Annotated in this window: 53 protein-coding genes (2 of these 53 running past the window's edge); 9 read left to right on the top strand and 44 right to left on the bottom strand. The window is 52.5% G+C overall.

The genetic code is table 11. From position 1 onward, the window contains the following. Positions 1–1,640, top strand: the 3' portion of a protein-coding gene (locus LG200_RS03285; protein ID WP_226756168.1) for a sigma-54-dependent Fis family transcriptional regulator. Its footprint begins 256 nt before the window's first position; the window shows 1,640 of its 1,896 coding nt (coding positions 257–1,896); the start codon falls outside the window, past its left edge; its stop codon occupies positions 1,638–1,640. A 131-nt stretch (positions 1,641–1,771) separates the two neighbouring features. On the opposite strand, the gene LG200_RS03280 is transcribed toward LG200_RS03285, so the two are convergent. After that, positions 1,772–2,605: a ferritin-like domain-containing protein gene (locus tag LG200_RS03280; RefSeq protein WP_226756167.1), complete on the bottom strand. Its 834-nt coding sequence runs from the start codon at positions 2,603–2,605 to the stop codon at positions 1,772–1,774. A gap of 132 nt (positions 2,606–2,737) precedes the next feature. Here LG200_RS03280 and LG200_RS03275 point away from each other — a divergent pair, with 132 nt between their 5' ends. From LG200_RS03275 to LG200_RS03265, 3 genes are read left to right on the top strand one after another with little or no spacing between them, the layout of a single operon-like run. Next, positions 2,738–4,246 carry a phage tail sheath family protein gene (locus LG200_RS03275; protein WP_226756166.1) on the top strand — a complete coding sequence of 503 codons (1,509 nt, stop codon included), beginning with the start codon at positions 2,738–2,740 and terminating at the stop codon, positions 4,244–4,246. Further along, positions 4,246–5,835, top strand: a complete 1,590-nt coding sequence (locus tag LG200_RS03270; protein WP_226756165.1) for a phage baseplate assembly protein V — start codon at positions 4,246–4,248, stop codon at positions 5,833–5,835. The genes LG200_RS03275 and LG200_RS03270 overlap by 1 nt, the downstream gene beginning before the upstream one ends. A gap of 12 nt (positions 5,836–5,847) precedes the next feature. Continuing rightward, positions 5,848–6,114, top strand: coding sequence for a PAAR domain-containing protein (locus LG200_RS03265; RefSeq protein WP_226756164.1), 267 nt, complete (start codon positions 5,848–5,850; stop codon positions 6,112–6,114). Positions 6,115–6,123: 9 nt separating this feature from the next. On the opposite strand, the gene LG200_RS03260 is transcribed toward LG200_RS03265, so the two are convergent. After that, a complete protein-coding gene (locus tag LG200_RS03260) occupies positions 6,124–6,306 on the bottom strand; it encodes a DUF2218 domain-containing protein (protein ID WP_226757339.1) in 183 nt (60 codons plus the stop codon). Between LG200_RS03260 and LG200_RS03255 the strand changes: the two genes are divergently transcribed. Further along, positions 6,244–6,465: a helix-turn-helix domain-containing protein gene (locus LG200_RS03255; protein WP_226756163.1), complete on the top strand. Its 222-nt coding sequence runs from the start codon at positions 6,244–6,246 to the stop codon at positions 6,463–6,465. The two genes, LG200_RS03260 and LG200_RS03255, sit on opposite strands and share 63 nt — an antisense overlap. 214 nt (positions 6,466–6,679) lie before the next feature. Here LG200_RS03255 and LG200_RS03250 read toward each other — a convergent pair whose 3' ends face one another. From LG200_RS03250 to LG200_RS03185, 14 genes are all read right to left on the bottom strand, one after another. Further along, the gene (locus LG200_RS03250; protein WP_226756162.1) at positions 6,680–7,540 is read right to left on the bottom strand and encodes an SMP-30/gluconolactonase/LRE family protein; all 861 of its coding nucleotides are present in this window, start codon (positions 7,538–7,540) and stop codon (positions 6,680–6,682) included. 146 nt (positions 7,541–7,686) lie between these two features. Further along, a complete protein-coding gene (locus tag LG200_RS03245) occupies positions 7,687–8,985 on the bottom strand; it encodes an MFS transporter (RefSeq protein ID WP_226756161.1) in 1,299 nt (432 codons plus the stop codon). 140 nt (positions 8,986–9,125) lie between these two features. After that, positions 9,126–9,710 (bottom strand): hypothetical protein, encoded by a 585-nt coding sequence (locus tag LG200_RS03240; RefSeq protein WP_226756160.1) that lies wholly within the window; start codon positions 9,708–9,710, stop codon positions 9,126–9,128. Positions 9,711–9,728: 18 nt separating this feature from the next. Continuing rightward, positions 9,729–10,943 (bottom strand): PQQ-dependent sugar dehydrogenase, encoded by a 1,215-nt coding sequence (locus LG200_RS03235; RefSeq protein WP_226756159.1) that lies wholly within the window; start codon positions 10,941–10,943, stop codon positions 9,729–9,731. Positions 10,944–10,977: 34 nt separating this feature from the next. Further along, a complete protein-coding gene (locus LG200_RS03230; protein WP_226756158.1) occupies positions 10,978–12,243 on the bottom strand; it encodes an NAD(P)/FAD-dependent oxidoreductase in 1,266 nt (421 codons plus the stop codon). 5 nt (positions 12,244–12,248) lie between these two features. Continuing rightward, a complete protein-coding gene (locus LG200_RS03225; protein WP_226756157.1) occupies positions 12,249–12,602 on the bottom strand; it encodes a c-type cytochrome in 354 nt (117 codons plus the stop codon). Between the two features lie 84 nt (positions 12,603–12,686). Beyond that, positions 12,687–13,166 (bottom strand): ankyrin repeat domain-containing protein, encoded by a 480-nt coding sequence (locus tag LG200_RS03220; protein ID WP_226756156.1) that lies wholly within the window; start codon positions 13,164–13,166, stop codon positions 12,687–12,689. Between the two features lie 74 nt (positions 13,167–13,240). Next, positions 13,241–17,134 (bottom strand): phosphoribosylformylglycinamidine synthase, encoded by a 3,894-nt coding sequence (gene purL, locus LG200_RS03215; RefSeq protein WP_226756155.1) that lies wholly within the window; start codon positions 17,132–17,134, stop codon positions 13,241–13,243. A gap of 234 nt (positions 17,135–17,368) precedes the next feature. After that, a complete protein-coding gene (locus tag LG200_RS03210) occupies positions 17,369–20,731 on the bottom strand; it encodes a TonB-dependent receptor domain-containing protein (protein ID WP_226756154.1) in 3,363 nt (1,120 codons plus the stop codon). Positions 20,732–20,842: 111 nt separating this feature from the next. Beyond that, the gene (locus LG200_RS03205) at positions 20,843–21,784 is read right to left on the bottom strand and encodes a FecR domain-containing protein (RefSeq protein WP_226756153.1); all 942 of its coding nucleotides are present in this window, start codon (positions 21,782–21,784) and stop codon (positions 20,843–20,845) included. 21 nt (positions 21,785–21,805) lie between these two features. Further along, complete coding sequence (locus tag LG200_RS03200) at positions 21,806–22,366, bottom strand: sigma-70 family RNA polymerase sigma factor (RefSeq protein WP_226757288.1); 561 nt, start codon at positions 22,364–22,366, stop codon at positions 21,806–21,808. A gap of 372 nt (positions 22,367–22,738) precedes the next feature. Beyond that, positions 22,739–26,359: a TonB-dependent receptor domain-containing protein gene (locus tag LG200_RS03195; RefSeq protein WP_226756152.1), complete on the bottom strand. Its 3,621-nt coding sequence runs from the start codon at positions 26,357–26,359 to the stop codon at positions 22,739–22,741. A 129-nt stretch (positions 26,360–26,488) separates the two neighbouring features. Then, entirely contained in the window at positions 26,489–27,448 is a 960-nt protein-coding gene (locus LG200_RS03190) for a FecR domain-containing protein (RefSeq protein ID WP_226756151.1), read from the bottom strand. Between the two features lie 6 nt (positions 27,449–27,454). Next, positions 27,455–27,964 (bottom strand): sigma-70 family RNA polymerase sigma factor, encoded by a 510-nt coding sequence (locus tag LG200_RS03185; protein WP_226756150.1) that lies wholly within the window; start codon positions 27,962–27,964, stop codon positions 27,455–27,457. Between the two features lie 276 nt (positions 27,965–28,240). Between LG200_RS03185 and LG200_RS03180 the strand changes: the two genes are divergently transcribed. Continuing rightward, positions 28,241–29,407, top strand: coding sequence for a GGDEF domain-containing protein (locus tag LG200_RS03180; RefSeq protein WP_226756149.1), 1,167 nt, complete (start codon positions 28,241–28,243; stop codon positions 29,405–29,407). A gap of 224 nt (positions 29,408–29,631) precedes the next feature. Here the strand turns inward: LG200_RS03180 and LG200_RS03175 are convergent, their stop codons facing one another. The 11 genes from LG200_RS03175 to htpG form a co-directional block, all read right to left on the bottom strand. Next, positions 29,632–30,027, bottom strand: coding sequence for a hypothetical protein (locus tag LG200_RS03175; protein ID WP_226756148.1), 396 nt, complete (start codon positions 30,025–30,027; stop codon positions 29,632–29,634). 40 nt (positions 30,028–30,067) lie between these two features. After that, positions 30,068–30,433: a glyoxalase superfamily protein gene (locus LG200_RS03170; protein ID WP_226756147.1), complete on the bottom strand. Its 366-nt coding sequence runs from the start codon at positions 30,431–30,433 to the stop codon at positions 30,068–30,070. Between the two features lie 22 nt (positions 30,434–30,455). Further along, the gene (locus tag LG200_RS03165; protein ID WP_226756146.1) at positions 30,456–31,022 is read right to left on the bottom strand and encodes an RBBP9/YdeN family alpha/beta hydrolase; all 567 of its coding nucleotides are present in this window, start codon (positions 31,020–31,022) and stop codon (positions 30,456–30,458) included. A gap of 108 nt (positions 31,023–31,130) precedes the next feature. Beyond that, positions 31,131–31,811, bottom strand: coding sequence for a DUF4197 domain-containing protein (locus tag LG200_RS03160; RefSeq protein WP_226756145.1), 681 nt, complete (start codon positions 31,809–31,811; stop codon positions 31,131–31,133). 70 nt (positions 31,812–31,881) lie between these two features. Next, on the bottom strand, positions 31,882–34,365 hold the full coding sequence (locus LG200_RS03155) for a glycogen/starch/alpha-glucan phosphorylase (RefSeq protein WP_226756144.1): 2,484 nt from the start codon (positions 34,363–34,365) through the stop codon (positions 31,882–31,884). A gap of 261 nt (positions 34,366–34,626) precedes the next feature. Continuing rightward, positions 34,627–35,052, bottom strand: a complete 426-nt coding sequence (locus LG200_RS03150; RefSeq protein WP_226756143.1) for an ExbD/TolR family protein — start codon at positions 35,050–35,052, stop codon at positions 34,627–34,629. Beyond that, a complete protein-coding gene (locus LG200_RS03145) occupies positions 35,049–35,795 on the bottom strand; it encodes a MotA/TolQ/ExbB proton channel family protein (RefSeq protein WP_226756142.1) in 747 nt (248 codons plus the stop codon). Before LG200_RS03145 ends, LG200_RS03150 begins: the two co-directional genes overlap by 4 nt. A gap of 46 nt (positions 35,796–35,841) precedes the next feature. Then, the gene (locus tag LG200_RS03140; protein WP_226756141.1) at positions 35,842–36,666 is read right to left on the bottom strand and encodes an energy transducer TonB; all 825 of its coding nucleotides are present in this window, start codon (positions 36,664–36,666) and stop codon (positions 35,842–35,844) included. Beyond that, positions 36,656–36,814 (bottom strand): hypothetical protein, encoded by a 159-nt coding sequence (locus LG200_RS03135; protein ID WP_226756140.1) that lies wholly within the window; start codon positions 36,812–36,814, stop codon positions 36,656–36,658. The genes LG200_RS03140 and LG200_RS03135 overlap by 11 nt, the downstream gene beginning before the upstream one ends. A gap of 314 nt (positions 36,815–37,128) precedes the next feature. Beyond that, complete coding sequence (gene rpsD / locus LG200_RS03130; RefSeq protein WP_226756139.1) at positions 37,129–37,746, bottom strand: 30S ribosomal protein S4; 618 nt, start codon at positions 37,744–37,746, stop codon at positions 37,129–37,131. A gap of 268 nt (positions 37,747–38,014) precedes the next feature. Beyond that, positions 38,015–39,904, bottom strand: coding sequence for a molecular chaperone HtpG (htpG, locus tag LG200_RS03125; RefSeq protein ID WP_226756138.1), 1,890 nt, complete (start codon positions 39,902–39,904; stop codon positions 38,015–38,017). A 211-nt stretch (positions 39,905–40,115) separates the two neighbouring features. On the opposite strand from htpG, the gene LG200_RS03120 reads away from it, so the two are divergent. Further along, complete coding sequence (locus tag LG200_RS03120; protein ID WP_226756137.1) at positions 40,116–42,506, top strand: TonB-dependent receptor; 2,391 nt, start codon at positions 40,116–40,118, stop codon at positions 42,504–42,506. A 153-nt stretch (positions 42,507–42,659) separates the two neighbouring features. Next, positions 42,660–42,926 (top strand): hypothetical protein, encoded by a 267-nt coding sequence (locus LG200_RS03115; RefSeq protein ID WP_226756136.1) that lies wholly within the window; start codon positions 42,660–42,662, stop codon positions 42,924–42,926. Between the two features lie 11 nt (positions 42,927–42,937). Here LG200_RS03115 and LG200_RS03110 read toward each other — a convergent pair whose 3' ends face one another. The 15 genes from LG200_RS03110 to rpoE form a co-directional block, all read right to left on the bottom strand. After that, positions 42,938–43,735, bottom strand: a complete 798-nt coding sequence (locus LG200_RS03110; protein WP_226757287.1) for a tRNA threonylcarbamoyladenosine dehydratase — start codon at positions 43,733–43,735, stop codon at positions 42,938–42,940. Next, positions 43,728–44,684: a surface-adhesin E family protein gene (locus LG200_RS03105; RefSeq protein WP_226756135.1), complete on the bottom strand. Its 957-nt coding sequence runs from the start codon at positions 44,682–44,684 to the stop codon at positions 43,728–43,730. The genes LG200_RS03110 and LG200_RS03105 overlap by 8 nt, the downstream gene beginning before the upstream one ends. A 2-nt stretch (positions 44,685–44,686) precedes the next feature. Further along, complete coding sequence (acpS, locus tag LG200_RS03100) at positions 44,687–45,067, bottom strand: holo-ACP synthase (protein ID WP_226756134.1); 381 nt, start codon at positions 45,065–45,067, stop codon at positions 44,687–44,689. A 12-nt stretch (positions 45,068–45,079) separates the two neighbouring features. Beyond that, on the bottom strand, positions 45,080–45,805 hold the full coding sequence (gene pdxJ / locus LG200_RS03095) for a pyridoxine 5'-phosphate synthase (RefSeq protein WP_226756133.1): 726 nt from the start codon (positions 45,803–45,805) through the stop codon (positions 45,080–45,082). Next, complete coding sequence (gene recO / locus LG200_RS03090) at positions 45,802–46,533, bottom strand: DNA repair protein RecO (protein WP_226756132.1); 732 nt, start codon at positions 46,531–46,533, stop codon at positions 45,802–45,804. The genes pdxJ and recO overlap by 4 nt, the downstream gene beginning before the upstream one ends. A gap of 34 nt (positions 46,534–46,567) precedes the next feature. Beyond that, positions 46,568–46,792 (bottom strand): hypothetical protein, encoded by a 225-nt coding sequence (locus tag LG200_RS03085; protein WP_226756131.1) that lies wholly within the window; start codon positions 46,790–46,792, stop codon positions 46,568–46,570. A 12-nt stretch (positions 46,793–46,804) separates the two neighbouring features. After that, positions 46,805–47,695: a GTPase Era gene (gene era, locus LG200_RS03080; RefSeq protein WP_226756130.1), complete on the bottom strand. Its 891-nt coding sequence runs from the start codon at positions 47,693–47,695 to the stop codon at positions 46,805–46,807. After that, a complete protein-coding gene (gene rnc / locus LG200_RS03075; protein ID WP_226756129.1) occupies positions 47,692–48,372 on the bottom strand; it encodes a ribonuclease III in 681 nt (226 codons plus the stop codon). The genes era and rnc overlap by 4 nt, the downstream gene beginning before the upstream one ends. A 6-nt stretch (positions 48,373–48,378) precedes the next feature. Then, entirely contained in the window at positions 48,379–48,744 is a 366-nt protein-coding gene (locus tag LG200_RS03070) for a DUF4845 domain-containing protein (RefSeq protein WP_226756128.1), read from the bottom strand. A gap of 8 nt (positions 48,745–48,752) precedes the next feature. Further along, on the bottom strand, positions 48,753–49,499 hold the full coding sequence (gene lepB, locus LG200_RS03065) for a signal peptidase I (RefSeq protein WP_226756127.1): 747 nt from the start codon (positions 49,497–49,499) through the stop codon (positions 48,753–48,755). Continuing rightward, complete coding sequence (gene lepA, locus LG200_RS03060; RefSeq protein WP_226756126.1) at positions 49,496–51,289, bottom strand: translation elongation factor 4; 1,794 nt, start codon at positions 51,287–51,289, stop codon at positions 49,496–49,498. The genes lepB and lepA overlap by 4 nt, the downstream gene beginning before the upstream one ends. Before the next feature lie 104 nt (positions 51,290–51,393). Continuing rightward, entirely contained in the window at positions 51,394–52,827 is a 1,434-nt protein-coding gene (locus LG200_RS03055) for a DegQ family serine endoprotease (protein ID WP_226756125.1), read from the bottom strand. A gap of 127 nt (positions 52,828–52,954) precedes the next feature. Beyond that, a complete protein-coding gene (locus LG200_RS03050; RefSeq protein WP_226756124.1) occupies positions 52,955–53,908 on the bottom strand; it encodes a MucB/RseB C-terminal domain-containing protein in 954 nt (317 codons plus the stop codon). Between the two features lie 7 nt (positions 53,909–53,915). After that, positions 53,916–54,374 (bottom strand): sigma-E factor negative regulatory protein, encoded by a 459-nt coding sequence (locus tag LG200_RS03045; protein ID WP_226756123.1) that lies wholly within the window; start codon positions 54,372–54,374, stop codon positions 53,916–53,918. Continuing rightward, positions 54,374–54,991, bottom strand: a complete 618-nt coding sequence (gene rpoE, locus LG200_RS03040; RefSeq protein ID WP_226757286.1) for an RNA polymerase sigma factor RpoE — start codon at positions 54,989–54,991, stop codon at positions 54,374–54,376. Before rpoE ends, LG200_RS03045 begins: the two co-directional genes overlap by 1 nt. A gap of 195 nt (positions 54,992–55,186) precedes the next feature. Between rpoE and nadB the strand changes: the two genes are divergently transcribed. Further along, positions 55,187–56,821, top strand: a complete 1,635-nt coding sequence (nadB, locus tag LG200_RS03035; RefSeq protein WP_226756122.1) for an L-aspartate oxidase — start codon at positions 55,187–55,189, stop codon at positions 56,819–56,821. Between the two features lie 226 nt (positions 56,822–57,047). Here the strand turns inward: nadB and LG200_RS03030 are convergent, their stop codons facing one another. Then, positions 57,048–57,485 carry a DUF1841 family protein gene (locus LG200_RS03030; protein WP_226756121.1) on the bottom strand — a complete coding sequence of 146 codons (438 nt, stop codon included), beginning with the start codon at positions 57,483–57,485 and terminating at the stop codon, positions 57,048–57,050. Between the two features lies 1 nt (position 57,486). Beyond that, positions 57,487–57,671, bottom strand: partial view of a bifunctional hydroxymethylpyrimidine kinase/phosphomethylpyrimidine kinase gene (gene thiD / locus LG200_RS03025; RefSeq protein ID WP_226756120.1) — the 3' portion only. Its footprint extends 682 nt past the window's final position; 185 of the gene's 867 nt are visible here — the last part of the coding sequence; the start codon falls outside the window, past its right edge; its stop codon occupies positions 57,487–57,489.

Genomic DNA, 57,671 nt, shown 5'->3' with positions numbered 1-57,671 from the left:
TCAGCCACACCCGCAGCGTGATCGTCCTCACCGACCAGGAAGGCATCATCCTGCACAGCCTGGGCAACAGCGAATTCCTTGACGATGCCCAGCGCATCGCCCTGATGCCCGGATGCTCATGGCAGGAGAGCCTGCGCGGCACCAATGCAATCGGCACCGCCTTGGTCGAACGCTCGGCCATGACCGTACAGGGCGCGGAACATTTCCTCGACCGCAACCATATCCTCGGCTGCTCCGCCGTGCCAATCTTCAATGCGCAGAACGAGGTCATGGGCACATTGGACGTTTCCACTGATGTGAAAATGCCGCAGCAGCACACGCTTGCTCTGGTGCGCATGTCCGCTCAGATGATAGAAAACCGGCTGTTCACAGCCAGCCACGCGGGCGAATACTCGCTGCACTTCCATTCGCGCCCTGAATTCATCGGCACCTTGTGGGAAGGCATTGCCATCTTTGACCAAGGCAACCATCTCATCGCCATCAACCGCAGCGGCCAGTTCCAGCTAGGACTTGCCCCCGAACGCTTGCAGGGACTGAATTTCAGCCACTTGTTCGAGGCATTGCCCGCCAAGTATTTCCAGGCAGGGAATACTGGTAGCCAACTGGTTTTCCCCATGTATACCAGCCGCCAGGCCCGCATCTATGCCCGCCTTGAGCAGCGCCAGCTGCAACCAGAAAGCAACCTGTCGGCGCCACAGCCGCTACCGCGCCACTGCCCTGCCAGCCTCAGGATGCTGAACACGGGCGACGCGCGCATCGCGCAGGTCATTAGCCAGGTAGAGCGTGTAATTGACCAGGACATCCCCATCCTCATCGAGGGCGAAACCGGCGCAGGCAAGGAGTTGTTCGCGCGCGCCATTCATGAAGCCAGCAAGCGCAGCCAGGGACCATGGGTGGCAGTGAATTGCGCCGCGCTGCCCGAGGGCCTGATCGAGTCCGAGCTGTTCGGTTATGAAGAAGGCGCGTTTACCGGCGCGCGGCGCAAGGGCAGCCCGGGCAAGCTGGAACAGGCCGACGGCGGCACCCTCTTCCTCGACGAAATCGGCGATATGCCGCTGACACTGCAGGCGCGATTGCTACGCGTATTGCAGGAGCGCAGCGTTACGCCGCTAGGCAGCAGCAAGTCCAAGCCGGTGGACTTTGTATTGTTGAGCGCCACCAATCAGAAACTGCGCGAAAAGGTCGAAAGCGGCGAGTTCCGCCGCGACCTCTATTACCGCCTCAACGGCTTGACCGTTACCCTGCCTGCCCTGCGCCAGCGCCAGGACCTACAGGCGCTCGTGGACACCATCCTGCAAACCGAGAATGCCACAGGCAAGGCGATTGATGCCGATGTCATGGCCTTGTTCGAGTCGCATCCATGGCCGGGCAACATCCGCCAGCTGCATAATGTGCTGCGCACCGCTCTCGCATTAGCGGGGCCGGAACCAGTTTCGCTGATGCACCTTACCCAAGATTTTCTGGACGATATCGACAACCCGCCTGAGGAAAAATCCTCCCCTTCGCTCACCAGCCTCACGGCAGAAGCGATCAAGGCCGCGATGCAAACTCATGTCGGCAATGTTTCCGCAGTGGCAAGACAGCTCGGCATCAGCCGCAATACGCTTTACAGGCGTATGAAGGAAATGAACCTGGTTTAGCTGTTGAAAATGCTTTGCGGGTCTAACAAAACTCAGTGCAGGAATTCTGGCTAGTGAGTCTCCCTACCGCAGGCAATATAAGCAGTACGACAAGGTAGGGCAACAACACCAAGAGAGTTTTGTTGGCCGCTCTAACTGCGTTCCACCAACAGGGCAAGTTCTGCCTCGCTGAACCCCGCCGCCTTCCTGGCAGGGAAATTGAATGGTCCGCGCAGCTTGGGCGCGCCATATTGCTGGGTGAGCAGCGCATAAGTCGCCACAGGTTCCAAGCCACGCTGTTCGCATAGCCAGCCATACCAGCGGTTACCGATCGCTACATGCCCGATCTCGTCGCGCAGCAATATGTCCAGAATCGCCGCGGCCTGGAGATCGCCCGCCTGCGCCAGCTTGGCACGCAAGGGCGGCGAGGCATCCAGTCCACGGGCTTCCATGGTGCGTGGCACCAGTGCCATGCGCGCCAGCACGTCGTCGCTGGTTTTTGCCACCATTTCCCACAAGCTGTCATGCCCGGTGAAATCGCCGTAGCGATAGCCCAGGCTTTGCAAGTGTTCATGCAGCAGGCCAAAATGCAACGCCTCCTCGGCGGCGATCTTGAGCCAGTCTTCATAGTATTCTGCCGGCATCCCGGCAAAGCGCCAGACAGCATCCAAGGCAAGATTGATAGCATTGAATTCTATATGTGCCAAGGCATGGATCAGGGCCGCCCTGCCTTCCGCGGTTCTCATGGACCGCTTCTTCAACAACAGGGGCGAGACGAGTTCCGGCTTTGCCGGCCGGCCCGGTATTGCCTGCCCCGAATCAAGATGAAGCCGTGGTGCTACGTCGGCTTCGCCTGCAAGCCAAGCCTCACGTAACACCGCCACGCCATGCGCCTTTTCGTCGGGATCACTGAGGCAAAGCAAGGCCAGTGCAGCCCGCCGCAATTCCTTTGTGCCTTCCGGTATTGATGATGCTTCTGGTTTCATGTGCGCATTTTAACTTTGCGCACAGCATTTACCAATGACACGGCTGAATTGACAACAATTTACATAAAACTTAATCCCGGCCTTAATTTGCAGTAATATGGATATATTTAAAAGCATCAAAAGGGGCAAGGCATGGGGAATCACCAATATCCTGGGATTTACGTGGAAGAAATATCACAGACTCCGGCTAGCGTCGAAGCTACCGCCACCTGCCTGCCGCTCTTTATCGGCTATACCGAGAAATCCGTCGACAAGAACGGGGCCTCTTTGCCGCCGGGCCAACCTTATTCGATCACGTCATTGGCAGAATACGAACAATGCTTCGGCAAAGGAGCACCTGAGACCTTGCGCGTTGTATTGGACGGCACAGGCCGTATTGTCAGTGCGGCAAGTTATAGCCCGTTTTATCTGCATGCGTGCATCCAGCAGTATTTCGCCAACGGGGGCAGTTTGTGTGAAATCCTGTCAGTTGGGCTTTATCCCAAGGCCCCGGATACAGTGGCATTGGAATCGGCCATCAGCCGGCTACCCGCCAGCGCTGCTTTTACCATGGTGGCAATTCCGGATGCCATATGCCTGCCGGAACTGGCTCAGCTACAGCACAAGCTGCTGCAATACTGCCAGCAGCAGGACCATTGCCTGGCTATCCTGGATGTTCCCTACTGCAACGACCAGACCCTGCCAACTACCGTAGCAACCTTTCGCGACAGCGTAGGCAAGCAGTGGCTCCGCCATGGCGCTGCCTTCCTGCCCTGGCTGGAGATAGCCCAGCCTCGCGCCGAACATTACGAAGACCTGGAGATCAAGTACACACCAGGTGTCGCTGCTGCCTGGAATCAATACCACAAGGCCACCAGGCTGCAGTCGCGTCTGCTGCACAAGCGCCTGGAAGAGTCTCCCGATATCGCCATCGGCAGGATGATTCCCCCCAACGGCACCATCATCGGCCTTTTCCACGCACATGACCGCAACCGTGGCATATGGAAAACACCGTCACAGGTACCAATCAATGAGGTTCTCGGCCTCAGCGCCAGCATCACTGACAACATGCAGGAACCCTTGAATATTGATAAACATGAAGGTAAATCCATCAATGCCATCCGCAAGTTCACTGGTCATGGAATATTGATGTGGGGCACCCGCACACTGGCAGGCAACGATAATGAATGGCGCTATATTGCCCAGGTACGCACCCGCGGTTTTATTCTGGCGTCGCTGCGCCGCCATCTGGCCCAGAAAGGCTTTGAAACCAACGATGAAAGAACCTGGGCACAAATCCGCCAGAGTTATCATGCTTTTCTGCATCAACTGTGGCAGGCCGGTGGCCTGGCTGGCGACAAACCAGAGCATGCGTTTTATATAAGAGCGGGCCTGAACCAGACCATGACCAGCCAGGACATCTCGGCTGGACGGCTAATTGTTGAAGTGGGTATTGCGCTGTCGAGGCCTGCTGAATTTGTCATCCTGAGAATTCAACAAACCATATCCTCTGCGCAGGTTGTTGAGCTCAATGCCCCAGTCAAAAGCATTACACCATCCAAGAAACCAAAAATTCGCGCCAAGACCAGCCCCATCAACGTCACTGTCAAACCTGCCCAGTATGTAAAGACAACCAAGCCTCGACCGCTGGAATCCTCCTGATGACAACACCCATATTGGTCATCAATGGCGCACGGTCCAGCCTGGCTGGCAACCTCAAGATGCTTCGTATCGAGCAACGCCTGAATGCGTTGCCGAACGCATATTTGCAGCTCGAATTCGACACATTGAACGCATTCGACCAAGCCAGTGGCAACCTGCTCCCCAACCAATTACTTGAAATTCATGCTGACAGCCAAATCTTGTTCCAGGGAAAGGTACAGCAGCAGAAAATAAAGTTTGGAGCGGGCAAATATCTGCTCACACTCATCTGCTGGCACCAAGCAGCTGCTTTACAAACCCATGTGCGCAGCCGCTGTTTTGCAGAAAACTCCGACAGCCAGACTATCCATGAGCTGCTTGCCCCATATGGCATTAAAGCCGATATCGAATCCTCGACGCTCCATCACCATGGCCTGATCCAGCACAATATCAGCGACTGGGATTTTCTGCTGCAACGTCTCAATGCAAACGGATTGGTAGCCTATTTCTCGGGAAGAAAACTGATCGTGACCTCTCCCGTCTTGCAACCCGCTCAGGGGGTTGCGCTGTCTTATCAAGAAATCATCAGCCTGGATATTGCGGTGGATGGCAACCAGCAAACCGGCGGATTGAAACTGTCTGCCTGGAACTCCGGCGAGCAATCATTATTCGAGGCCAATGCCGAAGCTCCTGATTTTTCCGTCAATGATCGTCTGGCTACGGCAACTCTAGTTGAAGATGCCGCACAAGACATCCAAACACAACACCTTGCTGGCGAATTTACAGAGCAAGGGCTACAAACCGCAGCCAATGCCCGGCTCACACAGTTACGGCTTGCCGCAGTGCAGGGCAAGATCAGCGCACTTGACTTACATCATGCCGCGCCTGGCCAGACCCTGAACCTTGATGCCATGGGCACCCTTCTTTCGGGAAACTACTATATTTCCGGAGTGACGCACGAATGGCCTGCTGGCGCGCCACCGCAAACCAATTTCGAGCTTGGCCTTTCCCAGCAGACCGCAAGCCGACCAACATCAAACACCGTTTCAAACCTGCTCATAGGCAAAGTGATTGAGACTGGCGAAGACCCGGCAGGCGAAGCCAGGATCAAAATCACCTGTCCCTTGATCGATCCTTATGGCCACGGCACATGGGCACGCCTTATCGTCCCCGAAGCCGGTCATTATTCAGGCACAGCGTTCATGCCGGAAGCAGGCAGCGAGGTCATGGTTGGGTTCACTGGTCATGACCTGCAGACTGCGGTAGTTTTCGGCGCATTTCATAGCAGCGCTATCCCATCCCCATTTGCCTCAGCAGATCAGAAAGGATATGTCAGCCACGCGGGGATGAACATCATTTTTGATGAAAACCAGCGCTCAGTCAGTATTGAAACACCGTCTGGCAACGGGTTGGCCATTGCAGACGAAGAAATTATCCTGCGCGACAGGCACGCTAACCGCATCAGTATGGGGGAGCAGGGTATCCGCATCGAAAGTCAGGCCGGCGTCAGTATCCACTCAACCGAACTGGATCTCGCTGGCCAATCGCGAGTCAAGGTTGAAAGCGGAGGAATCACCGCAATTAAAGGCAGCCTTGTTCACATCAATTGAACAGGACTCACCATGTCAGCTCCCGCTGCCCGGCAAGGGGACGTGATTATTTTCCGACAACCAGGGCCTGCAATGTCTCATATATCCTCAGGCTCAGCCACTGTGATGATAGGCGGCCTGCCAGCTGCATGCGTGGGTGATGCCGGTGTCCACGGCGACACCATTGCCAGCGGCTCCTCCACTGTGTTGATTGGCGGACGGCCCGCTGCGCGTATCGGAGATATCACAAGCACAGGCAACTTCATCGGTTCGGGATGTCCGAATGTGCTGATTGGGTGACAAGCACTGTCACCCTCTTTGCGCCCTATCGCGCGTTGACGCTGCAGGCCAGGCTAAAACCCAGTCCTGCCGTACCAGCGGCTGTCGCTCCAGCACGGCCATCGGAGAGCGGCGTGAGAACAAGGCAATATGTTCATCAAGCATATACTGGATGCGGTCCAGTTGTTCAGGGGCGGCGGCCTTACACTCCATATCGCAACCCGCAGGAAAAGCCTGGGGTTAACGCAGGAGTTTGTAGCTCAAAGACTGGGAGTGGAAATAGGAACAGTATCGCGGATAGAACGAGGCTTCATGCCTTTCGCTAAAAATCCTCAACAAGATTGCATATCAATTGTCCGCGCAAAAATATAGGAGTTGTTGGCCCGACCAGCCCGGTATCCAGCGCTTCAGGCACGAAGAATTAGTGGCTCTCTTGCAGAATCTGGAAGTAAGCGACCGAAAATACATGATAGAAACTACAAATCACTGAGCAAATATCTGCTCAAAAAATTTGGCTAGGAAATGAGTGATGCTCGGAACGGCCGTCTTTCCGTTCCGAAGCCCGCATGACTGGGTTTATTACAAATCAATGCAAATGTACCCAGGTCACTGTCCCTGCCTTCATATCTGGCACCAGCAAGGTCTTGCCATCGGGGGTAATGCCGATATCCGCCACGCTTTGAAAACCTTCCTTGACCAGTTTTACCTCATCTTCAATACTGAGGCTATAGATTTTCCCATTAAGAAAATCGCTGATGTAAATGCTATTGTTGGCTGAGAGCACCAGCCCATCACCACCGCCAAAGCCGTCTGCAAGCTGGATGAGATGTTGATTGGGAATATCAAGGCGATAAAGGATGCCGGTGGCAAAATCAACAAAGATCAAGACATCGCCAGTGTCGTCCATCAACAAGCCATTCGGGGCCATGATGCGTGGGTTCTGCTGATGGTTGATGATGGTGCTGACCTTGCCTGCCGGGTTGATTTTATAGATGGCACCGGCAGTCCCGCCCTTTTTCTCAATATCTCCACTTTCACTCACATAGAGATTCCCCTGTAGGTCTGGCTCTAGGTCATTGAGAAACAAAGGCGGAGCCGGAAAGGCACTCTTGTCAACAAATACTGTCCAGCTACCATTAGGCGCCACTTTGAGTATACGATCCTTATCCGCGACATACAGATGCTCGCCAATGAATGCCAGCCCCTTGGGGTCATTCATGCCCTTGGCAAATACCTTGACCCTGCCATTGGTGCCCACAACGCTGATCTGGCCATCGCCGTCTTTATTGAACTCACCGATTTCCGACACAAACACCCTGCCCTGCTTGTCCGCCACGACGGATTCTGGGGCCTTGAAACCTGACAGCTTCTTTACATCATGGGCATGTGCAATCCCACTCGCCAGCATCAGCAAGGCCAACATGCCTGTTGTGAAACGGTTCTGCATGGTCAATCTCCTCTATTGTCATTATTGGCCGGCGCCTTGGTCTACTTGGTCAGATGCGCAGCGCATTCGATTATGCGATTGAACGGGCACAAACTCAACCCAGCAGCAGGATCAACAAAAACATGGGATGACAGTGCATGAAGTACTTATTGCTGTGAATGCTTGTGATGATGTGGCTGCAGGAAAGGGGTCAGTACCAGCATCACGCCCGCCACGCATACCAACAACCAGATCGCAGCATGGAAATCCTGTGTCAGGTCGCGGATATAGCCTACTGACAGCGGCCCTACTGCTGCAATCAGATACCCAACTGTCAGAACAAACGCATTCCATGCATTGGTCTCGTCAACATTGTTGGTATTATCCAATGGCAAGGTCATACCCAGCGTAAACGCCCCGCCCAGCCCAAAAGCACAAAGGGATATGCTGAGAAACGGTGCAAACATGGGAGCCATTGCCAGGAATACCAGGCCGCATATGGCAAGTAAAGAACATGCAGCAAGCCAGCCACGCCTATCCACAGATTTACTAAGCGCACCCAAAACAGGATTGGAAATCATGAAGACAGCAGTGAACGAAGCCAGCACAAAACCGGCAATTGTCGGTGTCAGCCCGTACTCAATATACATGGGTGCCGTCCATGACAACACTGCATAAAAAAGGAAATTATCCGCGGCAAAGAACAATGCCACCATCCATGCGGTTGGGTTCCTGAGCGGCAATCGTGCAGGCTCGGCAACTGGGTTTTTTACTGCGCCCTGCTGTCGTTCACGCACTGCTATCAAGGCCCAGGCCAATACCGCAATCAAGGCAAGTACGCCCCACACCCCGGCTCCCATACGCCATCCACTTGCATACTGCATGGCAACCGGACCGCTCGCTGCCGCTGAAATCGTGCTGCCAAATGACAGGGCTGTTGCATAAATTCCCATGACCATGGCAGCCTTGGTGGGGAAATTACCCTTGATATAACCTGCCATCAGGGCACCAGCCACCGCAATTCCAGCCCCCACCCCAACTGTGCTTAACATCAGCATGTCGGTCGTGCTGGAAAATGCCCGGGCAACCATGGCAACACATAACAACAGCAAGGCCGTTAACAGCACAGGGTTACGCCCATATCGACGGGCAAGCCAGGGGGTAGGCAACGCCAGCAATCCCATCAGCAAGTCAGGGATAGTAGTCAGCAGGGAAGCTACCGTATGGGAAAGCTGGAATTCATCAATAATGAAAGGCAGCAAAGGCCCCATGGAAACAATGCCAGGACGCAGTGCAATTGCCACCAGAATGATAGCGGCCATCGCCAGCCAGGTTTTAACTGCCAGAGTGCTGGTATCGGCTAAAGATGTTTCTGGCGTGTTGGCATCAGTAATAACCGGGATGATAGGCGCAGATGCCGTTGAAAATAACTCGTATTGATCATCTTGCTCTATCTTGCCACGCATGACGCCTCCTCCGATGCATATTTGCCAAAGCGCCAATATACGGAGACGTATGCCCTGCCACCATACGTTATCTTGCGTAGCAGGACATAGGTAGAAGAAGACACTGCTGCACCGGAAAACCGGTGTAGCGGTTAAAACAACTACTTGGCGGGAGGCGCTATTCCTGGCAGCAGGGACACCATGGCACAGGGTGTATAGCTTTCCTTGCTGGAAATACCCTGGTCAATCAGTTTCTGTATGCCCGGATCTGCCTTCATTTTGTCAGCAACACGCTGGATAGCCAGGTCATACGCTGCCTGCACACTGTTCGCAGGCAAAATATCAAGGTCACCACTGTACCGCGACTCGCCTACATAACTGGCTATCGCACGTCCGCTGCCAGTGTAGACCGTGGCCTTGATAGTGCCGTAGAAGTTGCGCATGTGGGGGTTGTAAAACATCTTTGGCTGCACCCAAAGCAGGACATTGCCTGTCACACCAGCCTCACACATCACTGCTTCACCAAATTTCTCGCCCAATGTCTTGGTCAGCACCGGCTCCACCAAAGGTCCCTGAGCAAACCAGTAATCCTTCATGAAATGCCAGAGCTTGATCTGGTTGGTGTATTCATAGGGGCTGATATAGATCACGAGCTTGCTGGGTGCATCATGGCTAGCCACTTCCTCAGCATGGGCAAATGTACTTGCCAGCAATAGTGTCAGCAGACTGGCACAGAGTTTTTTCATTGTTTCCATCCTCAAAAATTACTTTTTATTGTAGCTAATACGATACACCAAACCAGCCCTGTCATCCGATACATACAGTGCACCATCAGGCCCCACCACCACATCTACCGGACGTCCCCAGGCGCTGTTGCTGGTTTGCCAGCCAGTGACAAAATCCTCAACCGCCGTTGGCTTGTTGTCCTTGAACTTGATGCGTACCAGCTTGTATCCATAAGGTTGCACGCGGTTCCATGAACCATGCATGGCAACAATGGCGTCATTCTTGTACTCGCTGGGGAAAGCCGCTTTATCGAGAAAAGTGATTCCCAGCGGAGTGGAGTGGGCACGCAAGGTAATGGCAGGCGGCTGCATATTGCTGCAGAAACCTGCCTTGCCCGGGAAATTGGGATCAGTCACACGGTTTCCCCAGCAATGGGGCCAGCCGTAGTGCTTGCCCGGCTCAATGTGGTTGATATGCTCAGGAGGCAGCTCGTCATTCATGGCGCCACCCTTGGTTTCAGAACGCATGTCTGCGCCATTGTTCGTGGCATACAAATCATTGGTGCCCGGTTGCCATGCCATTCCCTGCGAGTTACGTAGGCCCTGCGCCCAGATTGCACTCCTGGCGCCACTGACACTGCCATCTGGTGCCCCTGCCGGTTTACCATCTATGGTGTATCTCAGGATAGTCGCGCGCAGCGGATCACTTTCGATACAGATATTGCAACTGGAACCCACATTCAGATAGAGATGCCCATCTGGTCCGTACTTGATGGTTTTCAAGGTATGGCCTCCGGTCGGCAGACCGGAAATGACAGGTGTGAATTTGGTGGCAGGCCAACTGCCATTCTTGCGCTCCGCACGCACTATGCCATCCTGGTTGGATACGAGCATTTCACCGTTGACGAACACCAGGCTGTTCGGGGCGTTGAGGCCTTCCGCTGCCACGACAATCTCATCTGCCTTACCATCATGATTTCGGTCTGGCAGCATATAAACCTTATTATCTCCACTACTGGCGAGGTAAAGGTGGCCATCCGGGCCAAAAGCCATGAATCGCGGCTCTCGAGCATCATTACCGGAGGCGGGATTCAGCTTGGCAAAAGTGCTGATATGGAAACCAGCTGGCAACTTGAGGCTGGCTGCCACATCTTCAGGTACCTTGGTTACAGCAGCTACTGTGGTACAGGCAAGCAGGGAAACGCTAGTGACCACGCATAGTATCAAGCGAGCGGGCATGCAGTTATTCCACATGATTTCTCCGGGGTTGTGGCGAATGTAAGGTCGGCTAGGTTAAAGCGTCCGACCAGATATTACGAGCCCAGGATTGGGCATAGGTTCCCTCAAGGTCGGAAGGGACATCTGAAAGCCCACCACCATCCATAGTGACCATGAGCTTCTTCTCTGCATCATAGCGGTACACATTCGCCACATGGACTGCCATGCGGTCACTGACAAAACTATAGCAAGTATTGGCAAATACCGGCTCCGGGTCAGGCTCTTGCCCGCCCATCATGGCAACAATGGCATTGGCACAGACATGCGCATGAGAAGTGGCGATATGCGCAGACTTGGGTTGGGGTGAAAACACAGCGTCCCCCAGTACGTGCACCTCAGGTGAAATGGTGGAAGCATAACTACGAAAATCCACCGCGCACCAGTTGTTGTCGACATTGAGCAAGCCAGCCATTTGCGCAGGCTTGCCAGCCCGTTGAGGAGGAATGATGTTGAGCACATCCGCCTTGACGCGCTCAAACTCGGTTTCAACCTCGCGTGTCACTGGGTTCACATGCAAGACGGTACTATTGGGCCGGTAGTCGACTATTCCCGGGTACAACTCTTTCCAGGCACTCAGGAACAGGGCTTTCTTGGACACAATGTCTGGATTGGCATCCAGCACAATGACCTTGGATTTGGGTTTGTGAAGCTTGAGGTAAAACGCCACTTGGCAAGTACGCTCATAAGGCCCTGGCGGGCAACGAAATGGTGCTTTTGGAATACTGATCACCACAACACCGCCATCGGGCATGGATTCAAGTTGCTGGCGCAGGTTCAAAGTTTGAGGCCCGGCCTTCCAGGCATGCGGCACCAGTCGCTGTGCTTCGGCATTCTGCATTTCAGGCCATGCCGAATAATTGAAATCAATCCCAGGGGCCACCACCAGCCGGTCGTAAGTCATCTCACCACGGCTCATGGTGACCTTACGCGCAGCAGTATCAATATGAGTCACTTGATCGTGTACCCACTGGATACCATGATGTTTCTGCAACAGCCCATAACCGAAGGTCAGGTCATTGATACTGCGGCTGCCACCCAGCACCAAATTGCTCAAGGGACATGAAACGAACTGCGTGTTCTGCTCAACCACTACCACTTCTATGCCATAGCCGCTCCAGATCCGCAGATACTTGGCCAGCGTGGTGCCTGCATATCCGGCACCAATCACGACCACCCTGCCTTGCACTTTCCTGGCAGGTACAGCATGTGCCTCGAACCATGGAGCACCGATCAGCCCGGTAGCCGCCAGTTGCTTGATAAAATCACGACGCTGCATAGGCACTATTCATGTTGCAACTCCAGGGTTTGGGCTTGCGGCTCAACAATTGCCTGATGCTGCTGCACAGAAAAATACCCAGCCAATGCAGTAATTTCGGCTTCAGTCAGGCCTTTGGCATGGTGGTGCATGACGGTAGAAGCTTGTGAACCATTTCGGTATGCCTGCAACTTGGCAATAAACACCGATTCATCCATGCCTGCAAGGCTCAAAAGCCCGGTGGCACTATTGCCATTGGTGCCATGACAAACTGCACAGGAAGCCGCTAACGTAAGGGTGTGGGCGGGAAAATTCTGGGGTTCCGCACATACGCCAGTTACTGACATCAACAATAAGCCTAGCCAGAAACTGGTGTACATGGGAAATCTCATCACTAGCCTGGAATTATCTGGCAGATGAGAAATGGGCGATGAATCCGCCCAATCAATGCTGAACCTAAGGGATTAGTGGCACTTTTCTTCTTGGCAACCATCATCTTTGGCACCTGCAGCGGTAAGAAGATTAACCATGTCTGTACGGCCTTCATCGCGCAATGCGCGAATAATGGATACATTCCCGCGCAGCTTGGCATTGACATCGGCCCCATGCGCAATTAGGTAATTCACTACCTCCTTGTTGCCTTGATAAGCAGCCAGGTGCAGTGCGGTCATCTTGGTGATGGGATGCTTGTAGTTCACATCAGCCCCCTTTTCGATGAAGAACTTCACTGGCACCAACTGGCCCTTGTTGGCTGCAATTTGCAGGCCAGTCCAGGCAAAGAAGCTTTCATCAACTTCATAAGGATGCTGGAAGTACTTCTTGACCACCTTCATATCGCCTTTTCCAATGGCATCGGTATATTCCACTTGCTGATCCTCGGCATGCGCCACCCAGGTAAACCCGAGCATCAGCACTACCAGCACTGCCTTTAACATCTTGTTCATGCTACTTCTCCAATAGTTATAGTCTCTAAATTATGTGTGCTTTAACGCACATCTATTTACTGCTGTTGACCGTTTTAGCCTATGAATTTCCTGGCGTTACGGAACATGCGCATCCATGGCCCATCTTCACCCCAGCCATCAGGGTGCCATGAATGCTGTACTGCACGGAAAACCCGCTCAGGATGAGGCATCATAATACTGAAACGTCCATCAGCGGTAGTCAGACCAGTAATTCCCTGAATAGATCCATTGGGATTGAATGGATAAACTTCAGTGGAATTGCCACCGTTATCCACAAACCGCAAGCTTACCAGTTTGTTGTCAAGCACGGCCTTGACCGCTGCTGCATCCACAAACTCGGCGTAACCTTCGCCATGGGCAACGGCAATCGGCATGCGGCTTCCTGCCATGCCATTGAAGAACAACGAAGGCGATTCCATCACTTCCACCATGGCAACACGCGCCTCAAACTGTTCAGAACGGTTACGCACGAAATGCGGCCAGTTTTCAGCGCCTGGGATAATGCTGTGCAAATTGCTCATCATCTGGCAACCGTTACAGACACCCAAGGCAAATGAATCATTGCGCTGGAAGAAAGCAGAGAATTCCTCACGGGCACGCTGGTTGAACAGGATGGATTTTGCCCAGCCTTCGCCCGCACCCAACACATCGCCGTAAGAGAAGCCACCACAGGCAACAAAACCAGCGAAATCCTTGAGGCTGACGCGGCCGCTGATGATGTCGCTCATATGCACGTCATGCGCCTGAAAGCCAGCCCGGTCAAATGCCGCCGCCATTTCCACCTGGCCGTTAACGCCCTGCTCGCGCAGGATAGCCATCTTGGGCTTGATGCCGCTGGCAATGTAAGGCGCAGAGATATTCTCAGCTGGGTCGAAACTCAGCCTGGCGTGCAGGCCGGCATCTTTTTCATCCAGGATACGGTCGTATTCCTGTTGAGCGCATTGCGGGTTGTCGCGCAGCTTCTGCATCTGGTAAGTCGTTTCAGACCATGCACGATGCAAGGCTACGCGGCTTTCGGCAAACACAACACGTCCATCCTGATGAATGCGGATGTTGCCATGAGGAGCAGGCGTGCCAATCACGTGGACCAGGCCACCAAGTTGCGGCTTGAGTTCAGCCACAATCGCATCCGCCTCGGCGGCACGCACTTGCAGCACGGCACCCAGTTCTTCGTTATACAGCGCGGCCACCGCATCTTCACCCAGGCTGGTGATATCGATATCCAGGCCGCAGCGTCCGGCAAATGCCATTTCCACTACTGTGGAGAATAGGCCGCCATCGGAACGGTCATGATAGGCCAATAATTTGCCTTCACGGTTGAGTTTCTGCACACCATCAAAAAATGCCTTGAGGCTGGCGTCATCATCCACATCCGGCGCTACATTGCCCACTGTCCCATACACTTGAGCCAGCGCGGAACCACCCAAGCGGTTCTTGCCTGCACCCAGGTCTATCAGCAACAACTTGGTATCGCCCAAGTCTGTGCGCAATTGCGGTGTCAGTGTCTTGCGCGCATCCGGCGTGGGGGCAAAGGCAGTCACTACCAATGAAATCGGTGAAGTCACAGCCTTTTTCTCGCCATTTTCTTCCCAGACGGTTTTCATGGACATGGAGTCCTTGCCCACCGGGATGCTGATACCCAGCGCAGGACAAAGCTCCATCCCCACTGCCTTGACGGTATCAAACAAAGCGGCATCCTCACCTGGATGTCCGGCCGGGGCCATCCAGTTGGCAGAAAGCTTGAGATCGGAAATGTCATCAATCAGGCTGGCGGCAATATTGGTGATGGACTCCCCAATTGCCATGCGGCCAGACGCAGGGCCGTCAATCAGCGCCAGCGGGGCCTTCTCGCCTATGGCAAAAGCCTCGCCGCGATAGGTTTCATAGCCTGCCAGCGTCACGGCCACATCCGCCACAGGCACCTGCCACGGGCCCACCATCTGGTCGCGCGCAACCAGGCCGGTCACACTGCGGTCCCCAATGGTAATCAGGAAAGTCTTGTCAGCCACCCCGGGCAGGCGCAATACTCGTTCAGCAGCTACTTTCAGGTCAATCCCGGCATGGTCAAACTCAGCCAGTTCACGGCTAGCATGCTTCACATCCCGCGTCATCTTGGGCGGCTTGCCCAATAGCACGGAAAGGTCCATATCCACCGGATTGTTGTTAAAGTGGCTATCCGCTACCGTCAGATGTCTTTCTTCGGTAGCCTCACCTACCACGGCAAACGGACAACGCTCGCGCTCGCAGATCTCGGCAAACAGCGGAAGGTCTTCCTTGCGCACGGCCATCACATAACGCTCTTGTGCCTCGTTACTCCAGATTTCACGCGGGGCCATGCCTGGTTCTTCGTTGTGCACGTCGCGCAGCTGGAACCTGGCGCCAACACCCGCATCGTTCACCAGCTCAGGGAAGGCATTCGAGATGCCGCCTGCACCCACATCATGAATACTCAGTATCGGGTTCTTGTCGCCCAACTGCCAGCAGCGGTCGATCACCTCTTGCGCACGGCGCTCCAGCTCGGGGTTACCGCGCTGCACGGAGTCAAAATCCAGGTTCTCGGTATTGGCGCCGGTATCCATACTCGACGCCGCACCGCCGCCCAGGCCAATCAGCATGGCTGGGCCACCCAGTTGAATCAAGGCAGCACCCGGCGGGATCGGGTTCTTCTTGGAGTGCTTGGCAGAGATATTGCCCACGCCACCCGCCAGCATGATGGGCTTGTGATAGCCACGAATTTCATCCGCCGCCTCAATTTCCAGCGTGCGGAAATAACCGGCAATGTTAGGACGGCCAAACTCATTGTTGTAGGCAGCGCCACCAAGAGGGCCATCCACCATAATTTGCAATGGCGAGGCAATGCGTGCAGGCTTGCCGTTATCCTGCTCCCAAGGCTGCTTGAAGCCCGGGATATTGAGGTTGGACACGGAAAAACCTGTGAGGCCAGCCTTGGGCTTGGAACCGGAGCCAGTCGCGCCTTCATCACGGATCTCACCACCCGCACCTGTTGCCGCACCAGCAAAGGGGGAAATCGCTGTGGGATGGTTATGCGTTTCCACCTTCATGAGGAAGTGCATATCTTCCTCGACAAAACCATAGCTGCCATCCGACTGGGGATAGAACCGCTTGGTTTTTTCACCCTGCACAATCGAGGCATTATCGGAATAGGCCACCACTGTCTTGCCTGGGTTAAGCTTGTGCGTATTGCGTATCATGCCAAACAGGGACTGCGCTTGCTCCACACCGTCAATCACCCAGTCCGCATTGAAAATCTTGTGCCTGCAGTGCTCTGAATTGGCTTGGGCAAACATCATCAGCTCAACATCGGTTGGATTGCGACCGATGCGCTGGAAATTCTCCACCAGGTAATCCACTTCGTCAGGTGACAATGCCAGGCCCATGTCTGAATTGGCAGCATCCAGCGCGGCCTTGCCGCCAGCCAGGATATCCACGCTCGACAAGGGAGCTGGTTCAGCCGTGTGATAAAGCTTTTGCGCGTCAGCCAGATCAGCAAATACGGATTCGGTCATGCGGTCATGAATCAGCGAGCGCAGAGCAAGCTTTTCCGCATTCGTGAGCGGACTGCCATCGGCAGTCACTGCATAATAAGCCACGCCCCGCTCCAGGCGCTGCATGGCTTCCAACCCACAGTGACGAGCAATATCAGTAGCCCGCGAGGCCCATGGGGAAATCGTCCCAGGACGTGGAATCACAAGAAACAACTCACCTGCCGGCGTTTCTTCATCCAGCCGCGGCCCATAAGTCAGAATCTGCTTGAGCGTCTGCTCCTGCGCTTCAGTCAATGCCACATCTATCCAGGCAAAATGCCAAAACTCGGCATACAAATGGCTAATGCGCGGCGCGGCAACTTTAAGTGCGCTCAGGATTTTTTCAAGACGGAAAGGAGATGAAGCGGCACTGCCACGAAGACTAATCATTTGGCTGGACATGAGGAAATTCAAAGTGTTGGCAAAAACGGAATTTTACCAGATTATGCCCGACCCTATCGCTTGAAGCTGCAGGAAAATCAGCCATGCATTGCCGTCAGCAGCAACATCACTATATCCAATAGCAATAGCAAGACAAACATCGCTGACAGGACCAATGCCCAACTTTCATGCGCCAACAGGCTTCGCAGTCGGCGCTTGAAAGCTATAAAACGAGCGTGCAATACCATCACATGATCAATTATTTCCGGGATTGAACTCATACGTTAGTGTCAACCATGCAGCCCTGGGAGCGCCAGGTGCCACGAAGTTGGTGTTCTGCCAATCTCTTGAATTGTAGTTGAACCCGCTGGGACCAATCGCACCATTAATTGAAGGTGAAAACGGGTTTGCACCAAGCTGGCTACCAGAATAGTACTCGCGATTAAAAAGATTATTGATCCGCAGCCCCAGGGTTAGCCCCTTGTCCAGCTTGTAAGTGGTGGTCAAGTTGAATATGGCAAACCCTGGCGTCGTACCCTTTTGATAGTAAGGCTGACCAACTATAGTTGAAGGCTGCGCATCACATTGGAAATATCCCGTGAAATCCCCAGTGACCGGATCGAATGCCGGATTGCAACTTGCGGCGATCTGGCCTAATTGTTCTGCAGCAGGGCCTTTGCGGTGTTCGTTGTTTTCGTTGCCGCGGGCAATGGCGCTGGAGCGCATGATCATGCTCAAGCCGATATCCCAGCGGTCGGTCACGTGGAAATTGACGGACGCATTCAGGTTATGCAGCGGAATGCCCGGCATGCGGCTGCCAGGTTCGACCTTATATTGCCGGAAGCTGGATTGCCCATATTTGTTGTAATAAGCCGGATTCTTGGGGAAACCCAGATGATAGCCGCCGTTGTCATCCTCAATATATTCGTACATGCCAGGCCCGACACCATCGTTAGGGTCAAAATTGGTGCTGCTGTTGGAAAGGTTGAACATATGGAACGGGCTTTCGAACGTGGCGCTGGTCAAACTGTAGCTCAGAGAAAATTCGGCGCGGCCGGCGCTTCCTGACAAACCGAATTCAAGCCCCTTGCGACGCGTATCGCCAATCGTGTCGAAATAATTGCGCGATGAAGACAGGCTGGTGAAGTAAATATCGTCCTTCAGATCAGTCTGATAGGCGCTCAGGTTCCACTTCCAGTTGTTGGAAAATACGCCACGAATACCTAGTTCATTGGTAGTGGACTTGATTTGAGGCAAATAAGGATCACCCGAAAGCTGGGACGGCAATGTGCATGCGCCAGCGCTTTGCAATTCGGGATCGCTGCTGTAGGCGCAACCCAGCTCGATAACGGATGGCGCCCGCGTTCCCTGGCTCCAATTGCCGTACACATTCACATTCATAGTAGGTGAATATGTAACGCCGAGTGAAGGATTGAGCGAGTAATAGGAAAATTTTTCCTTATGGCCATCCAGGGTGGAGCGGCTTCCGAAATTACCATTAGGCCGGTAATAGCCGTTCAAGCCACTGGCGCGAGCATCATCGGTCAGCGTTGAAGTGGCATTAGGCTCGGTCGGACAGTTGGCCGGATCCTGGCACAAAATAACGTCAGGATTAGCCGCAAAATCCTTGAGGTTGTGCAGCTCGGCGAAGCCGGCAGCAGTGCGGGACTTCAGATTATTGGTGACATGCGTTTTGTTATACCTGGCTGAAGCGGAAAAATTCCATTGCTGCACTGGAGACCAGGTTTCACTGAAATAAAGGCTGGCTGTTCTTGAACTCCCGTCAAAGGCATTATTGGTAATGTCATGCGAAGCTGCATAGAACTCGGGAGAAATATTGGCCGGATCAAGATAAACGTTATGCGAGGCATCGATCAGAGCCAAACGCGAAACACTGCTGTAGTCCGCATACGCTGAGTCGAAAGATACCCCCGTCATGAACTTGTGTTTCTCCAGGTTCCAGTTGAACTGGACCGCACCGCCGTTGGTCACTTGGTCGATAGATGTGGTATCAATCTGACCAATAGGCGTTCCGTTAACGACACCAGTGCCATTTCCACCATATCCAAGATCACCATTGGCGCCATTCCGCATTTTCAATGACTCCAAAGTTGCTTGCCTAGTCGTAGGATTGCATACACCAGGTGCATCGGTAGGGTTATTGATCGGGGGGAGAGGCGTACCCCATGGGGAACCGTTTGTTGTGTCCCATATCCCGTTTCCATCCAGATCCTGGTACTGGCACAAAGGCAAGTTATTGCTGGGGGTTGAGGTTTCCCTGCCGAAGTCATAGGTGCCTACCATGTCAGGGAAAGCCTGGTAGAAATCGCCATTGACGGAATGGCGCTTACTCCTCCGATGATATAACTGGCTCGTAATATTGAAAGTGTCCGACACATCGAATGCGCCCGATATCTGGAATTGCAGCAACCGGTTCTTGGTTTCGTCGGGCGATGTAAATACACTCTCAGGCCTCTCATCATACAATTCTTTTGGAATCATTCCGTTACCTACGAGATCATTGCCGACATACAGCGAGGAAAGCCCCAGTTTCAGCCTATCATTACGCCACTCCACCTTGCCGAAAAACTGGTTCACGCGCGAAGGAGAATTATCACGCCACCCATTTTCATCAAAGATGTTGACAGCGGCATAGCCGGCCAGAGCGCCGTTGCTTCCACCGGCTTCCGCCTGCAGCTGTTTCCGGTCAAAAGAGCCGCCTGTCAAATTGGCAGACAGCACATTACCGTCAAAACCGCTTTTGGTCCGGACCGATAATGCGCCGCCTAGCGTATTAAGCCCAAAAACTGGATTGGAGCCTGGAAACACATCAACGCTGGTAAGCGCATTGAGCGGGATCATGTCCCAGTTCACCACATCGCCAAACGGTTCATTGACACGTATGCCGTCGAAGAAAACCGATAGCCCTTGCGGCGTGCCAAGCTGCGGCCCGGCAGTAAAGCCACGATAAGTGACATCCATCTGGAACGGATTGCCTTGGTAGTCATTGACATTGACCGATTGAAGCCTGGAATTCATGAGCCCAGGCAGGCTTAACTCATTGGACTCCTTGATTTCCTTTGCGCTGATACTCTGGACATTGCCTGGAATCTGCTCTTTGGCGAGCCCGAGCCCTGGCATAGGCCCAATCTCGTAGAAGCGTTTGCCGCGAACTTCAATAGCAGCTACCTTGAAATCTATCGAAGATCTTTCACCGGGCAGTTTGTCATCATTCAACACAGTTGCCCGCCTGAGTTGATAACGCCCTCCTTGGTCTTCAAACACTTCCAGCCCGCTTCCCCTCAGGAGCTCGCTAAACCCCTGCATCACGCCATAACTGCCTTTAAGGCCCGATGTCTTTTTATGTTGAGTCAAGGCCGAATCAAACGACAACAGCACGCCGGCATTACCGGCATACAGCGTCAGTGCCTGGCTCAGGTCACCGGCAGGAATGCTGTACGATTGCACAGGAATGGCCTTGTTCAATGGTTCTGCTGTCGTTGGCAGTGGATTGAGCACACTGGCAAACAAGACCAGCATCAATAACCTGGAATTGTGTTGCCTTGTGCCCTGCTGTTGGGTCTTTTGCACAACAGCGGATGAAATGTTTCTAGCCATGAATCTCTTTCCCTCAAGTTTCGAATCTTTTGCTGAATACGCCAATTGAGGTGGCTAAAAGGTATAAAAAAATATTGAATATTTTTTTGATATAGCTTAGAAAATCACTGGTTATGCTGGTTTCAAGGTCACCCAATAACGCGTTAAGAATTCAATACGCAAGTGATAGGTATCTTGCAGACTTATCAGGATGCCATCGAGATCATCAAGCGGGAAAGCGCCTGAAACCGGCATTGAGGCAATGGAAGAATCGCATCGCAACACACCTGTGTGATAACGCCCCAACTCTGCAAGGAAAGTTTGCAAAGGCATGTCGTTGGCGCTGAGGATACTCTTCACCCATAGATCAGCCCCTGATAACAAGGGTTTGATCTCGCCGACATGTTCGTTATCAAAATTGGCGGCTTGATCTGCTTTAACAAGGGTCTCATGCGCACTATTTCGTGCAGGATTGATCCTGACGGCATGCTCAAATACATTGACCGAGATATGGGTGCCATGATCGCGGACGCTGAACTTTGTACCCAAGGCGGTCACCATGCCATGACGGGTTTGCACCTGGAACGGCACCAGAGTCCCTGCGGGATGCCCGGTTTCCACCATGATCTCACCCTTGATCAGCACCACCACGCGATGGCCGGCATCATAAACAGTATCAATCGCAGTGCCCGTATTGAGGACAATCACGGTTTCATCCGGCAAAGTCCAAGTGCGGCGTTCACCCTTTGCGGTTGAATAATCGGCCAACATGGCCTGCCATGGGCGTTCACGATAAACCAACGCTCCGCTGCCACCCAGCACAAACACGAACCCAATGGTTTTGAGCATTTGGCGACGCCCTACTTGTCGGGCACGCGGCAGCAGTACAGCATGCCCAATGGACGGATCAAGCCCATTGAACGGCATATTCACTTGTTGTATTGAAGCCCAGGCATCACGATGACGGCTGGAGACAGCCAACCATCGTTCAAACTCCAGCCTATCCTGAGCCGTGACATCCGTATCATGCAAACGGATATACCACTCCGTAGCGGCTTTCAACAAATTAGACATCCAGGCCTATATCCCGAGACATCATTGCACTTGCGCACAATGCAACAAGGCGCGGGCAATATATTTCTTGATAGAAATCACACTCATGCCAAATTCTGCGGCTATTTCAGGATAGGTCATTCCATTCAGCTTATGCATTAAAAATGCCTTGCGCACCTTGATGGGAAGACCATCGAGCATCCGGTCAATCGCCACCAGCTTTTCAAGGTTCAGCAAATATTCCTCAGGAGAAGGGACAGCCATTTCCTGTCCATTACCTAAGGCCACCATGGCATTCAAGTAAGCATGTTCAATATCCCGCCGGCGCAGGAAATTCACCATAATGCCGTGCGCAATCCGGGTCAGGTACGCCCGGGGCTCGACAATCTCCTGGGCATTGCCTTGCAAAAGCACCCGGATGAAAGTGTCATGGGTCAAATCTGCCGCATCAAAACTTGATCCGGTTTTTTTGCATAGCCAAGCATGCAACCATGGCCGGTGCCGTTGGTAAAACTCCTGGACTAACCCTTGCTGCAATAACTGGCTGGAAGACATGGCACTACACCCGGTCACATTTATGTCATAACCAAGTGCAATTACCATACCTAGCAATGAAATATCATTAACATTTTGTTATATATAGAGATAATCAGTCGACCTCTTACTCCAAACAACCACCATCGGCTAAATACAGCCAATTATGGTTATATACAGCCATCAAGTCCAATAAAAACCAAATAGTATCAAGCAACGCTACAAAAGCCAGCAATAAAACAAATCAGCTGAAGTTAATACATACATCAATACAAGCTCACAATCATCATTCCAAATTCAAATGCCAGCAGCAGGAAAAATAATCCAGGGAGGATGATGAGCCAACTTTGATGATCAAACACCATCTTGAACCAATGCCTGGCTATCAGAATAGCTTTTCTCGCAATGTCCATGCTGCTTAGTATCAAAATTCAAAAGTTGCTATTTTCTTGGATCAAACTCATAACTCAAGCTAATCCATGCAGCCCTGGGCGCGCCTGGTGCTAGGAAGTTAGTCATTAGCCAATCATTCGAATTAAAGTTATAACCACTTGCCCCTATAGCCCCATAGATTGAGGGAGAAAATGGGTTCCTACCCAATCGGCCTGCCGTGAAATATTCCTTGTCAAATATATTGTTGAGACGGAGCCCCAGCGTCCATTCGGAATTGATCCGATAGCTGGTTTGCAAGTTGAACACCATATAGCCAGGGGTAGTGCCCGGATTGTTCGTGGTTTGTCGGGCTACGGTAATTGGTTGTCCTGTAATGGCATCTTCAATCGTGTCATAAATAACTTCACCAGCTTGGTGCTTGTTATTTTCATTGCCACGTACAAAAGCAAATGAATGTGCGACGGCAGTCAGGCCGACTTGCCATTTCGGAGTGACCTGATAACTCAAAGTGGCATTGATATTATGCAAAGGAACGCCGGGCATGCGGTTACCCGGCTTGACGTGGATGCGGCGGCTATAGTCGTGATTGCCATAGAACTCTTCCGCTGAGCTACTGTTATCATTGGCTGGCATAAGGAAAGAATCTTGGAAGGTGGCTTCTGTCAGGGCATAGTTGAGCCTTAAACGCCATTTCTCGAATGCAGCAGTAATCCCAGCTTCTAGCCCTTGGCGGCGTGTATTGCCGATAGTGTCGAAAAAGTTGCGATTGCCAGGGTAGCCGATCATATAGATGTCATCCCTGAGATCGGTCCGGTAGACCCCGAGATTCCACTCAACATTATCGTTAAATCTGCCTCGCATACCAAAATCCCAGGAAGTTGCCTTAATTTGAGGTAGATAAGGGTCGCCAGACAGTGTAGTGGGTAGGGAGCAGGCACGGTTTTCTGCCAAGCTTCGTGGCGCGTATACCAGAGACCCATCAGGATTCATGCTAATTGGCGTGGGTGTTTTGTCGAATGCACAACCCAACTCCACGACAGACGGTACACGAGTGCCTTGACTTACATTGCCATATATATTGAGGTCAGGTTTGACTTGCCAAGAAGCACCAAGGGAAGGATTGAGTGAGTAGTATTTGAATTTTTCTGTTTCAGCCGCATTCAAGAGATTGGATGCATCTGGAATGGTATAGCCGGTGGTCGGATTATTGGCACAATTTGGCCAAGTCCCCAAGCATACATTGTAATAGTCAGGGAATGCCTCTAGTTGTGCTAAATCCCACACATAAGTGCCATAAGTACGCGATGCAATCTTATTCTTGCCACGAGTTTCGTTATACCGCAGGGCCCCCGTAATATGCAGAGTTTCGATAGGACTCCAGGTTTCACTGGCATAAATGCTCTTGGTAATCTGGTGGCCCTTGAAATTATTATTGCTGACATCTCCACTGGCTGCATAGTATTGATCACGGATTTCATTAGGGGCGAGATAAGCATCTCGTTCAGCATCTAACATGCCAAACATCTGGCTACTCTTATAGGTGGCGGATGGAATATCCACTGAGGCGCCGACCATGAACTTGTGTTTTTCAAAATTCCAGTTGAACTGGATGGAGGCGCCATCGGTTTCCTGGTCGATTGTGGTATCAGTGAGCACCGCGGTTGGGGTGCCTTCGACATAACCTGTGCCTGTGCCGCCATAAGCGGCACCATCCACTGTCATTGGAGTACCTGCAGGACCGGGAATGGTTAAGTCATCACTATTAGCATCACCTTGACAGGATGCGGCGTTGGCAGGAGGACGAATCAACAGAACATGCTTCACTCCAATGTCGTCACCAGCAATAGGATCATTTCCCTCACCGTCTGGTGTGTAGTAATAGAAATTTAATAAGCTTGACGTAGCAAGAAGTCCAGGCAATGTTGCACTTTTTAGGTTGGAGAGTGTTACGACTGTTGGGTAACTGTACTGCGGGCCTTCTACAGAGTAATCCGCTGTGGGCTGGGGTGGGGGAAGATTGCTTCCTTGTTCGGTACTAGGAGTAAAAAGATTATTTTGGTTCCAGTTTTGGTTGTATTTCATCATTTCCTGAGCATATTCAACAAAATAATCAGGTAAGTCCTGATTAATTGAGCTTGCTGGCAAACTTGCAAAAGCCGCATCAACCGAAGGAGATAAAAAGAACTGAACCAAAGGGTGACTAGGATCTTGTGCAAACAATGCCCCCACATTTTGAATACCGTTGGGTACTTCGACTACGGCATAATCAGGCAATCCGTATGCATTCGTACTATTAAATATGCAGGTATATTGTTCTCCGGGATTCAGGTTGCGCTTAACCAAAGAATTGTCCCATTCCGTATAGACATCTGCCCCTTGCTGCTTACGTTTGCTGTTCCTGCGATACGCTTGTGCCGTAATAGTGAAGTTGTCATTGACGAAGTAACTGCCCGAGAGCTGGAATTGCAATAGACGGTTATCAGTGGTATCCGGTGAAGTAAAGACGCCGTTCCTATCCTGCTTGTACATTTCGCTCGGGAGAAGGCCGTTGCCCACGAGGTCATTCCATACCACCAGGGTGCTCAGGTTAAGGTCCAGCTTGTCTCCCCGGTAGCTGCCCTTGCCAAATACTTGATTGACCCGGCTCGGGGAGTTCTCGCGCCAGCCATCCTCTAGAAAGATATTAGCAGCGCCAAAGGCACCCACAGTGCCATTGTTCCAGCCGCCAGAGGCTTGCAACTGCCGTCGACCGAAGGAGCCGGTGAGTACTTCAGCATCAACACCTGGATTACTGAAACCATCCTTGGTTTTCATGGAGAGGGCACCACCTAGGGTCCCTAAACCAAAGATAGGATTGGAACCGGGGAAGACATCAAAGCTGGCCAGAGCATTCATTGGCAGCATGTCCCAGTTCACGACATCACCGAAGGGCTCATTGACGCGGATGCCATCAAGAAATACGGATAAACCTTGAGGAGTGCCAATCTGGGGACCTGCGGTGAAGCCGCGGTATTGCACATCCATCTGGAAGGGGTTGCCCTGATAGTCGTTGACGTTAACTGACTGGAGTTTAGAGTTCATGAGATCGGTCAAGCTCAAGGCATGGGCTTCCTTGATATCCTTGGCAGTCAGGCTTTGGACATTGCCGGGGATTTGCTCTTTAGTAAGGCCAAGACCAGGCAAAGGGCCGATTTCGTAGAAGCGCTTGGAGCGCACTTCGATGGCATCCACCTTGAAGTCTATTGAGGATTTTTCGCCAGGAAGTTTTTCACCTTCAAGCATGGTGGCGCGCCTAAGCTGATAACGTCCATCTCCATCTTGTACCACTTCAAGGCCGCTGTCTTTGAGAATGATGGCAAAACCATCAGACACGCCAAATTGTCCGCGCAAGGCCGGGCTGCGCTTGTCTTGGGTCATGATGGGGTCAAAGCCAAGCAGGACACCAGATTCAGCAGCATAGGCTGGCAAAGTTTCACTCAGGTCACCCGCAGGAAGATTGTAAGATTTTGGGGGAATGGTTTTCAGCAAGGGCTCTGCTGCTATGCTACTGGTGACAGCCCCCAACAATGTCAGCGCGCATAGATGTGCCCATGCTTTCAGAAAGTGCTGTGAGCCCGCTTCACAATACTTTCTGGAATTCAGCGGTTGATCTTCCCTGATGCTCTTCATTAACTCCCCCTGATTCATTAATCAATCTTGTTCTGCTGCTATGCCGAACGAAAATGAAAATCCGGAAAGTTTCCTTGAAAATTTTTTATGCAGGAGGCATTGAGATCAGAAGAGGATTGCCAAAAATTCTCAGGCAGGCTTGATATTGACCCAGTAGCGGGTAAACCGGTCTATGCGCACAGGCAGGGTCGCTTCAAGGGTTTGCAGTATCGCTTCCATATCCTGCAAAGGGAAAGAGCCCGAGATAAGCAAGCCCCCTACTGCAGGATCGCAGCGCAGGACGCCTGTTTTGTAGCGAGAGGCTTCATTCACAAACTCGTCAAGACGCATTGCGTAGACCACCAAAATACCGTTGACCCAGGACATTTCTGTTGCCTTGACCTTGCTTTTGGCAGAAAGGGACGCGGCGCTGAATTCCATGGACTCCCCTGCCTGCAAGACAATGGAGCGCTTGTCATGGTTTTTGGGCTGCACTTCCACTGCACCCTCAAACACGCTGACTTTGGACAGGCTGGATAAATCCCTGACGCTGAATCTGGTACCCAACGCAGTGGCCGTACCATGGCGACTTTTCACCTGAAACGGGCGGTAAACCGGCAGGGTCTCATGACCAGTTTCGATAAACACTTCTCCCCTGATCAGCTCGACAGTGCGTGCAGTTGCTGAAAAATGGATGTTTACCGCCGAATCAGTATTGAGGTACAAACGCCCTCCATCAGCAAGTTGTATCTCGCGCCGCTGACCCACTGCTGTACTGTAATCCGCCAGCATTTCACGCCAGGGCTGCTCTTTATAGGCATACAAACCAACGGAGCTTGCACTGAGAAACAGTGCGAGGTGTTTGATAATCCGGCGCCGGTCCGCAGATGGCGGCAATTGCAGGGTTGCCAGGCCAATCTCGCGAGGTACCTGGCTAAACTGCTGCGTCACTTTTTCCAGTGTTTGCCAGGCTTGAAGGTTTTGAGGATCAGCGGCTGCCCAGTCCTTCCAATTGGTAATCTCGCTTTGGCTGGCCTCGCCAGAGGCTAGCCTGGCATACCAAGCGCTGGCTTGCACCATGGCTTGGGTTGGTCTCTGCTGATCCGTCATATTGGTTTAATCTTGCAATAGCATCATGCATTGCAACATGGCTTTTGCCACATAGTTGCCGACTGTACGGGTGGAAACGCCCAGCCTGCCGGCGATCTCGCCATAACTCAAGCCCTCCAGTTGCAACAGCAAAAATGCTGTGCGTACTTTGGGGGGCAATCCATCCAAGAGCACATCAAGCCTGATGAGAATTTCCAGCATCATGGCACGGGTTTCTGGTGATGCCACCTCGGCAGGGGTAAAATGTGCCAAGGCATCAAGGTAAGCCCTTTCAATATCACGGCGACGGATATGGTCTACCATCAGCCCATGGGCAATATGGGCAAGATAAGCCCTGGGCTCACGCATGGCGGGCATATCGGCTTTTAGCAGAAGATTAAGGAAAGTATCCTGCGTAAGGTCGGCAGCCCCGGTGGGACAGCCTAGTTTCCTGGATATCCAGCCACGCAACCATGAATGATGCTCTTGATAAAGCAACTGGATGTTGCCGTACCGGGTAATGATTTCATCTGGCATGAGTCTTGACCTGAAGCCGGGTGTTGTTAAAACTGAGCAATATCAATGCCATTATTTAACATGATGATTCGCAAATATTTTTTTAATCCATTATTGTTGAATTGGCTATATACAACCAATTAACAACCAATTGCAGCCAATTTATAACCAATTGACAATCATTTTCGCAGATTACACTTAAATGAATAAAAAAATCGTCAATCTAAAAGGCGGCCTTCAAAGTTTTGGCTATAATCCCCACACTTCTAACAGGCCCTTTTATACAGCAATGTTCATATGCAACTTGATGTAAAAACCATATTCTTCATTACAGGCCTGCTGGTGAGCACAACTGGCATGGTGCTATGGGGGTTGGCCGCTACCGGTCGCTTTGACCGCTGGCTGAAATACTGGGGCATAAGTAACCTGTTTGCTGGATCAGGGGTATTGTTGCTGACGTTCCGCGACCAAATCCCTGACATCTTCAGCATTGTTGTTGCCAACATGCTGACCATCAGCGGCTATTTTCTGTTGATGGTGACTGTTCACCGCCTGTATCACCGCAAAGTGGCTTGGCAGCCGCATTTGCTGCTACTCGCAGTGACTACAGCGTTTTTCCTGGTCATGCAGGACTCCAGCCAGTTCTACTCTGAACGTGCTGCCATCAGTGCGGCTATTTGCGGTTTTTACTGCGCCCTGGTGGCACATACCACCCGGACGATTGCACGGGAAGAAGATATCAGCTCGGCCTATCTGGTGACCGGCATATTCATCTTTACAGCACTGGTATTTGGATTGCGCATGCTGGCCGCCCTCACTGATCACATGGGAGGTGAATCAGTATTTTCACCAGGCGGGGTCAATATGTGGATGATCCTGCTGGCAGCAATCGTGACCCCATTATGGAACATGTCCATGCTGCTGATGATCATGGAGCGCATCAACCGGAACTGGATAGGCCGCGCCTTGCGCGACCCGCTTACATCGGCATTGAACCGTGCAGGCCTCAGCGCTGCCATGGAAAATGCAATCCAGGGCCAATCGGACAAGTCATCCACCGCTTTGCTGCTGGTGGATATTGACCACTTCAAGCAGGTTAACGACAAACTGGGACATGCACATGGGGATGAACTGCTGCGTATGTTTTCAGATATGGTGCGCAGCCATTTACGCGGATCCGACCTTTTTGCCAGGCAAGGCGGCGATGAATTCGTGATTCTATTGCCAGGCAGTGGCGAGAAAGAAGGCCGGGAGGTGGCTGAGCGCCTGCAAAAAGCCTTTACGCAACCCACCTGGAAAATCAAGACTGCCGATATCGCCCCAACTCTCAGCATAGGACTGGCCGTCACCAAAACCGACCAGTTACCGCAATCACTACACTCCCTGTTACAACAGGCGGATGCCGCGCTTTATCAATCCAAGCAGGGCGGTAGGAACCGCATTACCAGCGTACAAATCGCTTGAGCCGGAGAATAATGAAACAGGCGTCATTGGGCTGCCCCATCCTTATCCTCGGCCTCCTGCTCATCTGTATGGAATACTTTCTCGGCGCCTGCAATATCCTCATACTATTGAAGCTGCAATTGGATAAGCGCCGGGAAATGTTCTGAATATCTATATGCTAGTCCTCAGCACTAAAGCATTTCACTTAGTCTGACCAATAAGCCAAATCACCAATTAACTATACATCAGGACTTGTACAGCCAGAGCAGGCCAAGCAGCATGGCAAGAGTCAGCACCACTACCACCCGCGCCAACCTGGAAATGCGCAAGCGATTAGCCTCAATACGTGCCACCAATTGTTCGTTCTGGTCGGCAAGGGTTTTAAGCAACTCAGAAGAATTCAGCATCTGCATATGCAAGTCTGCCACCTTGTTTTCCAGCGCTTCTATGCGTGCATCCTTGGCATCAGGCGTTTCCAGTTCGGTATATGGCACTTCTTTGTCAACCGGAAACTGCCCTGCCTGCGGCTTGTGAGCTACTGCCTCCCACAGACGGCGCGCGCCTTCAGCAATAGCGGGGGCTTTACGGATCACTTCAGCCCATGGCACATTTCTCAATACAGTCAGCCATACGGCGGCCATCTAATATTTCCTTTCAACTCTGACCAGTCCGGCCAGCTTCTTATGACGACACCGTAATAAAACTGAGGCGGTTGCCATCAGGATCCACCATCAGCATATTACGCACTGTGGGACCCAGATCATTGCCCGGCGGCTCCATTACATGCAGTCCCTGTTCCAGGAACTCATGATAGACAGCATCCACATCCGGCACGTAAAAATGCACCAAGGAGCCAAAGGCACAATCACCGGTATGTTCCGTCAAAAACACTTGCATATCGCCACGTGTAATTGCCGCAAAAATAGGAAAACCCGGCTCGAACTGATGGGTCCAGAGTTCGCTGAAACCCAGTTTTTCATAATAAGGCTTACTCAAGAGGTAAGAGGCCACACGTATTGCCGGGATCACGCTTTGTGAAGGTTTCACAATTGCTCCTTTTCGCTAACCATTACGCTGGTTCAGACATGATTCTCATCAACACGTCATAAATGGCAGGAAATTCGGTGAAACCATCCTGCTCCATGAAATGCCCACCTTCCTCAAACAACTCCCACTCAGCCCCAAGCCTGTCACTCAACCGAAGTGAGTAAGGGTAAGGCACGATATTGTCATCCTTGGCCGCGACGACTACCCTGTGTCTGCTTAACTTGATGAGATGCTCAAAATCCAGAGGGCTTGCAGTAAAAGGGTCCACCTCGGGTAAAAAACTCAAGTGCTCAGCAAAGCCTGACACCAGCACCATGCCGCCTATCGGCGTTGTTTGGCTCATCAGGTGCTGCAATAAGGTGATGCAACCCAGGCTATGCCCAACAAAAAAAGTATGTTTGTCATGCTGCTGAATATTGACCTGCAAATGCTCAAGCCAGCCTTGTACCTTGGGCGAATTGGGGCCGGGCAACTCCGGCACATGGACCGTGGCCCCCTCCTGCTCCAGCGCCTGCTTCAACCAAGGGAACCAGTGACTTTGCGGTGAGGCTTGGTACCCATGGATGATGTAAATAGTTTTTGCTTGCATGACACACCTTGAAACTCAATGCAAAGTTAGAACATTTTAAGATGTTTAGTTCTCTGCATATGCTGCAAATATCAAAGTGGCCCGGCAATATGACGATTTAGATGCCAGCTATTTGACTGCGCCAAATACCTTTTTCAGCAAACTGCTTGCCTGACCCATCGGGTCTTTGCGTATGGCCTTTTCTTCCTCGGCCATCATGAGGTAAACCCCGTCCAGGGTTTTCTGGGTCACATACCGCTCAAGATTGGCTTGGTCTTTTTTCACCAACCCGTATTTGCTGCCCGTTTCTGCAAACTTGTTGTATTGCTGGGCCAAATCGACGTTTTCCGTCGCCTTTTTCACAATCGGGAGAAATTTATCCGCCATGGGACCCGAAGTAGTTTTACGAAAATACTGGGTGGCGGCATCTTCCCCGCCAGTAAGAATATCCTTGGCATCCTGCACGCTCATCTGCTTGACCGAATTCACCAGCAGGGTTTTGGCCTCAGGTACCGCCGCCTCGGCAGCACGGTTCATCTTCAGCACCAATTCATCCGCCTGTTTGCCCATGCCGAACATGCGCATTGCTTTCTCGGCTTTTTGCAGGGATTCCGGCAATGGGATCTTGACTTGAGGATTCTTCAGAAATCCATCCACTGAACCCAGCTGACTCACTGCCTTATCGGCCGCCTGAACAAGTGCCTCTTTCAAGCCCTTGCTGGTGTCAGCATTGCTGAGATCACTCAAACCAAGCGCAGTAGCCTGGGTAGCAAACAAAGCAAAACCCAGGGCGGTGATTAGATAACGCATGATATCTCCTGCAGTGTTCTGAAAAACCATAGTCTACCTGCGTTCAATCCCTCATGCGCATTATCTCGAGTTAATGTTTCACCCGCTTTACATGCCAGATTTTGTCAGCATATTCGCCTATGGTTCGATCACTGGAGAACTTGCCCACGCGGGCCACATTCAGAATCGCCTTACGGCTCCACTCCTCCTGATCCCGATACAGTTTGCCTACCGCCTCCTGGGTTTCAACATAACTGGCGTAATCGGCCAGCAGCAGGTAATGATCCCCATTGGCCAACAGGGCATCCGAAACAGCCTGATAGCGATCCGGCTCATCCACACTGAAAAAGCCGCCAACAATCATGTCGAGCGCCTGTTTCAACTCCGGATTGCCGTGATAGTAATCCCAGGGGTTGTAATTGTTGGCTTTCATCTCGGCCACCTGTTCTGTGGTCAGGCCAAAGATGAATATATTGTCCTCGCCCACCTCCTCACGGATTTCCACATTGGCGCCATCCAGAGTTCCTATTGTCAAGGCACCGTTAAGCGCCATTTTCATATTGCCGGTGCCAGATGCTTCAGTACCCGCTGTGGATATCTGCTCGGAAAGGTCGCTGCCAGGGAACAGGAGCTCGGCGGCAGATACTTCATAATTGGGATAAAACACTACCTTGAGCTTGTCTCCAATCGCAGGGTCTTCGTTGACGATGGCGGCCACATCGTTAATCAGGCGGATAATCAGCTTAGCGAACCAGTAGCCTGGGGCTGCCTTGCCTCCAAAGATCACCGCACGAGGCGTGACATCGTTGGCCTGGCCATTACGAATACGGTTATAAAGCGTGATGATATGCAGAACATTGAGCAACTGGCGCTTGTATTCATGAATCCGCTTGATTTGCACATCGAACAGGCTATCCGGGTTCAGCCTGACTCCGGTCAACTTCTCAATCTTTTTTGCCAGGCGTTCTTTATTGGCACGTTTGATCTGGCGGAATGTCTTGCGGAAATCGGCATCCCCGGCCAAAGGCTCCAGCTTGCGCAATTGGCTCAGATCATGCTGGAAATCGCTGCCTATCACTTTGTCGATCAGGCTGGTCAGGCCGGGGTTGCACTGATTCAACCAGCGACGCGGGGTAATGCCATTTGTGATATTGATGAACTTGCCGGGGAAGATGCGGTTGAAATCCGCAAACAGTGTGGTTCTCAGCAGCTCGCTGTGCAATGCGGCCACGCCATTCACCGTATGGCTGCCAATCACTGCCAGATGGGCCATGCGTACCCGGCGCCCCTGGGTTTCATCAATAATGGAAACACGGGTCAATAACTCTGTATCACCCGGGAAGTGATGGTTTACGAACTGCAGGAATTCATAGTTGATGCGGTAAATAATTCCCAGATGACGCGGCAACAGCTTGTCAACCATCTCGACAGGCCAGGTTTCAAGGGCTTCAGGCATCAGGGTGTGGTTGGTGTAGGCAAATACCTTGCCTGTGATTTTCCAAGCCTGATTCCAGGATAAATGATGCACATCCACCAGTTGGTACATCAGCTCCGCCACGGCAATCGCAGGGTGGGTATCGTTAAGCTGAATGGCGACCTTGTCCGGCAATGCATTCCAGTCATCATGCTTGGCGAGAAAACGGCGCAGGATATCCTGAATGGAAGCCGAGACAAAGAAATACTGCTGTTTCAGCCGCAGCTCACGCCCCAGGACTGAAGTATCATTGGGATAGAGTACCTTGGAAATGTTTTCATAGGCATTTCGTTCTTCTACCGCTTTTTCGTAATTGCCATCATTGAAATGGGCAAGGTCAAACTCCCTCGCCGCCTTGGCCGACCATAGACGTAGCGTGTTCACGGTCTCAGTGTCATAGCCGGGAATCGGCATATCGTGGGCAATGGCAAGAACGCTCTCGGCATCCACCCAGTGGTATTCAGTGCCTTTCGGTGTGGGAAATTCCACCACGCGGCCATAGAACTTGATGGGATATTGACTTTCAGGGCGCTGGAACTCCCAGAGGTTGCCATAACGCAACCAGTTATCCGGGTTTTCCACCTGTTGGCCCTGGCTGATGGATTGGCGGAACATGCCATATTCATAACGTATGCCATAACCAGTGCCCGGAATATCCATGCTGGCCATTGAATCGAGGAAACATGCCGCCAGGCGCCCCAGGCCGCCATTGCCCAGCGCTGCATCGGTCTCGAGCTCAACAACATCCTCCAGCTTGTGCCCAAGTGCCGTTAAACCATCCTTGACTTCATCATTGATGCCCAGATTGAGTGCAGCATTCTGCAGCATGCGTCCAATCAGGAATTCCAGGGAGAGGTAATAAACGCGCTTTGGATCCTGCTCGGCATAGGCTTCTGCAGTTTTTACCCAGCGTTCCACCATATGATCGCGTACGGTATGGCCAGTAGCGACGAACCAATCCCTTGGTGTTGAAGCCTCGCTGGTTTTGAAGGCGGAAAAAATCAGATGGTTTTGCAGTGCTTGCGCAACCGGTGTTTTCTCGGTAGTAATCACAGGTGTGGTCGCGGCTCTTGGCTTCTTGGTGTCTTTTGCAGATGTCATATGGCGTCTTTCCGTGTGCGTTTACAAACATGCTACCCATGTTCTCAGTTCAGTAGCAAACCAATGTTGAACGGCAAAGATGAAATTTATACGAGGCTCAATGCATTATAAGCCAGCAAAAATCAGGCCACTACCTTGAGAAACCGGGCTAACTCATTACAAGACTACAGCGAAACATAAAAGTTGAAAATAATCTGGAAAATGGGCATAAAAAAAGGGATAAGCTGCCTTATCCCTTTTTTGATTCAGCTCGAAACCGATTTATTTTGGTGTTGGATCGCTCACGAAACCCAGCTTCTGCACGCCCGCATTTTGTGCATAAGCCATCAGTTCAGCCAGCACCTGGTAACGAGTTTCCTTGTCTGCGCGGATATGCAGCTCAGGCTGAGGTTCCTTGTCAGCCACTTCATGCAGCTTGGCATTGATTTCCTCCAGCGTCACGGGCTGGTCATTCCAGTACATGGTGCCTGCAGTATCAATCGCCACATCGATAATCTCCGGCTTGTCCGGGGAAGGCTGGCTGGTAGCCTGCGGCAAATCGATCTTGACCGCGTGGGTCAGCAATGGTGCGGTAATAATAAAGATCACCAGCAACACCAACATCACGTCAACCAAAGGCGTAGTGTTGATTTCGGACATCGGCCTTGAATGGCTTTCTCCCCCGCCAATACCGCCGCCCGCAATCATGCTGAAACCTCTTTCAACTTGGTTGCAGACCTGATCTGCGCGGCGCTGGGCGGCGTATTACCAGCATTCAGCGGAGCGCCAGTCGTCAGAAGAATATGTAAATCATTGGCAAAACCTTCCACTTCTCCCAGGATCACCCGGTTACGGCGTACCAGTGCGTTATAGGCAAGTACGGCAGGAATAGCAACCGCAAGGCCCAAAGCCGTCATGATCAATGCCTCGCCCACTGGGCCCGCCACCTTATCCAGCGTTGCCTGGCCGCTCTGGCTGATACTGGCAAGCGCATGGTAGATGCCCCATACGGTACCGAACAAGCCGACAAATGGCGCCACACTGCCGACCGAAGCCAGCATGGTCAGGCCATAGTCCATCTGTTCGCTTTCCTTGGCAATCTGACGACGCATTGCACGTGCAATGAATTCATCCTTATTGCAAGCGTCTTCAATGTTTTTCGCAACATGGTTCTGGTGGTGATCTGCAGCCTCAACAGCCTGGTTGGCCACTCTTGATACGGGTGTTTCCCCGCTGTTGTGACGCAGGGCTGAATCCAAAGATGGCGCCTGCCAGAAGTTGTTGTTGTATTCGCGGCTTGCACTGCGAATAGTCAAAGCCTGGTAAAACTTGACTACCATCAAGTACCAGCTGGCTACCGACATAAACACCAGAATAACAGCCACCAGCACGGAAACCGGGCCCCCGGCCAGGATAAAGTCCAAGCTATTAAATTCGTATGCGCTTTCCATATTGCATTGATCCTATATTTAAAATATGACGACTTGGTTGAACTGCTTAATCGGAGATTGTGAATCTCACTGGTGCAATCACCGACACCTTCATCGGTTTGTTATTGCGCTTGTAAGGGTTAAACCGGGATTTCTTTGCAGCCTCCAGTGCTGCCTTGTCCAGCCGCTCGGAACCACTGCTGGTCTCAATCTGGATAGACTCAGGCACACCTGTCTCCGAAATCAGCATGCGTAGCATCACCACACCCTGCTCACCCAGCCTTCTTGACATGGCAGGATAGACTGGCAGCTCCTGATGAGAGTAAGAAACCCCTGAAATCGAAATTTCAGGAATGGGCTCATCTTTTGGCTCGGGCTTCTTGACGGGCTCCACTCTCTCCGCTACCACTGGCGTATCTTTTACCGGTGCTTGCGATGGTGCCTGTTTCTCTACAGGAGCGGGCTCACTCACCTCCTTGGTCACTTCCTGAGCCTGCTCTACCGGCTCTGGCGCTTCTATCGGTACAGGCTTGTCCACCACTTTTGGCTTGGGCTTAGGTTTCGGCTTGGGCTCGGGCGGCTTTGGTACAGGCTGTGGCTCAGGTTCCGTGATTGCCACCTCCGGGATGGGCTCAGGGCTTTGCACCAAGCTGACCATGATGGGCGGTGCCGACTCCTCACGATGTGGTTCCCTGGTAGAAATTACCACCAGTGAAGCAAACACAACCGCGTGGGCCAATATAGTGAGGACCAGCGTCTTGCCTGAGAATTGACTTTCATCCTGTGATCGGGAAGCGCGTTTTGGTACCAAGCTACGGATTGGGTAATGACTCAATTGCCCCTCAACATGTTGTTCTCTTGAAAGGCGCGCTGATTGTGCATCAATGGACATTTTTGACGCTTGTAGTGAATTGACTCTGAGATTTTGCGGCACTGTAGACAGCAAGCCTGGCAACAGCCTCCTGCATCATTTCCGCCAGGGAATTGAATGCATGCGCTTCAAGCCTGAGGCTCAAGGCCCCCACTTCAATTTCAGCCACATTGCATTCTTCACAGTACGACACTTTGCATCCATCACTTCCAGCAAGCACTACACGCCTACAATTATTCACTGTCTTCATCGTTATCTCGGCCGCTCTTAAGTCATCTGCATCCTGGATGCAACTGATGTTGGCGCATGAAAGGCATCAATCAGCCTTCCATTGCAAGGAGCGAAAAATGATAACCATTCTCATATATTCAGTCAAGAATAACAATCATTCTAGCAGCTAATCTTTGGCAATTCTAACAAAAAGAAAAGGCCGCAATTGCGGCCTTTTTCATTCTGGACTCTACAAGAAAGCCAAAGCAACCATTACAGACGGTTAGCGTAGTACTCAACAACCTGTTGAACATCTACAGGGAATGGTACATCTTCCGCTGCTGGCAAGTGAGCAACCTTGGCTTGCTGGGCTTGCTCAGCCCAGGACAACCATTCTGGACGAATCAAAGGCATGCTGGCCAATGTTTCAATCACAATAGGCAGCTTGGTACTGCTGGACTTCAGGGAGATCTCATCACCTACGCGCAAGCGGATGGATGGAATGTTTACGGACTTGCCGTTGAGCAAAACGTGACGGTGTGAAACCAACTGACGGGCTGCAGCAATGGTCGGTGCGAAACCTGCACGGAATACCACGTTATCAAGACGGCGTTCCAGCAGTTGCAGCAATGTTTCGCCAGTAGGGGACTTGCCCTTACGCGCATCAACCACTAGGCGGCGCAGTTGCTTTTCGGACAGGCCGTAGTTGAAACGCAATTTTTGCTTTTCTTGCAGCTTGACACCGAAATCGGACTTCTTGCGGCGAGTAGCCTTGGCACCGTGCTGACCCGGAGGGGTAGGACGGGCTTCAATGCTCTTGCGTGACAAGCCAGGCAGATCAATACCAAGTGCGCGCATTACTTTAAGACGTGGGCCGGTAAATCTAGACATACTTTAAAACTCCTTTAATTGGTTTGATCAGGCTGACCTGATAAATTTTCCTGCATCCTGCATACTCTATCCACGGCATTCGCCATGGCTTCAGGATGGATAGCTTGGCGCTATCACCATGCATGCAATGCATGGCATACCTGCAAACTACTCAGACCCCGCATCAGTCAATTACACATTGACTACAATGCGAAGCCGCGGATTATACAATAAAAAACCGGGATTAACCAAGTGCTGATCAATCCCGGTTTGACTGCTGATAAAATCCTTACTGCGCGAGCAAGGCATTTACCCTGCGCACGAATGCAGCAGGGTCCTGCAGCTGTCCGCCCTCGGCCAACAAGGCCTGATCGAACAGCAAATGCGCCCAGTCGGAAAACTTGCCATCGTCCTGCACGCCAGCCAGGCGCTGCACAATCGCATGTTGCGGGTTGATTTCCAGCACAGGCTTGCTTTCCGGCGTTTTCTGGCCGGCTGCCTTGAGCAGGCGCTCCAGGTTGCCGGAAAGATCATGCGCCCCTGCCACCAGGCAGGCCGGGGAATCTGTCAGGCGATGTGTCACACGCACCTCCTTGACACTTTCACCCAAGGTAGCCTGGATCTTTTCCACCAGTGACTTGTATTCGTCCTCGGTCTTCTTCTTCTGTTCCTTCTCAGCCTCGTCTTCCAACTTGCCAAGATCAAGATCGCCCTTGGCCACGGACTGCAGTTTCTTACCTTCGAACTCGGTGAGGCTGCCCAGCAACCATTCGTCCACGCGATCGGATAACAGCAAGACTTCTATACCCTTCTTGCGGAATATTTCCAGATGAGGACTATGCTGGGCGGCGGCAAAACTATCGGCGGTAATATAGTAGATAGCCTCCTGACCTTCCTTCATACGGCTGATGTAATCCTTGAAGGAAGCCACCTGCGCATCAGTATCGGCATGGGTGCTCGCAAAGCGCAGCAAACCAGCGATTTTCTCGCGGTTGGCAAAATCCTCTCCCGGCCCCTCTTTCAATACGCGGCCAAACTCTGACCAGAATTTTGCATATTCTTCAGGCTGGTTTTCAGCCAGGTCCTCCAAGAGGCCCAGTACCTTCTTCACGGAGCCTGCCTTGATGGCATCTATATCCTTGGAATGTTGCAAAATTTCGCGCGATACATTCAATGGCAGATTCGCACTGTCTATCACGCCGCGCACAAAGCGCAGGTATTGCGGCATCAGCTGCTCGGCGTCATCCATGATGAACACACGCTTAACATACAGCTTGATTCCATGCTGACGCTCACGGTCATAGAGGTCAAACGGGGCCTTGGCCGGGATATAGAGCAGGGAAATGTATTCCTGGCGGCCTTCAACGCGGTTATGGCTCCAGACCAGCGGGTTCTCAAAGTCATGGGAAACATGTTTGTAGAACTCCTGGTACTCATCCTCGGAAATCTCGTTCTTGGCCCGCGCCCACAAGGCGGAAGCCTTGTTCACGGTTTCGTCTTCATCAGTCGGCACCTGCTCGCCATCCTGCCAATCAGACTTTTTCATAACGATAGGCAAGGTGATATGGTCGGAATACTTGCGGATGATGGACTTAAGCTTCCAGTCGCTCAGGAACTCATCCTCGCCCTCACGCAGGTGCAACACGATTTCGGTGCCGCGGCCGGCTTTTTCGACGGCTTCCAGCGTATAGTCACCCTCGCCTGCCGATTCCCACCGCACCGCTTCGCTGCTGCCCGCGCGCCGCGTGGTCAGCGTCACCTTGTCGGCAATGATGAAGGCGGAATAGAACCCTACGCCGAACTGGCCAATCAGGTTTGCATCCTTGGCCTGGTCGCCGGTCAGCGATTGGAAGAACTCCTTGGTGCCGGACTTGGCAATGGTGCCGATATTGCTGATCACTTCTTCGCGGCTCATGCCGATGCCGTTATCGGTAATGGTCACTGTACGCGCATCCTTGTCGAAGCTGACGCGTATCTTGAGCTCGCTGTCGTTTTCATACAGGCTATTGTCAGCCAGGGCCTCGAAGCGCAGCTTGTCGGATGCATCACTGGCATTGGAGATCAGCTCGCGCAGCACGATTTCCTTATTGCTGTAGAGCGAATGAATCATCAGCTGCAACAACTGCTTGACTTCGGCCTGGAAGCCTAGCGTTTCTTTCTGCAGGGTCTCTGTGGACATTTTAAAACTCCCATGTACTGGTTGGAACAATGTTGCGCATATTGGGATGGGCTGTATCGATTTCAAGCCTTAAAACCGCATCCGCCTTACATCGCTTTTTAATGCCATGTAAAATAAACAAAAAAATGTCTAAATCAAGCTTAGTTATTCAAGTCTGTATTTTGATGGGGATATGCTCAATCGAGCCCTTCATCGGGGAGTCCTAGAAATAATGAAGTACATCGGTTTCAAGAGTGGCATAGTAGCGCTTCTTACCACATGCAGCATCGCAAACGCAGAAGAAATTCCAACATCCCGACAGCAAAAAGCAGAAGAGCTCCAGCAATTGGAAAGTACCACTGTGACCGCCAGGCGGCGCTTGGAAAAAGAGCAGGATGTTGCGGCAACGACCTCAGTGGTCAAGGGTGAACAGCTCGAAGCCACGCGAACCTACCAGGTGCAGGATTTGCCGCAACTGCTGCCCAGCCTCACCGTCCAGTTCCTGCAACCACGCCAGTCCAGCATTGCGATTCGCGGCATAGGAAACAACCCGGCCAATGAAGGGCTTGAAGGCAGTGCCGGCATATATCTCGACAATGTCTACCTTGGCAGGCCCAGCCTCGCCATTTTCGACTTGCTGGATATAGAACAAGTCGACCTTCTTCGTGGCCCACAGGGCACATTGTTCGGCAAGAACACTACCGCCGGGGTACTCAACATCAACACACGGAAACCCGTGTTCCGTTCGGAAAATTCCGTAGAAATTTCTGGCGGCTCACGCGATTACGAGCAATTCAAGGCCATGATCAACCAGCCGCTCAATGATATGGCAGCGGTCCGCATTTCGGCTTACAAAACTCATGACGACGGCTGGGTCAAAAATACCTACGACGGCAAGAACCTCAATGAAATCAACCGCACCGGCGTACGCGGGCAATTGCTGCTGAAGCCCAGCGAGGCATTCAACCTGCGCCTGATTGCCGAGCACAACGAGGAGGACTCCAGCACAGGCACCCTTGTGCCTTACAGCTATGGGCCATGGACACCCAACTCCTTTACGCTCATAGGCGGGCCGCCATTCATTGTACCCAACCCCAGCGTCAATCTGCCTGCTGGCACGCCAGGCTCCAATGCCACCGATGGCTTGAGCCATGCCAATAGCCTGGGTGCAAGCAACCGCAATTACGACCCCAAGGACTACAAAGTCTCAGTGGATGGCAAACAAAGAACACGCACCAAACAAGATGCATTGTCTGCCGAAGCCAACTGGGACTTGAACGGCTACACCCTCACCTCAATCACTGCCTGGCGCCAATGGGAATTCCAGCCGGACAACGACTTGGACCGCACGGACCTTTATGCGGTAAACGGCGGCGTCGATGTGAGGCACAAGCAATATTCACAGGAAATCCGGTTTGCTTCGCCTTTGAGCGATGTGTTCGACTATGTGGCAGGCGCTTATTACTACCACCAGGACGTATCCAACCATGAGCAGTACGTCACCGGCCCGGATGCGTTTGCACTGACCACCATCTATCCCAATAATTCGGCATTTTCCGGGTCTGGCTACGCCAAGACAAACAGCTACGCACTTTTCGGCCAAGGTACCTGGCACCTGACGGAAAAACTGGATCTTACAGCAGGCCTGCGCGCCACCCTTGAAAAGAAAGAAGCCAGGGTAGTGCAAAATCGCATCACTCCCGGTCCTGCGCCACATCCCCTCCTCGATGCCTATGACACCGGCGTACAGCACCAGAAAGATGAGAGCCTTTCCAGCCTGCTGACTGCAAGCTATTGGCTGAATGATCATGTGCTTGGCTACGCCACCTACTCAGCCAGCGAGAAATCCGGTGGCTACAATATCAATGGCGTAGCCTCGCCTGGTGCGGTGCTGGGTACTGATGCCTTGAACATAGACCCGGAAAAAGCCAGGAACCTGGAGCTTGGTGTCAAGTCCAGTTGGCTTGATCAGCGCGTTATCGCCAATGCCAGCCTGTTCCTGACCAAGGTCACTGATTACCAGGCAGCCACTGGGGCCTCCATCAATGGCACTTATACCGGCCTCCTGACCAATGTCGGCGACCTGACAAGCAAGGGCGTGGAATTCGACCTGCGCGCGCTAGTGAATAAGCACCTTAGCCTAGGCTTGAACGGGGCCTATACCGACGCCACTTTTGATCGTGGCACAGCGCCCACCCCTGCCGAGGAATTTGACGGCCCAGGCGGCACCGTCAACAGCGGTTATGGGAAAGGCACCCGCAGTATCGCTGGCAACCAAGTCAACGGCGCTTCCCGCTGGACCTTGAGCAGCAATGCAGACCTGCGCTGGAATGTGGCTGACAACCTGGAACATTATGGTTCGGTGCAATATAGCTGGCGCTCTGAAAGCTATGGTGACGTCAATAATTCCGAATATTCAAAGATTGCCGGATACGGCATCCTCAATTTCAGTACCGGCCTGCGCATGACCAGCGGAAAACACCGCTGGGACCTTTCTCTATGGGCCAGGAACTTGCTGGATAAGCGCTATTTCCTTGGTGTCACCAATGCAGGCAGCAATCTTTATGTTGGTTCGGCTGGCCAGCCGCGCACGATTGGAGCCAGCCTGCGTTACGATTTCTAATCCATCCAGTAGAGCGGTTACAAGGGGACAGCCACCAAGCCAGCACTGGCAGGTGGCTGATTTTTCAGGATTTATCGAATTATTGCCAAGTCGCTTTTTCAATAGGCATATTCAAGTTACACTATGCCCTTCATGACTGCAGCGGAGATTGCGATGGCAACTATCACGATCAACAGACTGGATGATCAGCATTTCGAAGTTGCAATCCAGGCGCACTCACCTACCACCCACTGCGTCACCGTAGCACCTGATTATGCAGCCAAGCTCACCCAAGGCAAATTCAGTACGGAAGAACTGGTCAATCGCTCTTTCGACTTCCTGCTGGCACGGGAATCCAACACGAGCATTTTGCGCAGCTTTGATCTGGCAGTGATTTCCCGTTATTTTCCCGAATACGAAGGCACCATCAACCGTTCATAGCAGCAAAGAACTCAGCCAGCCATAGATCCCAGGAGCTTAAGCACCACGGCGGCGGCGGCCATGCCACAGGGGGCTGTGACTGCCACCGACGATCCATAACCTGCGCAATTGAGGCCGGTCACAGCATGATCATTGCCTACTTCGCAACTAGCGTCAGGCAACTGGACTGGCTCATCGGAATAAACACATTGAATACCGAATTTGGCAGGTTTTTTCTGCGACTGCGGCGCTTTGGGAAAGCCATGATCGCGACGCAGGCTGTTGCGCACTTTGGCCAGCAAGCGATCACCATGCACCTCAGCAAGGTCAGCGACACGGATGCGTGTGGGATCAAAACGCCCGCCCGCACCCCCAGCCATTATCAGCGGTACTTTGTACCGGCGGCACCAGGCAGCCATCGCCACCTTGGCCCTGGCATCATCAATTGCATCCAGCACGACGTCATAACCGCGGTTGAGCATGGTGCCCACATTATCCTCCGAAACAAAGTCCTCTATTTCCTGTACCTGCGCCAGCGGATTGATCAGGCGTATGCGTTCTGCCATGGCAGTCACCTTGGCTTTGCCGAACTCGCCTTCCACCGCATGTAACTGACGGTTTACATTGGACTCGGCAATATTGTCGAGGTCTATCAGGGTCAAGCGGCCTATCGCATTTCGTGCCAGTGCCTCCACTGCCCAGGAGCCCACGCCGCCTACGCCTACCACACAGACATGCGCAGCCTGGAACCGTTGCAGCCCCTGCTCTCCGTACAGCCGCCGCACACCGCCAAAACGACGCATCACATCAATATCCATGGCTTCATTCATCATCAGGCTGACGACAGCTGGTAGCGCGAATCTCGCGCTCATATTGGTCAAGGCGGGTAATCGAGCAATGGTTCTGCTCCACTACTTGCCCGATTTCGGCAAGGTGTTCCAGATATTTCTGCATGGTATCGCAGTAAAGCGCATTGCCATCCACATCCGCCTGCACACGGCTTTCCAGTGCCTGCAGCTCTTTCAGGATATGTCCGCACTCATCCTCCTGGAACGGGTTGCGCGCCGGGCGTTTGGCCGGGGTGCATATGGTTTTTGCCAGTTGGCTTGCCGTGGCAGATTTGCTGAAGGGTGCCGCAGGCTGCGGTTTGTCAAACAGCACTTCCGCCTTCCCCTCCTGCACTCGCTCTGCTTTCAACAGAATAAAGCGCCCGGCGGCGCAGTCCAGAGACAAACTACTCATGGTTTGCTCCTGCTTGTTGAACGGCTTGACCCTGGTATTGACCGTAAACACTTGTGTAACTCCATCCTGCCTGAGCGAGGCACGGTCAAATGCCACCTCTCCGGTATTGCTGTTACCCACCACTTCCCATTGAGGCGGATTTGCAGCCGGTGCCGGTGGCGCTATAGGCGGTTTAGTGACCGCATCGGCTTTGCAATAGGCTTGTTGCAATTGATCAGGCAATGATTGCGGGGAAATTGTTTCTGGCTTACGCGGCTGACTGAACTTGAATGTCTGCTGACCATTCTGGCGGCGATAGCCATTCAGGTAATGAAAAGTATGCTGGGTACAGTCCAGTCCCATGGTAGTGATCCAGCTGCTGCCATCAGCCTGTTCCACATTGGTCAACACACTGAAGGTGCGCTTGCCTTCGCCCCACTTGATGCTGCCACGGTCGATATAATGCTTGCCGACCTGGCTTTCGCCCAGCAGATCCCAGTTTTCTGCCTGCACACTGAAAGACATCAGCAGCCACGATAAAACAACTACGTAACGCACAGTTAAGCCTTTTCCAGCACCACGAAGGCGGCTGCCAGGGCTTTTTCATCGCTGATGGAAAGATGCTGGCCAACAATCCCTTGTGCATCCAGCAAGGCCTGCAGCTCAGCAGCCAGGACGAGGATGGGTTTGCCCAACTCATCATGGCTGATGCCGATATTCTCAAAAGTGGCCGGCCCGCGTATGCCAGTACCCAAGGCCTTGGCAAAGGCTTCCTTTGCTGCAAACCGCTTGGCCAGGAAACGGGCTTTGACCCTCGATTGCTCGTACTCCTGCCATTCAGAGACATTGAGGATGCGTTGCGCAAAGGCCTCGCCAAATTTGGCCAGCGACTGCTCTATGCGCACAACCTCAACAATGTCCGTCCCTATGCCATAAATCATGAAAACAACAATCTAGCTAGCAGCCTCTGACATGAGGGCCTTCATTTCGCGCACTGCAAATTCCCAGCCGACAAACAATGCATGCGCCACGATGGCATGGCCAATATTCAACTCCTCAATACCAGGGATCTGTGCAATTTCATGTACGTTGTGGATATTGAGGCCATGCCCGGCGTTGACTACCAATCCAAGTGCCAATCCATGATCCACCGCCACTTGTATACGCTGCAGTTCAGCCGCTTTATCTTCTGCACTTTCTGCATCAGCAAAGGCGCCCGTATGAATCTCAATGACTGGCGCGCCAGCGGCCTTGGCCGCCTCAACCTGCTGCAGATCAGGTCCTATGAACAGGGAAACGCGAATACCGGCTTGTACCAGGGTCTGGCATGCTGCCTTGATCGTGCCCAGGTTGCCCACAACATCCAGGCCGCCTTCGGTTGTGCGCTCTTCCCGCTTTTCCGGGACCAGGCACACGTCCTGTGGCTTTACCTTCAGGGCGATCGCCACCATTTCATCGGTCACCGCCATTTCCAGGTTCATCTTGGTTTGCAGCAGCGAGCGCAAGGCATACACATCTTCATCCTGGATATGGCGCCTGTCCTCGCGCAAATGGATGGTAATACTGTCTGCCCCGGCTTCCTCGGCACGCAAGGCAGCCTGCACAATGCTCGGATATTTCGTGCCACGGGCCTGACGCAAGGTAGCCACGTGGTCAATATTAACGCCTAGTTTGATCATAATGCCTGCAAATCCATGAGTAGTTGTCGCGTGTGCAAGGGCTTGTCGCCCAGGTAATGGGCCAGCAACAAGCGCATCAGCTGCTTGCTCTGCTGCTGGGTCTGCACATCAGTGTAATCATCACGCGCCATATCCAGCAAGGTCTTGCCGGATAATTGTACGCCATTTGCCCCGCCCGCATGTGTATCAGCAGCCACGGCCCCATGCTCGGCAATGTAGTGATAAAGCTGGTTCTGAATGACCGGCTTTGCATTCTCATCGTTGGTCAATGGCACTGCATATCCCATTTCCTGCAGCATTCTCAGCTCAAAACGACGCAAAGTGGTACCGGCCGCCACATCGTTACGCGCCAGGATGCACAAGGTCTGGTTGTAATAATCGAACAAGGCATCATGTGCATCTTCACGAGGCAACAGGCGCAAGAGCAGTTCATTCAGGTAAAAACCACACATGAGCGCTTCCCCCTGCAGTAGCAGCAAACCAGATCCCCACTCCATGCTGTGCAGGTTTTTCAGCTCGGCCTTGCCTGACCATGTTGCCTGCAAGGGCTGGAAGGCCTGCAACATACCGCGCATCGCGGAACGTGGACGCCGGGCCCCTTTGGCAACGGCCGCTACCCGCCCGAACTCGCGGCTGAACAACTCCACCACCAGGCTGGTTTCCTTGAAAGGATAGGTATGCAGAACATATACCGGCTGATTGTCCTGGCGATTGATGGAAACGGCCATATTGATCGTTATGCGTAGGGTAAATAATGAAATTTCAAAAGATTGAAACAGCAGCAAACATCTGCAGGCGATAACGGATTGATGCGAAGACAATGCCGGTCACAGGCAGCGCATCTGGCACGGCAATATCCGGCAACATTGCGCCAGACTTTGTTATCCTTACCAGCCACCTGATGCCAGGAGCGAAGACAAGGCGGAGGGCCGTAGATAGTACACTTAATACGGCAAGGCCCGACAATGCCGTACTTGCCTCTGGCATTAGATAGCCCTCTTAGTAACCCAGGCTTTTTAGGGCCCGCTCATCATCCGCCCAGCCGCCCTTGACCTTGACCCAGGTTTCCAGCCAGACCTTGCCGCCAAACAGTTTTTCCATATCCTGCCTGGCCTCGGTGGAGATACGCTTGAGCTTCTCTCCGCCCTTGCCTATCAGCATGGGCTTCTGGCTGTCCTTGTCGACGATAATCGCCGCATGAATCCGGCGCAGGTTGCCTTCTTGTTCGAACTTCTCGATTTCCACAGCCACCGAATACGGCACCTCATCCCCCAGCAGGCGGAAGATTTTCTCGCGTAGCATCTCGGCAGCCAGAAAGCGTTCATTGCGGTCTGTCAGTTCATCTTCGCCATAAATGGCAGCCTGCTCAGGCAGGTGCTCCCGCACAGCAGCCAATAGCTCATCGAGATACAGGTTTTTCTTGGCACTGACTGGAATGATGCCGGTAAAAGGAAACTCCAGGTCAAAGTCCTGGATCAATGGCAACAGGTTACCCTTGTCTCCCATCAGGTCCGCTTTATTAACCACGAGGAATACAGGCTGGTTTTTTGGCAACAGCTCTAGCACTTTGCGGTCTGCATCACCCAGATGCATGGGTTCTATGACGAACAGCACCACATCCACCTCACTCAGCACTTGAGTGACTGTACGGTTAAGGTTGCGGTTAAGTGCATTGATGTGTTTTTGCTGGAAGCCGGGCGTATCGACAAAGAGGAATTGCGTATCTTCCGTGGTATGAATCCCCAGCAGGCGATGGCGTGTAGTCTGTGCCTTGCGTGAAGTAATGCTGAGCTTCAAGCCAAGGATATGGTTCAGCAATGTGGATTTTCCGACATTGGGCCTGCCGACGATGGCGACGGTACCGCAACGGAATGCTGGAGATGGATTCATTTTTTACCTTTTTCGAGCAATTGCTCATATGCCGATTGGGCAGCCTGCTGCTCAGCCGCCCTGCGACTCGAACCCTTGCCCTCGGTAGTAATCTGGAGTTTTGGAATGTGGCAGCTTACGAGGAAAGTCTGGCAATGTGCCTCGCCCTCCGTGGCCAGCACGACGTACTCGGGCAACTCTATCTTGCGCCCCTGCAGATATTCCTGCAATAAAGACTTGGCATCCTTGCCAATGGCCTTGGGATCAATTTTCTCAAGCAACGGCTGGAACAGGCGTATCACCACTGCTTCAGCTGCGGGGTACCCACCATCAAGAAAGATGGCGCCTATGATGGCTTCCAGGGCATCAGCCAACACGGAGGGGCGACGCCAGCCTCCGCTTTTCAATTCCCCTTCGCCTAACTTGAGGAAATCACCCAAACCAAGGCTGATGGCAATTTCACTGAGTGTCTGCTCTTTGACCAGCTGTGCACGCAAGCGGCTCAAATCGCCTTCCGGCAATTTGGGAAAGCGCTGATACAACTGGTGCGCTACCAGGAAATTCAGTACCCCGTCGCCCAGAAACTCAAGGCGCTCGTTATTCACACTGGCATAACTGCGATGCGTCAGGGCGCGGGTTAATAAATCCTTGTCCCTGAAGTCGTGCGCAAGCTGGCGCACCAGACTGCTTTGACTCATACCTGTCTAGCGTACATTGTCGGTAGAAGCCTCAAAGTCCAGCAAGGCACTGACATTGGAAAACAAGGGCACCACTACCTGATATTCAACAGAAAGCGCGGTCTTGCCATTTTCATCACGCAGGAATACCAAATCCTTGCTGTCCACGCTACGGATATCATCTATCGTTGCGCTCTTCTGGAAAGAGGAGATCATGTCCGCCTTGCTCATGGATGAGAATGAGGGATCATGCGCAATCTTGGTGATGGCTTTCTTGACCGAAAAATATTCAATGTAGGATGGCGCAAGCTTCATGGCGATCACCACCAGGAAAACTGCGATAGCAATAGTGAATACTAAACCTAGAAATGTCATACCACGTTGTTTTTTCATGATACCCCCTAGTTGATCTTGCTGCCGATTCTGCCAAAATCGTCAAAATTCCACCAGATGAAGAACGCACGCCCGACCAGGTTGTCTTCAGGGACAAATCCCCAGACACGGCTATCCTTGCTGTTGTCGCGGTTGTCGCCCATGGCAAAGTAGTGTCCAGGCGGCACTTCCACCTCACCATCAAATGCCATGCCATTCTCTTCAATCAGGATGTCATGCTTCTTGTCAGCAAGTTGTTCCTGGTAACGCTTGGTCACAATCATGTTGAGACCGGATCCCACATACTTATAGTCATCCGCATAAGTAGTCTCTACCGGTTTCCCGTTGATGGTGAGGCGCTTGTCCTTATAGGCAATACGATCACCCGGCACGCCCACGACACGCTTGATGTAATCAATGGAGGGGTCAGGCGGATAATGGAACACAAACACATCGCCACGTTGTGGGTGCCCAACCTCAAAGAAAGTCTTGTTCAGGATGGGCACACGCAGGCCATAGGTGAATTTGTTCACCAGGATAAAGTCACCTGCCAGCAGGGTCGGCATCATGGATCCCGAAGGAATCTTGAATGGCTCGACTATAAATGAACGAATCAGGAACACGGCAAGAATGACAGGGAAAAAACTTTTGGAATATTCCACAATCACAGGATCAGCTGCATCGGCAGCGCGTTTCTTGCGCCAGAACAGGCTATCCAGCAGCCAGATAATGCCCGTGATTGCCAGCACAGCCAGCATGAATAATGCAAACATCATTTGTCTTCAACCCTCAAAATGGCCAGGAATGCTTCCTGCGGAATTTCAACGTTACCCACCTGCTTCATGCGCTTCTTGCCTTCTTTCTGCTTTTCCAGCAGCTTTTTCTTACGTGTGATATCGCCACCATAACACTTGGCCAACACGTTCTTGCGCATTGCCTTGACGGTTTCACGAGCAATGATATTGGCACCGATGGATGCCTGCACTGCAATATCGAACATCTGGCGCGGAATCAGCTCGCGCATCTTGGAGACCAGCTCCCGCCCGCGATAGATACTGTTTGCACGGTGCACAATGAGCGACAACGCATCAACGCGCTCGCCGTTGACCATAATGTCGAGCTTGACCAGGTCGGCCGCGCGGAACTCCAGGAATTCATAATCCATGGAAGCATAGCCACGCGAAACAGACTTGAGGCGATCAAAAAAGTCCAACACCACTTCATTGAGCGGCATTTCGTAGGTCAGCATCACCTGGCGCCCCATATATTGCATGTTGCGCTGCACGCCGCGCTTGCCATTACACAAGGTCATCACGGGGCCAACATAATCCTGCGGCATCAAGAGATTGATGGTGATGATGGGCTCGCGGATTTCAGCCACCCGCGACGGCTCAGGCAAGCGCGAGGGGTTTTCAATCTGGGTCACTTCACCGGTTTTCAACAATAACTCATACACCACGGTAGGGGCCGTGGTGATCAAGTCCATGTCGTATTCACGCTCCAGGCGCTCTTGCACGATCTCCATGTGCAGCAAGCCCAGGAAACCGCAGCGGAAACCAAATCCTAATGCACTGGAATTTTCCGGCTCAAACTGCAATGAAGCATCATTAAGCCTCAGTTTCTCAAGCGCTTCACGCAATGCCTCGAACTGATTGGACTCAACAGGATAAAGGCCTGCAAACACCTGTGGCTGCACTTCCTTGAAGCCGGGCAAGGCTTCTGATGCCATTTTATCGGCAAGCGTAACAGTATCGCCGACCTTGGCACTGGTCAGCTCCTTGATGCCAGCAATGATAAAGCCCACCTCACCAGCGGAGAGGGAAGGACGAGGCCTGGACTTTGGCGTAAACACCCCTACCTGTTCGCACAAATGGGTGGTTTTAGTCGCCATCATGCGAATCTTGTCCTTGGGCTTGAGGACGCCATCCACCACCCGAACCAGCATGATGACACCAACATAGTTGTCAAACCAGGAATCAATAATCAAAGCCTTGAGCGGCTTGGTTGGATCACCGACTGGTGGCGGAACCTTGGCGATCATGGATTCCAGCACATCCTGCACGCCTAGACCAGTCTTGGCAGAGCAGCGCACTGCCTCAGAGGCGTCCACCCCGATTACATCCTCGATTTCCTGCATCACACGCTCGGGATCAGCGGATGGCAAATCGATTTTGTTGAGTACCGGTACCACCTCAACCCCCTGGTCAATAGCGGTATAGCAGTTAGCCACACTTTGAGCTTCTACGCCCTGTGAGGCATCCACTACCAGCAAGGCCCCTTCACAGGCAGCCAGGGAACGGCTGACCTCATAGGAGAAGTCCACGTGTCCAGGTGTATCGATCAGGTTAAGGTGATAAATTTCGCCATTCAGCGCCTTGTATTCCAGGGCAGCAGTTTGTGCCTTGATGGTAATGCCCCGCTCGCGCTCGATATCCATGGAATCAAGCACCTGCGCTTCCATCTCACGATCAGACAAGCCACCGCAAAGCTGGATAATACGATCTGCCAAAGTGGACTTGCCATGGTCAATGTGGGCAATGATGGAAAAATTACGGATATTTTTCATGTAGTTATTCGAGATTAAGCCAAGTAAAGAAGGGCGCCTAGGCGCCCTTTTACAACATACTGATTAAGGCCGGATTTTACAGCAAATACCGGCTCTTAGCATATTTACTTGCCAATCTTGACTGGCACATACAAGGTATTATCACCACGCTGCACCAGCAACGCCACAGTCTTGCCCGCAGGCACGGCATTGATCTGCTTGCCAAACTGCTCCAGAGTCTGCACTTCGGTATTGTTGAAACCCAGCACCAGATCGCCGCGGCGGATACCAGCTTGGGCTGCAGGTCCTTGGGCGTCCACCACCAGCAAGCCATTTCTGCCATTCAGGCTGCGACGCTGCTGTGGCGTCAATTCACGCAATGTCAGGCCCAGGCGATTGGACTCAGGCTTGGCATTGGGCTGTGGCGTGACTGCAACCTCGTCCTTGTCAACTGGCATTTCCCCCAAGGTAATATTCAACAGCTTGGAAGAACCCTTACGCAGGACTTCAACAGCCACTTGCTTGCCAGGCTTGGTAGCGCCTACGATACGCGGCAAGTCTGAAGAAGTCGTCACCGGCTTGCCATCAAACTTCAGCACAACATCACCGGCTTCCAGCCCGCCTTTTTCAGCAGGACTGCCCTTTTCAATGCCTGCAACCAATGCGCCACTGGTGTTTTTCATGCCGAAAGACTCAGCTAAATCCTTGGTTATTTCCTGGATACCTATACCCAGCCAGCCCCGTGCAACACGACCTGATGCCTTCAACTGGTTGGAAACCTCGATCGCCACATCAATGGGAATAGAGAATGACAAACCCATGTAACCGCCAGTACGGCTATAAATCTGGGAGTTGATACCAACAACTTCGCCTTTCAAATTGAACAACGGGCCACCAGAGTTACCAGGATTAATCGCCACATCGGTCTGGATGAAAGGTACAAAATTTTCCTGTGGCAAGGCACGCCCCTTGGCACTGACAACCCCAGCTGTCAGCGTACTTTCCAAGCCGAATGGAGAACCAATCGCCACCACCCACTCCCCGACCTTGAGCTGCTCGGGATTTCCTATGGCTACCTTGGGTAAACCTGTTGCCTCGATCTTCAATAAAGCGACATCTGTACGACGGTCAGCCCCAATGATTTTAGCCTTGAATTCACGCTTGTCATTAAGCTTGACGATCACCTCATCCGCCTCGCGCACCACATGTGCATTGGTCAGGATGTAGCCATCACTACTGAGAATGAAGCCAGAGCCCAGGGACTGGGATTTGTATCCAGGCGGCTGCCCGCCTTGGCCACCCTGTCCTCCAGGAAAACCGGGAATGCCAAAACGGCGAAAGAATTCATTCAAGGCCTCATCATCGGGCATTCCCTGAAATGGGGAACCACCAGTGGGCCCGGTTTGCGCTATCTGGGTCACACTGATATTAACCACCGCCGCGCCTTGCTTCTCAGCCAGCTCGGTAAAATCAGGGAGATCCTTGGCAAACACCGGAGCTGCAGAAGACAGGCCAACAGATAAACAAATTGCTGAAACGGCAATTAGTTTCTTAAACATTTATTCACCTCGTTCAAACGTCACACTGATGCGCCTGCCGATGCAAACTGACTGCACGACAAAGCGCGACTCTTCATTGCATTGATTTATTACAGAAATCCGGAAACAGGTTCTGGACGATTGCCACCTACTTTTTGAAGCTGACTGCACTGCCTATTTGGGCTACCGTCGTAGAGGGCACCTCACCCACCACTAATATCTGGTAGCCATTGGTCACATTGGCATAGAAATTCGTCGCGCCTTTCGCGGTCTGGCCGATTCTAGGACGAGTACCCTTGACCAAAGGTTCAATGAATAGGGAAACAGACGCCAGGCCATCCGTAAATATGACTTGCGTGACAGGGGACTGCTTGCCAGGCACCAGCCGGGTTACTTGCTGTATCTTGCGGTATCCGGCCGGCAATGCGCCAACTGTCCACTCGCTGGCTTCCTGTGCAGGCTGGGCAATCGCCTCCTCCAGGATATAGTTCTTGCCATGGTCGACATTAGGGTGGAACCAGTCCATGTCCTGGTTTTCAATCATGTCCACCTGGCTGAAAGTCATCTGCTCAAGCATCTGGTTCTGCTCATTAAGCATGAGCGACTTGAGCAACAGGCCATATTCACGGTCTGCCCAGAATTTATAGGCGTAACGCAACCTGTCCTTGGGATCAAGAAATACCACGCGGCCATCCCGACCAGCTACACGCTCGACTCCGCCGATCCGTGCTTTATAACTGACCTTGATATTCTCGATAGTGTTGGGGAGAACGGCAGGAAAAAGATTATGGGCCCGCCGCTTTTCCATAATCACTTTTTCATTTTTCGGGCTGAAAATCACGACATCACTGCCCTGGCTAAGCATTTCACGCGGGGTGCCATCCAGGACAACCACCCTGGCATACTCTCCCTGTCCGTAATTCATATGGGTAACCTGGACAGACTTGACGTTTTCACCCGACTGGTAGACAAACACACCCTTATAACTCAGGTCATGCGCGGCTTGTGCTGCTTTTTGCAGCACAAGCCATGGGTCTTCCGGTTCTGCATTTACGGTCGCAATCGGAGCTGCCAGCAGGCATGCCAGCAAAAAACGCTTCATCTACCCACTACTCCGAATAATTGGCTGGCTGAATGTAATACGCGGAATTACTGGAAGCGAGAGATTGATGGGCCAGCAGATAATCTGCAGGCAGGCTTTGAGCAATTTCCATGGGAGAGGCGGTGTCATCGGCATCAGCCTGAATCTGCTGTTGCAAGACCACCCAGCCGACAAACGCTACTGCTGCGACCGAAGCCGCTACAGACCAGACACGGTTGCTTCTTAACAGCGACTGCTTACGTGCTGCTGCAGGAACAAGCACAACCGGCTCTGCCTCAAGCTGCGCCATCAGACGTTCAGTAAAATCCGGTTTGAATACAGGATTACCACGCATTGCATCGCCAATAAGGTGGTAAGTCGCCCACGCCTCGCTAGAGTCACCGCCCGACTTCAAAGTCGTATACAGGTATTCTGCATCCTCAAGCGCAATATCTGCATCTATCAGCGCTGAAATTTGACTTTTCATTACCATCTCCTGTTTTCGGGGGTGTCCAGTAAAGGACGCAACTTTTGAGCAATTGTTTCACGCGCCCGAAAAATACGTGAACGCACAGTACCGATCGGGCAATCCATCATTGTGGCAATTTCTTCGTAGCTCAAACCTTCAATCTCGCGCAATGTAATGGCTGTACGCAACTCTTCAGGCAATGCAGCCACTGTATCATTCACAGTACGGGCAATTTCCTTGCCCATCAGTTCTGTTTCCGGTGTATCCATGGTGCGCAATTCGTCACCATCTTCAAAATTCTCGGCATCTTCAATTTCAATATCACCGGTTGCCTGAGGCCTGCGCCCCATCGCCACCAGATAATTTTTTGCCGTATTGATGCCAATACGGTATAGCCAGGTATAGAAAGCACTATCGCCACGGAAGCTAGGCAGGGCACGGTAAGCCTTGATAAAAGACTCCTGCACCACATCCTCGACCTCCGATGGGTCGCGTATCAGACGAGACAACAGGCGCCCCAGCTTGCGCTGGTACTTATCGACCAGCAAGCCAAAAGCACGCTTGTCACCGCCTTGAGCGCGCTCCACCAACTGCTGGTCTATTTCCCGGTTACCCGCCGGCGGGGTACCTGCCATAGAGGCCTTGCTCCCTGTCTGCATTTTATTGACAGTCGGAGTATAACCTCGCACCGTTGTATCAACGAAGCCCAAGCGCGAAAATTCTTCAAAATTATTTGTCTTGATCATAGCCTTCCCTTTTAGCTTTCCATGACTAGCTTAGAGCTAGAGACAACGATACACTCGTGAAAGTTCATCCAACTCAGGGTTCATATGCAGCAATACGATGTCCTCATTATCGGCAGTGGTCTGGCAGGACTCACTCTTGCACTCAAGGTGGGTACCGATAAGAAAGTCTGCCTGATCAGCAAGCGCAGCATCAATGATGGCTCGAGCAATTGGGCACAAGGTGGCATTGCCGCCGTATTGACGGATGATGACTCAACTGAGGCACATATTCAAGATACCCTTATCGCTGGTGCGGGTTTATGTGACGCTGCCGTCACCAGGCTGGTTGCCGAACATGGCCGGGAAACGGTTGAATGGCTGATTGAAGAAGGCGTCCCCTTCACACGCGAAGACGACAACAGCGGGTTTCACCTGACCCGCGAAGGTGGCCACAGCCACCGCCGGATTATCCATGCGGCTGATGCAACAGGCCATGCCGTGCAGAAAACCCTGGCAGAGAAGGTCCACCAGCACCCAAATATCACCGTGCTGGAAGAGCATATCGCCGTGGATTTGATTACTGCCGGCAAGGTAAACATGGAGGGCAGCGCCTGCCTGGGTGCCTATGTACTGGATAACACCAGTGGGAAAGTCCTCACCATAAGCGCCCAGCACACGGTGCTGGCTACAGGGGGGGCTGGCAAAGTTTATTTGTACACGACCAACCCGGATGTATCCTCGGGGGATGGCGTCGCCATGGCCTGGCGCGCAGGTTGCCGGATTGCCAATATGGAGTTCATCCAGTTTCACCCCACCTGCCTCTACCATCCAGAAGCCAAATCATTCCTGATTACCGAAGCAGTGCGCGGCGAAGGCGGGATCCTCAAGCTGCCTGATGGATCACGCTTCATGACCTGGCACGATGAACGGGCCGAGCTGGCGCCGCGCGACATCGTGGCCAGGGCAATAGACTTTGAAATGAAAAAACGCGGCCTGGAGTGCGTCTACCTGGATATCTCTCACAAACCCGCTGATTTCATTCTTTCGCACTTCCCCACCATCTACCGCCGCTGCTTTGAATTGGGCATAGACATCACGCGCGAACCGATCCCGGTAGTTCCCGCGGCACACTATAGCTGCGGCGGCATCATGACCGATCATATAGGTCGTACTGACATTCCACGGCTCTATGCCATAGGAGAAACTGCTTGTACTGGGCTTCATGGCGCCAACCGGCTGGCAAGCAATTCCCTGCTTGAATGTTTGGTATTTGGCCAGGCTGTGGCCAGAGACATCCTGGCCCAACCAGAGCTTCCTGTGGTTGACCTGCCTTACTGGGATGAAAGCCGCGTCACTGACGCCGATGAAGAAATCATCATCACCCACAACTGGAGCGAACTCCGGCGCACAATGTGGAACTATGTAGGCATTGTCCGTACCAACAAGCGCCTGACTCGCGCCATGCACCGCATCCATTTGCTACGCGATGAAGTACATGAGTTCTACAGCAACTTCCGCATCAGCAACAACCTGATCGAATTGCGCAACCTGCTGCAAGTGGCAGAATTGATTGTAAAAAGCGCAATGGAGCGCAAGGAAAGCCGAGGTCTGCATTACAGCAAAGACTATCCCGATCTGGCCGACGAGGCAGTGCCCACTGTACTGGAGCCATCCAACTACTACAGCCTGCTTGATAGCCATCACGGCCATGAGCATGCCCAGCACCACATTGGCGAATAGCATGGCCTGGGTACTGAACGCACTTCCATACCGTTCAACTAGCTATCTTTAAGATGAGACAGACGGCTCTACCAACCATTATCACGGGGAATGGAAGCAACAACGATCTGCCTACGTCAATGCCCAGGCCGGCAACCTCATCAGCCGGCGCTAGGCCGAGGACCTGGCGCCCTCCCAACATGCCGCGAAAATTCAGATATGGCGTGCAGCTACCCAAACCATTGCTCTAAGCCCGGCTCTTTGCCTGCATGCAGGCAATGTAGGCTTCCGCATCCGGCGGGCCGCCCTGACGCTGGGCCTGCCAGATAGTTTCGGCAAGGCAATCCATCAGGTCGTGCTGCGCCTGGTAGGCATCATCATATTTCTGCCAAAGCGCATGATAGGCCGCCTTGATCCCTGGCGGCTGATCTATAGCCACCTGCTCCAGAATGGAAAGATGCAGGCTCATGTGGAGGAATGGATTGGTTTCCCCCATTTCCGGGAAATAAGCCTGATCCTTGTAAGTATCAGGGGTGCTCAGTACATGATGGTATTCAGGATGAGCCTGCATGACTTCAACTGCCAGCTTTTCAAGCTCAGTCAATGCGGCATGTTGCTGGAACTTCGCCCAGGCATCAAAAAAGAACTGGCGCACCTGGTCCCGGCTAGGATTGAATAAACTCATGCTATATCTCTCGTACCTGCATGGCCTGCGGTGCAAAACCATGGTTGAGCGGCCCGACTCCTGCACCTGTACGCACGTGTGATCCGGCATAGAGTGCGGAACGTACATAAATACGTGCCGCCTGCACGGCATCTGCCAAGTCAAAGCGCAAGGCCAGATAAGCAGCAATGGCTGATGAAAGAGTAC

Source organism: Methylobacillus caricis (genome assembly GCF_020532705.1).
In the GTDB taxonomy this organism is placed as follows: domain Bacteria; phylum Pseudomonadota; class Gammaproteobacteria; order Burkholderiales; family Methylophilaceae; genus Methylobacillus; species Methylobacillus caricis.
The sequence above is the reverse complement of the archived record's forward strand: the minus strand, read 5'-3'. Positions and strand labels throughout refer to the sequence as shown.

Excerpts from the sequence above, each read along its gene's own strand:
- LG200_RS03280 (WP_226756167.1), bottom strand. The coding sequence starts at position 2,605 with ATGAAACCAGAAGCATCATCAATACCGGAAGGCACAAAGGAATTGCGG.
- LG200_RS03275 (WP_226756166.1), top strand. The coding sequence starts at position 2,738 with ATGGGGAATCACCAATATCCTGGGATTTACGTGGAAGAAATATCACAG.
- LG200_RS03270 (WP_226756165.1), top strand. The coding sequence starts at position 4,246 with ATGACAACACCCATATTGGTCATCAATGGCGCACGGTCCAGCCTGGCT.
- LG200_RS03265 (WP_226756164.1), top strand. The coding sequence starts at position 5,848 with ATGTCAGCTCCCGCTGCCCGGCAAGGGGACGTGATTATTTTCCGACAA.
- LG200_RS03255 (WP_226756163.1), top strand. The coding sequence starts at position 6,244 with ATGTTCATCAAGCATATACTGGATGCGGTCCAGTTGTTCAGGGGCGGC.
- LG200_RS03260 (WP_226757339.1), bottom strand. The coding sequence starts at position 6,306 with ATGGAGTGTAAGGCCGCCGCCCCTGAACAACTGGACCGCATCCAGTAT.
- LG200_RS03250 (WP_226756162.1), bottom strand. The coding sequence starts at position 7,540 with ATGCAGAACCGTTTCACAACAGGCATGTTGGCCTTGCTGATGCTGGCG.
- LG200_RS03245 (WP_226756161.1), bottom strand. The coding sequence starts at position 8,985 with ATGCGTGGCAAGATAGAGCAAGATGATCAATACGAGTTATTTTCAACG.
- LG200_RS03240 (WP_226756160.1), bottom strand. The coding sequence starts at position 9,710 with ATGAAAAAACTCTGTGCCAGTCTGCTGACACTATTGCTGGCAAGTACA.
- LG200_RS03235 (WP_226756159.1), bottom strand. The coding sequence starts at position 10,943 with ATGTGGAATAACTGCATGCCCGCTCGCTTGATACTATGCGTGGTCACT.
- LG200_RS03230 (WP_226756158.1), bottom strand. The coding sequence starts at position 12,243 with ATGCAGCGTCGTGATTTTATCAAGCAACTGGCGGCTACCGGGCTGATC.
- LG200_RS03225 (WP_226756157.1), bottom strand. The coding sequence starts at position 12,602 with ATGTACACCAGTTTCTGGCTAGGCTTATTGTTGATGTCAGTAACTGGC.
- LG200_RS03220 (WP_226756156.1), bottom strand. The coding sequence starts at position 13,166 with ATGAACAAGATGTTAAAGGCAGTGCTGGTAGTGCTGATGCTCGGGTTT.
- purL (WP_226756155.1), bottom strand. The coding sequence starts at position 17,134 with ATGTCCAGCCAAATGATTAGTCTTCGTGGCAGTGCCGCTTCATCTCCT.
- LG200_RS03210 (WP_226756154.1), bottom strand. The coding sequence starts at position 20,731 with ATGGCTAGAAACATTTCATCCGCTGTTGTGCAAAAGACCCAACAGCAG.
- LG200_RS03205 (WP_226756153.1), bottom strand. The coding sequence starts at position 21,784 with ATGTCTAATTTGTTGAAAGCCGCTACGGAGTGGTATATCCGTTTGCAT.
- LG200_RS03200 (WP_226757288.1), bottom strand. The coding sequence starts at position 22,366 with ATGGTAATTGCACTTGGTTATGACATAAATGTGACCGGGTGTAGTGCC.
- LG200_RS03195 (WP_226756152.1), bottom strand. The coding sequence starts at position 26,359 with ATGAAGAGCATCAGGGAAGATCAACCGCTGAATTCCAGAAAGTATTGT.
- LG200_RS03190 (WP_226756151.1), bottom strand. The coding sequence starts at position 27,448 with ATGACGGATCAGCAGAGACCAACCCAAGCCATGGTGCAAGCCAGCGCT.
- LG200_RS03185 (WP_226756150.1), bottom strand. The coding sequence starts at position 27,964 with ATGCCAGATGAAATCATTACCCGGTACGGCAACATCCAGTTGCTTTAT.
- LG200_RS03180 (WP_226756149.1), top strand. The coding sequence starts at position 28,241 with ATGCAACTTGATGTAAAAACCATATTCTTCATTACAGGCCTGCTGGTG.
- LG200_RS03175 (WP_226756148.1), bottom strand. The coding sequence starts at position 30,027 with ATGGCCGCCGTATGGCTGACTGTATTGAGAAATGTGCCATGGGCTGAA.
- LG200_RS03165 (WP_226756146.1), bottom strand. The coding sequence starts at position 31,022 with ATGCAAGCAAAAACTATTTACATCATCCATGGGTACCAAGCCTCACCG.
- LG200_RS03160 (WP_226756145.1), bottom strand. The coding sequence starts at position 31,811 with ATGCGTTATCTAATCACCGCCCTGGGTTTTGCTTTGTTTGCTACCCAG.
- LG200_RS03155 (WP_226756144.1), bottom strand. The coding sequence starts at position 34,365 with ATGACATCTGCAAAAGACACCAAGAAGCCAAGAGCCGCGACCACACCT.
- LG200_RS03150 (WP_226756143.1), bottom strand. The coding sequence starts at position 35,052 with ATGATTGCGGGCGGCGGTATTGGCGGGGGAGAAAGCCATTCAAGGCCG.
- LG200_RS03145 (WP_226756142.1), bottom strand. The coding sequence starts at position 35,795 with ATGGAAAGCGCATACGAATTTAATAGCTTGGACTTTATCCTGGCCGGG.
- LG200_RS03140 (WP_226756141.1), bottom strand. The coding sequence starts at position 36,666 with ATGTCCATTGATGCACAATCAGCGCGCCTTTCAAGAGAACAACATGTT.
- rpsD (WP_226756139.1), bottom strand. The coding sequence starts at position 37,746 with ATGTCTAGATTTACCGGCCCACGTCTTAAAGTAATGCGCGCACTTGGT.
- htpG (WP_226756138.1), bottom strand. The coding sequence starts at position 39,904 with ATGTCCACAGAGACCCTGCAGAAAGAAACGCTAGGCTTCCAGGCCGAA.
- LG200_RS03120 (WP_226756137.1), top strand. The coding sequence starts at position 40,116 with ATGAAGTACATCGGTTTCAAGAGTGGCATAGTAGCGCTTCTTACCACA.
- LG200_RS03115 (WP_226756136.1), top strand. The coding sequence starts at position 42,660 with ATGGCAACTATCACGATCAACAGACTGGATGATCAGCATTTCGAAGTT.
- LG200_RS03110 (WP_226757287.1), bottom strand. The coding sequence starts at position 43,735 with ATGAATGAAGCCATGGATATTGATGTGATGCGTCGTTTTGGCGGTGTG.
- acpS (WP_226756134.1), bottom strand. The coding sequence starts at position 45,067 with ATGATTTATGGCATAGGGACGGACATTGTTGAGGTTGTGCGCATAGAG.
- pdxJ (WP_226756133.1), bottom strand. The coding sequence starts at position 45,805 with ATGATCAAACTAGGCGTTAATATTGACCACGTGGCTACCTTGCGTCAG.
- recO (WP_226756132.1), bottom strand. The coding sequence starts at position 46,533 with ATGGCCGTTTCCATCAATCGCCAGGACAATCAGCCGGTATATGTTCTG.
- LG200_RS03085 (WP_226756131.1), bottom strand. The coding sequence starts at position 46,792 with ATGCCAGAGGCAAGTACGGCATTGTCGGGCCTTGCCGTATTAAGTGTA.
- era (WP_226756130.1), bottom strand. The coding sequence starts at position 47,695 with ATGAATCCATCTCCAGCATTCCGTTGCGGTACCGTCGCCATCGTCGGC.
- rnc (WP_226756129.1), bottom strand. The coding sequence starts at position 48,372 with ATGAGTCAAAGCAGTCTGGTGCGCCAGCTTGCGCACGACTTCAGGGAC.
- LG200_RS03070 (WP_226756128.1), bottom strand. The coding sequence starts at position 48,744 with ATGAAAAAACAACGTGGTATGACATTTCTAGGTTTAGTATTCACTATT.
- lepB (WP_226756127.1), bottom strand. The coding sequence starts at position 49,499 with ATGATGTTTGCATTATTCATGCTGGCTGTGCTGGCAATCACGGGCATT.
- lepA (WP_226756126.1), bottom strand. The coding sequence starts at position 51,289 with ATGAAAAATATCCGTAATTTTTCCATCATTGCCCACATTGACCATGGC.
- LG200_RS03055 (WP_226756125.1), bottom strand. The coding sequence starts at position 52,827 with ATGTTTAAGAAACTAATTGCCGTTTCAGCAATTTGTTTATCTGTTGGC.
- LG200_RS03050 (WP_226756124.1), bottom strand. The coding sequence starts at position 53,908 with ATGAAGCGTTTTTTGCTGGCATGCCTGCTGGCAGCTCCGATTGCGACC.
- LG200_RS03045 (WP_226756123.1), bottom strand. The coding sequence starts at position 54,374 with ATGAAAAGTCAAATTTCAGCGCTGATAGATGCAGATATTGCGCTTGAG.
- rpoE (WP_226757286.1), bottom strand. The coding sequence starts at position 54,991 with ATGGCAGGTACCCCGCCGGCGGGTAACCGGGAAATAGACCAGCAGTTG.
- nadB (WP_226756122.1), top strand. The coding sequence starts at position 55,187 with ATGCAGCAATACGATGTCCTCATTATCGGCAGTGGTCTGGCAGGACTC.
- LG200_RS03030 (WP_226756121.1), bottom strand. The coding sequence starts at position 57,485 with ATGAGTTTATTCAATCCTAGCCGGGACCAGGTGCGCCAGTTCTTTTTT.